Consider the following 56,721-nt stretch of genomic DNA (forward strand, 5'->3'; position numbering starts at 1 on the left):
GGCGAAGGCGGTGGCGACGAGGTAGTCGGTCATCGGAGGTATCCGAGGTGGTGGGCGAGGCTTTCGAGGAGGTCGCGGGCCTGGGCGCGGGTGAGGGGGACGGCGAGGTGGTCGCCGGGGGCGGCGTTGATGTCGAGGTCGACGGGGAAGCGGAGCTGGAGGTCGGCGTCGGGGACGGACTCGACGGTGAGGTAGGGGACGGTGGTGCGCTCGATGTGCGGGCGCGGGATGGGGACGACGACGCCCATCGTGGGGCGGCCCCTTCCCGAGGGGGGCGGGGTCGGTCGCCGGCTCACGCGGCGGCGTCCAGCTCGAACCAGACGCGCTTGCCGTTCTTGGCGGCGTCGGCGCCGAAGCGGTGGGTGAGGGAGCGGACGAGGTGGAGGCCGCGCCCGGAGAGCTCGTAGGGGTCGGCGGAGGTGCGGGGTTCGGGGAGGGTGGGGCTGTCGTCGGCGACGGAGACGCGGACGGTGCGGGTGGGGAGGAGGACGACCACGACGGTCGGGGCCTGGCAGCCCGCGTGGCGCCAGGCGTTGACGTACAGCTCGTGGAGGGCGAGTTCGGCGTCCGCGATGAGGTCGTCGGGCCAGGAGGAGAGGGTGAGCGCGGTGCGCAGCTCCTCGCGGGCGGCGGACCAGTCGGGCGGGTTGAAGGCACGCATGGGGAACCTCCGAGTGAGGTCGTGCGAGTGGGGAGGGTGAGCGTCGGCGGATGCGTCACCGTGAGCCAGGCCCGGCCATGGCTGCTCTGCGGTGCAAGAGGGCAGCAGGCACCTACCGCCCCAACAGACGAGCGTTACTGACGATCCGTCGGATCGCTATGAGACAGACCATAGCTGACATCCATGATAAATTTTCCATGGATTCAAGATGTTCCCTCTAACGTGGCAGAGCCAGCCCGGATGGACCGCCATCCGACCGCGCGGCAGACTGTGAACACCCCTGCCCCGGAAGGACCTCATGGCTCGACCGAACCCCACGCTCCGTCAGCGACGGCTGGGTACAGAGCTTCGAAGAATGCGCGAGCAGGCCGGCTTCGGTGGCAGTGAGCTCGGCCGCGCTGTGGGCATGAACCCAGCCCAGGTCACACAGATGGAGTCCGGGAAGATCGGCATCAGCGTGGAGCGCCTGCACACCATCGCGGCAGCCTGCATGTGCGTCAACCGACCCCTGATCGATGCACTCGCGGACATCATTACCGATCGCAGCAAGCCCGGCTGGTGGGAGGAGTACCGAGATACCTTGGCAACGGACTTCCTGGAGAATGCCGAACTTGAGAGCCATGCGAACAGGCTGGCCACCTACACCATCACGTTCGTTCCCGGGCTCCTCCAGACCGGCGCCTACGCGTCTGCGGTGTTCTCGAACTCAATCCCACCACTGCCTCGCCACGAGGTCGATCTACGAACGGCATTCCGCATGCAACGCCAGCGGGTGGTCCGTTCCGGGGCGACGCCGTACACCGCATTCATCCATGAGGCCGCCCTGCGGATGCAGTTCAGCGGCACAGGAGTTCTGGCTGAGCAGCTCGAAGCTCTCGCTGAGGACTCCGAGCGGACGACTATCTCGGTTCGCGTGGTGCCATTCAGTCTCGCCACGTTGCCCAGCCCGAGCGAGAACTTCACCTACGCGGAAGGGCCGATCCCCGAGTTGGATACCGCTCAGATCGATACCGGCCCAGGTTGCCAGCTCTTCGATGCCCCGGCTCACGTTGCACGGTTCAGAGCCATCCTGACGAGGATGGATTCAAGTGCCCTCCCCGAAGAGGAATCTCGGGACTTCATTCGAGCGATCCGAGAAGAAGCGGAAGGCAACCATGGCTAGCCTCACGTGGCAGAAGTCCACCTACTCAGGCGCGAACAACGACTGCCTTGAGGTTCGGCCTGCCAACGGCCTGGTCGAGCTGCGGGAATCCGACGACGGCGACGTCATCCTCCGCACCACCGCCGCCACCTTCGCCGACCTCCTCCGCACCATCAAAGCCGGCGAACTCGACCACCACGCCTGAGCATCGGCAGCCCCTCGCTCGCACCGAGCGAGGGGCCGCCGATGAGGGGGCCGCCCCTCCGCCCCTACCAAATCACCGCAGCAACCCCGCCCACACAGGAAGTCGGCCGAACCGACTTCCTGCGCGCACCAGTCTGCCGCGTCAAGCGCGGATCCGTCGGCGGGAGCTCGTCGGTCGGTCCCGGGCGGTGTGGCATGTGGACTCCGGAGCTCCTGTTCGAAGTCAGACCAGTTTCCAGTGCCGGAAACACAAGCCTCTTCCCTGCACCCCGGTCACCTCGGGAACATCGTCATGACACCGGGCGAGTGGGAGGCACCAGTGAAGCTGACGCGGCTTGTAGGCTCCTGCGACGAAGGCGATTGCCCCACGCTGTACTTGACGGACCGGGGCACACTCGCCGTCCAGGGTGAGCGAGTGACTGAGCACGACCTCCGGATTCCGGCTCATGAGACGCTGGTCGAAATCCCCGTCGAACTCATCCGAGAGGCGATCCGTGACAACCTCATCTAGGACCCTCGGCGACTGGTTCTCGGAGTTCGGCCACGAGGCCTTCCGGCTGGAGACCTTGGACGACTACAGCCAGTCGGGCGGAGTGGACGCCTACCGGGCGTTCCTCGCCGGCGAGGAGCAGCCGGAGGCGTACAGGACGGCCGGCTGGGTCGGGACGGTGGCCGACGCCACCCAGGCCGGTAAGCGCATGTACCGGGTTCACATCCTCGCGCGCCCGCTCACCGACTACCTCCGGTTCGAGCTCGCATGGGGGTACCACCGGAACATGGCGGCCGGCGAGGAGTTCTACATCCTCGACACCACCGACCAGGAGAACCCAGTTCCGGAGGCGCCGGACTTCTGGCTGTTCGACAACGACGCCGTGGCGGCGATGAGCTACGACGACAACGGGAAGTACCTCGGGCTCGAATTCCTTGACAGCAGCAGGCTCGCCGAATTCAAGGCGTACCGCGATCTCGCGATGGCACGCTCCGTACCGTTCACCGAATGGTGGGCACAGTACAGCGAGTGAACAGATCACGGCTCGGGGCGGCACTGCGGGAACTCCGGAAGGCTTCCGGCAAGGAAGCCAAGGCGGTGGCCCGTGGCGCTGTCATGTCTCCGAGCAAGTTGAGCAAGATCGAGACCGGCAAGGTGTCGCCCGCCATCGTGGACGTGGAGCGCATCCTCACGGCCATAGCCGTCTCGGACGAGGTCAAGGCCGAGTACATGGACGCCGCGCGGGCAGAGGCCACGGAAGCGACGGCGTGGCGTCTGATCCGGCGCCTGGGCCACTACCGCAAGCAGCAGCAGATCAAAGCCCTGGACGACTCCACCCAGTTGCTTCGCGTGTTCCAACCTTCCCTTGTCCCCGGCCTGTTGCAGACCCCGGAATACGCGCGAGCGGTGTTCGGGAGAAGAGATCTCAGCGAGGAGCAGTTGTCGCGGGCCGTCGCAGCACGACTGGCAAGGCAGCAATCTCTCTACGACACCACCAAGACCCTGCGATTCGTCATGACCGAGCCTGTTCTCCGGTGGCGCCTGGTGCCTGCCGCCATGATGGCCGGGCAGCTGGACCGCATCATTTCCGTATCCCGCCTGTCCCATGTGGATATTCGGATTGTGCCACTGGCCGCACCTCAGACCGATGTGCCGGCGCACTCTTTCGTCATCCGAGATGATCGCATGGTCACGGTCGAAACCATCCATGCCGAGGTAGTGGTCACCAACCCGCGAGACACTGAAGCGTACGTCCAGAAATTCGATGGATTCGCAGCCAGAGCTTTGTCCGGCGACGAGATGCGGCGCATGGTCGAAGGAATTCGGGACGAGTTCTTGAGGGAACAGGAAATCGCCTCGTAGCACCTGCTTTCCGCCCTTACATTGGTGGCCAGCCCGACAACAGGAGCCACCGCCTGGCTCCTGACGACGACAGGAGCCAATACGTTGCGGCAATTCGACCTGTACGAGATCGAGATCCCGCCGGACGCGGCCGCATACAGGGCCTGTGGCGGCAACCCGCAGTCGGAGCACGAGACCTGCGCGACCCTGCGCGAGGTGCCGGGTGTTGACGGCGGGCTGTGGGTGATGGGTGACACCAAGCGGCCCGGTGCGGAACTGAGGTTCAGCAGCGCCGAACTGGCCGTTGCCGGTATCGACCCGGCCCGGTTCGACACGGCGGTCTGACACTCTCCGGGCACGAATCGGCCCCGCTCCCAGTGGAATCGGGAGCGGGGCCGGCTCATTCACCAACGGTAGGCGCGAATGGATCACTGGCACAGGCCCGGCCTGCACTGGCACTGCTACACCTGGGTGGGCGGCAGGCGCCCCGAGGACACCGAACGACGGCCGCCCGCATTCCAGAACGGCGCCCGCTCGGTCTGGCACAGCCCCGCCCCGCCGCTGGAGGTCATGCACTGGCTGGCCAAACCGGCATCCCAGATCGGGCACACCACCGACGACCCAGCCGATGCCCTCGTCTGGCTCGGCAAGCAGCTCGCCGAAGCCCCCGCCCTGGACACCGACCTCTCACCCGCACTCCGCCTGAAGCACGCCGATGCCTTCCTCCGCACCTATCCCCACGACGTGGTGTGGAACTACTGGACACCCGGCCGGCAGCTCCGGGCCACCACCGCCGTCTCCTGCCCCCGAATCCACAGTCCGACCTCCGAGCCTCCCCCGCCCTGCCCCGGTCGGCATTGATGATCCCCCGCGCAGGAAGTCGGCCGGGCCGACTTCCTGCGCGCGGAGCGGAGCCGTTGCGTGCTGCGGGGGCCGGGCTTCGAGAGGAGTCTCGAAGCCCGGCCCCCGTTCGGGCCCGCCGGTCAGTCCCCGGCGGGGCCGAGCACCCGGTCGAGGAAGGCGGGCAGCCCGCGCTTCACCCCACCGAACGCCTCGTGGCCGGCCCGGTACCGCTGCCAGCGCACCGGATGCCCCCAGTCCGCCAGCACGTCCCGCACCTTCGCCCCGCTCTGCTCCGGGATCACCCAGTCGAACGCGCCGTGACCGATCCAGACCGGCAGGTCCGCCGCGACCGCCGACCGGCGGGAGGCCAGCAACGGGACGGCCTCCTCCGGGAGGAACGGCGCGTACAGCGCCAGCCCGGCCAGCCGCTGCGGGTACCGCAGGGCCAGCACCAGCGACATCAGCGCCCCCTGCGAGAACCCGGCGACCACCGTCCGCCCGGCTCCCACCCGGGCCGTCTCCTCGTCCAACACCGCGCGCAGCCGCCGCTCCACCGCGAGCACGCTCGGCAGCGACTCCGGACCGGGGTGGTCCAGCGAGAAGACGTCCTGCTGGAACCAGGCCCGCGCCGGATCGCCGGAGACCCGGCCGATCGGCCGCAGCGGCGCCCGCGGGAAGACCCCGCGGATCCCCGCCCGGTCCAGCCCCATCCGGTCGGCCACCTCGATCAGGCTCTCCGGCTCCTGACCGAGACCGTGCAGCCACAGGACGGTCGCACGGTGCCCGCCGACCGGCTCGATCACCTCGACCGGCAGGTCCACCGCGGGCACCGCCCTCCCGCCGCTCACCGGACCGGCGCCGGGCGCGGTCGTTCCGGGCGCCGGAAGACCATCGACGCGTACTGCCCGCCGAAGCCGAAGGAGTTCTTCAGCACCGTGCTCACCGGGCGCTCCACCGGGGTGAGTGAGGTCTTCACCGCGCAGGCCGGGTCGGGCTCGGTGCAGGTCACCACGGGCGGGATGACGCCCCGCCCGAGGGTGAGCGCCGCCGCCACCGTCTCCACCACCCCGGACGCGGCGGAGCCGTGCCCGGTGAGCGACTTCACCGCGCAGACGTCGAGTTCCGCCGTCCGCTCGCCGAACACCCGGTGCAGCGCCCGGGCCTCGGTGATGTCGTTGAGCTTGGTGGACGTCCCGTGCGCGTTGACGGTGTCGATGTCGTCCGGTGTCAGTCCGGACCCGGCGATCGCGGTGCGCATCACCCGCTCGACCATGCCGACCTGCGGCGCGGTGATGTGGGTGGTGTCCACCGCCAGGCCCCAGCCCCCGACCACGGCGTGCGTCTCGGTCACGCCCCGCCGGGCGGCGTGGGCCGCCGTCTCCAGGACCAGCGCGCCGGCCGACTCGTTGATCACCATGCCGGAGCGGCGCCGGTCGAACGGCATCGAGGAGTGGGCCGGGTCGCCCTTCCAGCGGGACAGCGCCATCAGCTGCCCGTACTGGGAGAGCACGTACTGGGTGTTGCGGGACACCGAGACCGCCACCACGGCGACCTCCACCCGGCCCAGCCGCAGCAGCCGGACCGCCTCGGCGATCGAGCGCAGGCCGCCCGAGCAGGTGGCCTCCACCCGGGAGGCGATCAGCGGGACGCCGAGGCGTCCGGCCAGTTCGACCGGGAAGGCCGAGTGGTCCGAGGCCTCCGCCGACAGCCGCCGGTTCCGCAGGTTCTCCAGCACGACGGCCGGGTCGTTCCCGATCCTCCGGTACCGCTCGCCGAGCTCCCGGAAGTGGACGGCGTAGTCCTGCGGGAAGGAGCCGCTCGGCCCGGGCCAGACCCGGGACCAGACCAGTCCGGCGGCCTCGCCGCCGATCGGGCCGGTGATCCCGGCGTCCCCGAGCGCCTGGTCCACCACGCAGTGCAGCAGGGTGTCGCCCCAGGTGCGGTCCGGGCCGCCCCAGCGTTCGGCGACCTCCTTCCGGACGTCGTCGGGGATGAGCCCGGCGGCCCAGCCGCAGGGCAGTCCGCCGAGGTCCATCCGGGTCTCGGCGACCACGCCCGACCGGCCGGCCAGGTTGGCCTCCCAGAAGTCCTCCACGGTCGCGCCGATCGGGGTGACCACGCCCATCCCGGTGATCACGATGTCGTCGTCCGTCATTGCTCCTCCTCCCGCCGTGCGTGGTGGTCGCCCGGGGCTCCCGTGACGCCGCCGAGCACCAGGGCGCCCGCCGAGGCGGTGCCCCGGCCGTGGTCGACCCCGGTGATCAGCGCGGTGCCCAGGCCCGGCACCGGGCGGGCCGTCCCGGTCACCGTGTCCGGGCCTCCCAACCGGGGGTCGGGACGCCGCAGCAGGCCGACCGGCGGCAGCTGGCCGCGCCGCAGCGACTCCACCGCGAGCGCAGTGTCGATCAGCGCCGAACACTCGGTGGCGAGGCCCAGGGTGCCCTTGCTGCTGGTCACCGGCACCGCGCCGACCTGCGGCAGGACGGCCGAGCACTCCTCCCGGTCGGCCGTCTGCGAGCCCGAGCCGTGCGCCCACCAGAGGTCGGGCCGGCCGCCGGACCGGCGGAGCGCCGCCCGCACCGCCAGGCCGGTCGCGCTCGCCCGGTCGGCGGCGACCACCGTCTCGCAGGCGAGCAGCCGGGCTAGGGCCCGGGGCGCCGGGGCGTCCGCCGGAGCGGCCCGCTCCAGCAGGACGGCGGCGGCGCCCTGGCCGAGCAGCGGACCGGCCCGGTCCTCGTCGAACGGGCCGCGGCCGGGGACGGCCTCGGTGCCGATCGGCTCGTCCCGGTCGAAGGAGGCGAGCGCGGTGACCGAGGACGGCGGAGCCACCCCGACCACCAGCACCCGCTCCAGCTCACCGCTCTCCAGCAGCCGCAGCGCGAGCGCCAGGGCGCCGAGGCCACCGGCCGCCACCTCGCCGTAGGCGGCGACGTTGGAGCCCCGGAAGCCGGTCGTCATGCAGACGAACTGGCCCAGCTGGGAGGGGATGCCGCGGATGTAGGAGTAGTCCGGCACCTCCTCGTAGAGCAGGGTGGCGAGGGGGCGCGGGTCGTCCAGGGCCATCCCGGCGAGTCTGGGCATCACGTCGCCCAGCTCGTCCCCGGTGCTGCCGACGGCCATCACGGTGCCGCCGCGCTCCGGGTCCCCCCAGCCGGGGTGGTCCGGGGCGTCCGGGTCGCGGCCGGCCTGCCGCAGGGCGAGCCGGGCCGCCTCGACCGCCCAGTAGGCGGCCAGGTTGGCGTACTTGCGGTTGTCCACCCAGGGCTTGCCGGGCGGCCACCCCACGGTGCCGCGGTCGACGGCGGCCACCGGCCAGGGCAGCGGCCCGTCCGAGTCGAAGAACGACCGGCCGGCGGCCATCGCGGCCCAGAGCGGTTCGGTGCCCAGACCGGCCGGGGAGACCACCCCGGTACCGGTCACGATCACCTCGGACATGGCGACTCCCCCCTTCCCGGTGTCACTCCCCCACCCGCAGCGGACTGTTGAGGTTGCCCCAGAGCGCGTAGCCGCCGTCCACCGTGATGGTCTGCCCGACGATCCAGGCGGCCTCGTCCAGGCAGAGCATGGCGACCACGTCGGCGCTGTTCTCGGGGGTGGTCATCTGTCCCTCCGTCCACGGGGTGACCGAGAGCTCGTGCCGCACCCCGTGGTTGAAGTCGGGCCGGACGTTGAAGACGCCGGTCTGCACCAGGCCCGGGCGGACGCAGTTGGCGACGATGCCGTGCGGCGCCAGCTCGTAGGACAGGAACCGGGTGAGGTTCTCCAAGGCGGCCTTGGCGGCGCCGAGCAGACCGGCGCGCGGCACGATCCGGGTGGTGGTCGAGTTGGTGATGGTGATGAACCGGGCGCCGGGGCGGCCCTTCATCAGCGGCACCGCGTGCTTGGCCAGCAGCCAGGTGGCCCGGGCGTTGGTGTCCTGGACGAACTGCCACTGGCCGAGCGTGGCGTCCTCCAGCAGGGAGAACTTCGTGGCCGCGGCGTTCTGGACCAGGATGTGCAGGTCGCCGTGGGCCTCGGCGACCTCGGCGATCAGCTCCTCGGCGGCCTCCGCCTCGGACAGGTCGGCCCGGTGCAGGGTCACCTTGGCTCCCGCCGCGGTGAGTTCGGCGGCGAGCTCCTTCGCCGGTCCGCCCCGGTCGACGTAGTTGATCGCCACGGTGGCGCCCCAGGCCGCGAGCTTGCGGCTGATGCCGGCGCCGATGCCGCGCGAGCCGCCGGTGACCAGGGCCACCCGGCCCTCCAGCGGGCGGGGCGAGAGCGGCCCGGGCACCGGGGCCGGCGGGTGGTTCGCGGAGTCGTCGGTCATCGGTCTGTCCTCTCGCTGGTCCGGGCGGGGGCGGTCGTCGCCCGCGCCGGCTCGGTGGTGGTTCCCGGGGCGGCCGGGTCCGTTCGGGGGGTGAGCGCGACGGCCGCGGCCCGGCGCAGCACCACCACGCTCATCCGGCCGATCGCGTACACGCGGCCGTCCTCGTCGTGCACCCGCCGGGTGGACTCGACCAGCCCGAGCCGGTCGTCGATCTCGACGGCCCGGCCGGTCCGGGTGGTGAACCAGAACGGGGTGTCGGGGTAGAGCGGGCGGACGAAGTCCCAGGCCAGCGTCCGCAGGCCGACGACGGCGGCCGGCGAGCCGTGCTGGACGACCCAGCCGGAGGTGATCGAGTGGATGAAGCCGCCGGGCACGATCCGCCGGGTGCGGTCGAGGGCCCGGGCGAAGGCGTCGTCGTCGTGGACGGGGTGCTTCTCGCCCATCAGGTCGAGCAGGCGGTCGAGCAGGTCGCCGCCGAAGACCAGCGGACCGAACCGGTGGTCGGGCGCGCCCACCAGGTCCTCCCAGTACTTCACGCGGGCACCCCCGCCCGGCGCGGCCGGGCGCCGGCCGCGGCCCGCATCACCAGCCGGCCGCCGTCCACCGTGAAGGTCTGGCCCTGGATGTAGTCGGCCTCGTCCCCCGCCAGGAAGGCGACCAGGCCGGAGATGTCCTCGGGCAGGCCCCAGCGGGTGCCGGCGCCGTCCGAACCGAGCCGCTCGGCGACGGCGTCGGTCATCTCGGTGCGCACCTTGCCGGGGGCGACGGTGTTGATCCGGATGCCCTTGCGGCCGACCTCGACGGCCAGCGTGCGGGTGAGTGCCTCCAGCCCGCCCTTGGCGGCCGCGTAGGCGCTCTGGCCCGGGCCGGGGATCCGCACCGAGTTGGACGAGATGTTGACGATCCGGCCCCACCCCTGGTCGAGCATGACCGGGAGGACCTCCCGGCAGGCCAGGAAGGGCCCGGTCAGGTTGATCCGGAGCACCCGCTCCCAGTGCGCGGTCGGGGTGGCGGCGACCAGCCGGTCGTCGATCACGGCCGCGTTGTTGACCAGGACGTGCAGCGCGCCCTCCAGGTCGGCGATCCGCTCGACCAGGTCGACGACCTGCTTCTCGTCCGCGACGTCGGCGCGGTGGGCGACCGCCCGGCCGCCGGCCGCCGTGACGGCGGCGACGACGTTCCGGGCGGCCTCCTCGGCCTCGCGGTAGACCAGGTGCACGGTCAGGCCCTCGGCGGCGAGGCGGTGCACGACGGCCGCGCCGATGCCGCGCGAGCCGCCCGTGACCAGGGCGACCCGGCCGGTGCCGGACTCGGTCGAGGGCCGCTCAGACACGCTGGGCCGCCTCGACCACGGCCAGGATCGAGCCGACCGTGCGGCGGTGCTCGGCCGCGGTCTCGTTCCAGCTGTCGAGGTCGAAGTCGACGCCGAGCCTGCGGTTGATTTTCCGGGCCAGCTGAAGAAGGTCCAGGGAATCCAGCCCGAGGTCCTCGACCACCGAGTCGGCCTGGGTGATCGGCTGGTCTTCCAGGCCGGATTTGACGTCCTTGAGCAGCTCGACCAGGACGTTGAAATCGGCGTTTTCCGTGGGCGACATAATGCCTCCTCCGAGAGTTCCTAAATACCGCTGCGGACGCCGCCAATGCCAACAGACCGGTAAAGGCTGCCGCAAGGGCCACTCGGCCCGGCGGCGCCGGACAATCACGCCGGCCGGACGCCCGCCGGGCCCGGCTTCACCCAGGCCAGGGCGGCGGAATCCGTTCCGCCGCATTCCGGACGAATTGAATCAACGGCTCCCCGCAAGACACTGTGGTGGTATCTCCCACAACGCGGGACGATGCAAAGAAGAGGCAAAGGGCATTGACCTTGGTAGAACCCGGTGACTACCGTGGTCGCACCCATACGTGTACCACCCGGAACGTCATTCGAGGCGATTCACGACATCGCACCGCAGTCGGCTGGCCGAACCGGTCGGACCAGGTTCCGGCCGCTACCGGGAACACCGGCCGACCGGGCGGCACGCCGTGGGGAGGGCGGCAATGGCGCGACGCAAGAATGCGATGCCATCGGCGGCACCGCACTACGAACTGGCCCAGTGGCTGCGCGCCCTGCGCGCGGAGTCCGGCCTCACCTACCGGCAGATGGCCGGCCGGATCACCCGGTCCGGGTGCTCCTCGGCCACGCTGTCACGGGCCGACAGCGGCTCCGCACTGCCCCGGCTGGGGGTGGTCGAGGCGTACGCGGCGGCCTGCGGGGCCTCGGTCCGCGAGGCGCGGCAGCGCTGGGAGCGGGCCGCCACCGGAGCGGGCACCGCGACGGCCCGCGCCGACCGGCGGCCGGACCGGGCACCGCCGGGCGGCCGGGCCCGCCGGGTCGAGCTGGTCTACGAACCGGCCCACCTGCTGGAGGCCATGCACCGGCTGCGGCTGGCCGCCGGGCAGCCCTCGCTGCGCGAACTCCAGGAGCGGGCCCGGACGGGCGGCTTCGGGGCGCTGCCGCGCAGCACCCTGGCGGACGTCCTGGCCGGGCTCCGGATGCCCTCGGAGCCGCTCCTGGTCACCTACGTCCGCTGCTGCGGCATCCCCGGGGACCGGATCGCCGCCTGGCGCGCGGCCTGGTTCCGGGCGGTCGGTTGTTGCGGGCCGACGGCGGTGCCGTCCGCGGACGCCCGGGTGCGCTCACTCGGACTGCACCGGCGCCGCTACGGCGGTCAGGAGCCGGCCGCGGCGAGCGCCTCCGCGTAGAGGGCGGCGACGGTGTGGTCGAAGTAGGCGCTGTACGAGGTGTCGGGGGTGTCGCCGCCCTCCTGGTAGCCGCCGATGGTGCCGACGACCCGGCCGGTGGTGGTGGAGATCCACGGGCCGCCGCTGGTGCCGCCGGGGTAGTCGGGGCAGTCGACGACCCGCTGGTAGGCGCTGTGGCGGCCGGTCACGTTGGTGCAGAGGAGCGGCTCCTCGCTGCCGGACGGGTAGCCGTAGAGGCGGACGGTGGTGCCGAAGTCCTCGTCGGTGCCGAGCGGGTTGGCGCCGACCACCTCCTCGACCCGGTGGCCCGAGGCGTCGGCGGCGGTCTCCAGGACGGCGAAGTCCTCGTCCGGGTCGCCGTCCCGGGACCAGCCGGTGGTGGTGTGCACGGCGGTGACCCGCCAGGTGCCGTACGGGGCCCGGCCGTCGCGGTAGCCGGGGGCGAAGGTGACGCCGGCCGGGTCGTCCAGGCAGTGGGCGGCGGTGAGCAGCAGGTTGCCGGTGCTGCTGTGCAGCACGCTGGCGGTGCAGAAGTGGTTGCCCGGCCGGACGCCGCCGGTGAACAGTGCGCCGACGGTGGCCGCTTCGGCCGTGGCGGGCGCGACGGCGGTGGTGCCCGGCGCGGTCGCGGCCGGGGAGGTGCCGACCGGGGAGGGCGCGGCGGTGGCGTCCGTCGGTGCGGGCGGGTCGGGGGCGGCCGGGGAGGGCCCGGCGGCGTCGGCGGTCGCGGGGGCGGGGGCGGGCGAGGCCGCTCCGGTGGCGGCGGGGAGTTCGGGCGCGGCCGGGGCCGCGGTCGCGAACGCCGGGGCGGGCGGCCGGGCGGCAGTCGCCTCGGAGGTCGCTCCGTGGCTGCCCGCGAGGACGGCGGCGGCGGTGAGGACGGAGAGGGCCGTGGTGACCACCGCGGCGCGGGCCAGGAGGCTGCGGCGTGGTCGGTGGCGGCGGTGCTGGCCCATGCCCGGTCGGCTCCTGCCCTGGTCGGTGACGGTGGCGGCGGCGGTTCGAGAACGCTCCGACTATGGCGGTCGGAGCTGGGAGAGCGGTGATGCACGGCTGGGAGCCGGATGAGAATTCAGCCGGTCGCCGTCACCCGGCCGCCCGCGACCGCCGGATCGCCCGCCGCCCCGCCCCCGCCGGGGAGGCAGGAGCGGGGCGGGGTGGGCGGGAACCGGGCCGGGCCGCCGGAGGGTGACTGCGTGACCTCGCGGCGGGCCCGGGCGGGACCGGGACCGGGACCGGGATCAGGAGGCGCGCTGCCGCGGACCCGGCGCCTGCGCGCCCGCCGTGGCGGTGGCCTCGGCGGCGCCGCCCGCCTCGCCGGCGGCCTCACCCGGCGCCGGCCGGTGGTCGATCATCAGGAACGCGATCAGCGCGGCCACCAGCAGGATGCCCATCGCGACCCAGGTGGCCACCACGTAGCCGTGCACCGCGCCCTGGGCCTGGACCCCCGGATCGGCCGAGATCCGGGTGGCGAGGTAGCTCGCGGTGGCGCTGGCCGCGATGGTGTTGAGCAGTGCGGTTCCGAAGGAGCCTCCCACCTGCTGGGCCGAGTTGATGGTGGCCGATGCGGCGCCCGCCTCGCTGGGCGCGACGCCGAGGGTGGCCAGGCTCATCGACGGCATGAAGACCAGGCCCATGCCGAAGCCGAGCAGCAGTTCGGCGGGCAGCACCATGCCGGCCCACGGGCTGTCCACCTTCATCTGGGTCAGCCAGGCCATGCCGGCGGCGGCGAGCAGGAGCCCCGGCCCGATCAGGTTGCGGGACGGCACCCTCGTCATCAGCCGGGCCGCGAACCCGGTGGAGGAGATGACGATGGCCGCCGTCATCGGCAGGAAGGAGACGCCGGACATCACCGGCGAGAACCCCTTGATGACCTGGAGGTAGTAGGTCAGGAACAGGAACAGGCCGAACATCCCGATCATGGCCAGGCCGATCGAGAGCGCGCCGCCGCCGCGGTTGCGCTCGGCGACGATGTGCAGGGGCAGCAGCGCGTGTTCGGTGCGCTTCTCGACCAGGACGAACACCACGAGCAGGACGACGCCGAGGATCAGCGAACCCAGCACCAGCCAGTCGCCCCAGCCCCGGGTCACCGCCTCGGACGTGCCGAACACGATGGCGAGCAGGCCGCCGCAGCCGAGCACCGCACCGGGCAGGTCGAGTTTGATCCGCCGGCCCTTGCCGATGTGGTCGCGGGAGAGCACGGAGAAGGCGGCGAAGGCGGTGACCACCGCGATCGGGGTGTTGACGAACAGGCACCAGCGCCAGTTCAGGTACTCGGTGAGCAGCCCGCCGGCGAGCAGGCCGATCGCGGCGCCGCCGCCGGCGATCGCGCCGAAGATGCCGAAGGCGGTACTCCGTTCCTTCGGGTCGGTGAACGTGGTGGAGAGCAGCCCCAGGGCCGAGGGAGCGAGCAGCGCGCCGAAGGCGCCCTGGAGGGCGCGGGCCCCGAACAGCATCTCCGGACCGGTCGCGGCGCCGCCGATCGCGGAGGCGAGGGCGAAGCCGAGCAGGCCGACGGTGAAGACGCGTTTGCGGCCGAAGAGGTCGCCGAGCCGGCCGCCGAGGAGGAGCAGACCTCCGAACGCCAGCGTGTAGGCGGTGATCACCCACTGCCGGTCGGCGTCGGATATGCCGAGGTCCTTCTGGGCCGACGGGAGGGCGATGTTCACGATGGTGATGTCGAGGACGATCATCAACTGGGCGATCGCGATGACCGCCAGGGCCCACCAACGGCGGGGGTCCGGCGTCTCATGACGGGTGGCAGCAGTGGAAGACACTGGGGGAGCCTTTCCGGAGGGGTGCGGAGAGGTCACGCAGTCGACTTCCAGCCAAACGCGCGTTCGGGCGGATGGCAAGGAAAAAGCTCACCAAATAGGGTGAAACAGGACCAAAGAACCAGAGGTGCGGGACCGGAGGACGAGCGGCTCCCGGGCCGGAGGACGGACGCCCCGGGCCGGACGCCGACCACGTGCTCCGGACGGCCCGAGGACCCGGGAGACCTCAGGACCGGACGGCCCGGGGCCGGAACGTGCGGGGCCCCCGGGGCTGACACCCCGGGGGCCACCGAGCGGTCCCGCGCCTCGGGCGCGGGGTCCGCCGCGCCTACAGCGCCGACAGCTCCGCGACCAGGTCGTCCAGGCCCAGCGAGCCCTGCGACAGCGCCGCCATGTGCCACGCCTTGAGGTCGAACACCTCGCCGCGCGCCTCGTGCGCCGCCCGGGCGGCGGCCCGGCCCCGCAGCCAGGCGCGCTCGCCCAGCTTGTAGCCGATCGCCTGGCCGGGCATGCCCAGGTAGCGGACCAGCTCGCTGTCCAGGAAGTCGGCCGACAGCCCGCAGTACAGGCCGAAGAACTCGCGCGCGGCGTCCGGCGCGACCGGCTCGCCCGCCCGGTACGGCGAGTCGGCGGGGAAGTCGAGGCCGGCGTGCATGCCGATGTCGACGATGACCCGCAGCGCCCGCATCATCTGGGCGTTGAGGTAGCCGAGCCGGTGGCCCGGGTCGGTCAGGTAGCCCAGCTCGTCCATCAGGCGCTCGGCGTACAGCGCCCAGCCCTCCAGGTTGGCGCTCACCCCTCCGACGCTGACCTGGTAGGTGGAGAGCCGGTCGGCGACGTAGCTCCACTGCGCGAGCTGCAGGTGGTGGCCGGGAACGCCCTCGTGGTACCAGGTCGAGACGAGGTCCCACTGGGGGAAGCGCTCGCGGCCGAGGGTGGGCAGCCAGGTGCGGCCGGGGCGGGTGAAGTCCAGCGAGGGGGCGGTGTAGTACGGCGCGGCGGCGCTGCCGGCCGGGGCGATCATCGACTCGACCCGGGTGATCGGCTCGGCCAGGTCGAAGTGGGTGCCCTGGAGGTCGGCGATCGCCCGGTCCATCAGGCCCTGGAGGTAGGTGCGGGCGGCCTCGGCGCCGTGCAGCGCGGGGCCGTCGCTCTCCAGCCACTTCATGGCCTCCATCGGGGCGGCGCCGGGCCGCACCTTCTCGGCCTCGGCCTGCATCTGGGCGTTCAGGTCGTGGAACTCCTCCCAGGCCCACGCGTACGCCTCGTCGAGGTCGAGGTCGGCGCCCGTCCAGTAGCGGACCCAGCGGGCGTAGCGCTCACGGCCGGCGGTGTCGGAGACGTCGGCGGCGGCCGGACCGTAGACGTCGCGCAGCCAGTCGCGCAGCTCGGCGAGCGCCCCGGCGGCGGCCACGGCGTGCTCGGCGAGGCCCGCGCGCAGCGCCTCGGGGGCGTCCTGGACCAGCTCGCCGAACCAGCCGCCGGGCACGTCGCCCGCCAGCCACTCGCCCAGCTGGCCGGCCACGGTGGTGACCTGGCGGGGGCCGGAGAGCAGGCCGCGCCGGATGCCCTCGTCGAGGGTCTCGCGGTAGCCGGTGAGCGCGGCCGGTACCCGGGCGAGACGGCGGCCGAGGACCTGCCACTGCTCCTCGGTGTCGGTGGGCATGAGGGTGAAGACCTCGCGCACGTTGTGCACCGGCGAGCCGAGGTTGCGCACCGCCCGGTAGACCTCCCCCGCGTCGTGCACGGCGAGCTCGGCGGTGAGCCGCTCGCGCAGCAGGCGGGCGCAGCGCCGTTCGGCCTCGTCCCGGGGGGTGCCGGCCGCCTCGGCCGCGTCCAGCGCCGCCTCGGCCGCGTCGAGCCGGGCGAGGGTGCGGCGGCCCAGCGCGGCGATCGTCTCGGCGCCGGCCGGGGAGAGGTCGGGAAGGCGGTCGTCCTCGGGGTTGAGTCCCAGGTACACCGCGGTCAGCGGGTCGAGCTCCGCGAGCTCCCGCACGTGGTCGTCCGCGATACGGCGGGGGGTGGTGCCGTCGGAGGTGATCAGTTCAGCCATCCGGACATCATTTCGCGGCCGGAGCCGATTGCAAGCCCCTGACGAGTGGCATGGACCGGCCAATTCGGACGAACGACCGGTTTTCGCCGGAACGTTCAGCCGGGCAGGTGGCGGATCCGCCACCTGCGCAGGGCCGCACCCGGGTCCCAGACCGGCCGTCCGCGCGCGAAGCGGAAGAAACAGAGGCCGATCAGGACGGCGCTGAAGTGCCCGAGATCCGTGAACGTGTGCGAGACGGCGAGCGGCAGACCGTAGAAGAGCAGCACCCCTCCCCCGTACACCGCGCGCCAGCGGCCGGCGAACCGGTAGGTGAGCACGGCGACCACGCCGGCCAGCGCGTACGAGACACCGACGTCCACGGTCTCGGCCATGCTCCGCTGCAGGCTGCCCCGGACGATCCCCCAGGCGACCACGCCCTCGCTCACCAGCGTGGCCAGCACGTGCGCGGTCGCGGCGACCGTGAACCAGCGCAACGTCCCCAGCCAGCGCTCGGCGTTGGCGTGGAACAGGGTGAAGAGGACGGCGTACGACGGCCAGCTCGCCTGCTCGGTCCAGAGCGCGCTGGCCACGAGGGCGTGCACCGGCCGCTCGCGCAACTGGTCGAGGTTGGTCGAGCGAGCGGCCAGGAACCAGTCCAGGGTGGCCGGGTCCGTCCGCGCCACCACGAAGCTGGTGACCCCGAGGAGCAGCAGCCACAGGTACGTCCCGGGGGCCGAGCGGACCCACCGCACCACCCCGCGCGGCAACCCGCGCAGCCCGCCGGCCCGACTCCCCCGTCCCGGCGACTGCGCCATCCGGCGGGCCCTCCTCGGTAGCGCGGACGATCGGTCCCATCCTCGGTGGTCGCGCGGCCGCCCGCCTCCGGACCGGCCCGCCCGGCACCGGGCCCGCGACGTCCGCAAACGCCCGTTCGGAAGATCGGTGCACGGCCGGATCCCATCCGGCCCGCGGCGACTACGCTGGCCGCCATGGAAGCCAGCTCAGCGCCCGTCCCGCCCGCACCCGAGCCGGCCCGGCCGCGGCGGGCCGGATACCGGCGGCTGCCGGTGCAGCAGCGGCGGGAGCAGCTGATCGAGGTGGCCCTGGAGCTGTTCGCCACGCGGCCGCCCGAGGAGGTCGGCCTGGACGACGTCGCGGAGGCCGCCGGGGCCTCCCGGCCGCTGGTGTACCGCTACTTCGCGGGCGGCAAGCAGCAGCTGTACGAGGCCGCGCTGCGCAGCGCGGCCGAGGAGCTGACCGGACGGTTCGCGGTACCGCTCGCCGGCACCCCGACCGAGCAGCTGTCGGCCGTGCTGGAGCGGTACTTCGCCTTCGTCGAGGAGCACGGCGCCGGCTACTCGGCGCTGCTGCGCGGCGGTTCGGTGGTGGAGACGGCGCGGACCTCGGCGATCGTGGACGACGTCCGGCGGGCCGCGCTGAAGCGGACACTGCGGCACCTCGGGGTCCGCGAGGCCGGACCGCTGCTGACCCTGCTGGTGCGCTCGTGGATCGCGGTGGTCGAGGGCGCCTCGCTGAGCTGGCTGGACGAAGGGCGGGCGCTGCCGGTCTCCGAGCTTCGGGAGTGGCTGGTGGACCAGTTCGTGGCGATGGCCGCGGCGTCGGCGCTGCACGATCCGCAGACCGCCGGGGTGCTGACGGCGCTGCTGGCCCTGGAGGGCGAGGAATCGCCCCGGACGGCGCGGCTGCGGGAGATCCTCTCCCCGCGCTGACCCGCCTCCGGGTGCCCTGCCTGTGCCGCGTCGGACCTCCGCCCCGGACCGGCCGGACCCTCCGTTCCGTGCGTCGCCGTCGCCGTCGCCGAACCCGGACCCCGACCTCCGACCCCCGTGCCAAGGGTCGGGTGCGCGGGCGCTCAGGCCTTGCCGAGCACCTGGCGCTGCCGGCCGAGCCCGTCGATCTCGATCTCGACGATGTCGCCCGGTGCCAGGAAGGGCGTGCCCGGGCGGCCGAGGGTGACGCCGGCCGGGGTGCCGGTGACGAGGACGTCGCCCGGCTCCAGCACCATGAACTGGCTCGCGTAGCGGACCAGCTCCAGCACCGGGAAGATCATCTGCCCGGTGGAGCCGTCCTGCCGCAGCTCGCCGTTGACCCAGAGCCGCAGCGGGAGCCGCTGCGGGTCCGCCACCTCGTCCGCCGTCACCAGCCAGGGCCCGAGCGGGGTGAAGGTCTCCGCCGACTTGCCCTTGTCCCACTGGCCGCCGCGCTCGAACTGGAACGCCCGCTCGGTGACGTCGTTGGCGATGGTGTACCCGGCTATCACCCCGGCCGCCGCCGCGTGGTCCTCCAGGTAGCGGCCGGTGCGGCCGATCACCACCGCCAGCTCCGCCTCGTAGTCCGTCTTCTCGCCGCCGCGCGGCACCAGCACCTCGTCGTACGGGCCGACCACGGTGGAACTCGGCTTGAGGAAGATCACCGGCTCGTCCGGGACCGGCGCGCCGGCCTCGGCCGCGTGGTCGCGGTAGTTGAGCCCGATGCCGACCACCTTGCCCGGCCGGGCGACCGGCGCGCCGACCCGCCGGCCGGCGATGTCGGTGACCGGCAGCCGCCCGGCCGTCACCGCGCCGGCCAGTTCGGCCAGGCCGGCGTCGTCCAGCCCGGCGAGGAACCCGCCGTCGATGTCCGCGGTCACCCCGGAGAGGTCGTACGCGGTGCCGTCCTGACCCAGCACGACCGGGCGCTCGGCGCCCGGCGGGCCGACACGGAGGAGCTTCATCTGAGCCTCACCATCTAGTTCGTCGCAGGTCACCGGGGCGGTCGCGGACCGCGCCGGCCTCTTGTCCAGGAGGTATATCAACGGCCCGCACCCCGGGACCAGACCGTCCCGGTCGGCGAAATCCTCCCAACCCGCCCGGGCCCGGGCCCCGCCTTTCGGCCGCCCGCACGGTTGACACCCCACGGGCACCCCCGGGCACCCCGCGAACCCCCGCCCGGCACCCCCCGCGGGCACCCCGCCGCCACCCCGCCGCCGCCCCGCCGCCGCCCGGATCGCGCCCTCCCCCGCCCTCCCCGCCCGCCGTCACGCCGACGGCGAAAACCCCACGCCCAAGGCGAACACGAGGACTGAACGACCGCCCCGCGGTCCAGGATTCCGGCATGGAGATCACCCGCATACGCCCCGAACTGACCCTCATCACCCTGGACTTCGGCCTCGTCTACCTCTGGCGCGACGAGGACGGCACGCTGACCCTGGTCGACACCGGCATCGCCGGGCAGGCCGACGCGATCGAGGCGGGGATCCGCGCCGTCGGCGCCGACCCGGCCGCGCTGCGCACCGTCGTGCTCACCCACTACCACGAGGACCACATCGGCTCGGCGGCCGAGCTGGCGAAGCGGCTGGGCGCCGAGGTAATCGCGCACCGGCTGGAGGCACCGGTGATCCGCGGCGAGCAGGACGAGGCGCCGTTCGTGCTGAGCCCCTTCGAGCAGCAGATCTGGGACAGCCTTCCGCCGCGTCCACCGGCCCCGCCGTGCGAGGTGCACCGCGAGGTCGAGGACGGCGAGGTGCTCGGCTTCGGCGGCGGCGCGGTCGTCGTGCACGTGCCGGGGCACACCGCCGGCTCGATCGCCCTGCACCTGCCCGGCCCCGGCGTGCTGTTCACCGGGGACGTCGCGGCCAACGTGGACGGCCGGACCATGCCCGGCGTCTTCAACGCCGACCCGGCCCTGGCCGTCGAGTCGTTCCGCCGGCTGGCCGCGCTGGACTCCCGGACGGTGCTGTTCGGACACGGCGACCCGGTCGTCGAGGACGGCTCAGCCGTGCTGCGGCGTGCCGTCGAGCAGCTGGGCCAGCACTAGCGGCCGGGCCGGGCCGGGGCCCGCGAGCAGGGTCTCGCGCTCCCAGCGGTCCAGGTCGCGTTCGACGTCGGCACGGGCCCGCTCGTGGCCGTCCAGGGCGGGCACCAGGTCGCGCAGCAGCGCGACGGCCGCCCCCGGGCTGCCCGAGCGGGCCAGCCAGAGCGCCAGGTCGTGGCAGGTCCGCAGGGTCCGCGGGTCGGCCGGTCCGAAGGCCCGGGCGAACTCGGGGATCAGCGCGGTCAGCTGCTCGACGGCCCGGTCCGGCGAGCCGGCCGCACCGCGCCGCCAGGCGTCGTCGGCCCTGGTCCGCAGCTGCTCCGGGTCGGGGCCGAGCCTGACGTCGCGCAGCCGCCGGCGGACCTCCGCCGCGTCGGCGGGCCGGTCGGCCGGGTCCTTGGCGAGCAGCTGCAGGACCAGCCGGTCGAGCGCCGGGTCCGCGGTGCGCAGCGGCGGCGGGGCCTCGTTGAGGTGCTGGAACATCATGGTGACCGCCGAGCCGGCGTTGAACGGACGGCGGCCGGTGGAGAGTTGGTAGAGCAGCACGCCGAGCGCGTACAGGTCCGTCCGGCCGTCGATGTGCCCGCCGGCCCAGCACTCGGGCGCCAGGTACGGCGGGGTACCGATGACCACGCCGGTGGAGGTGAGCCCGCTGCCGGACTGGGTGAGCAGGCGGGCGATGCCGAAGTCCAGCACCTTGGCCTCGCCGGTGTCGGCGATCATGATGTTCTCGGGCTTGATGTCCCGGTGCACCACGCCCGAGCGGTGCGCGGCGTCCAGCGCCTTGCAGACCTGCCGCACCCACTTGAGGGAGAGCGTCAGGTCGGGGGTGCCGTCGCGGAGCAGCGCGGAGAGCGGACGGCCCCGGACCAGCTCCATCACCAGGTAGTGCGTCCAGCGGGAGCCGTCCTGCACCCGGCCGTAGTCGTGCAGGGTGACGATGTGCGGGTTGGAGAGGCCGCCGACGGTCTTGGCCTCGCGGACGAACCTGCTGACCGCCTCGTCGTCGGTGGCCTTCTCCTCGGAGAGCACCTTGAGCGCGACCGACCGGCCGATGGTCTCGTCGTAGGCGGCCCACACCACGCCGAAGCCGCCCTGACCGAGCTCCCGGTCCAGCCGGTAGCGGCCGCCCACGACATCGTCCGCCTTCATGCCTTCCCCCAAGTCCGCCGGAATCGAACGCCGTTCATCCTGACCGGGTCACGATAGCGGTGGGGGAAGGCCTGGAGGTGAACGGGTCAGGCCTTGGGCTTGGGCAGGCCGACCGGATTGACCTCGGAGGTCGGGACGGCCTCGGCGTCCAGCCCCCAGCGCTTCAGCACCTGGCCGTAGGTGCCGTTCTTGATGACCTCGTTGATCGCGCCGTTGAGCGCCTGGACCAGGCCGTTGTCCTTCTTCGTGGTGGCCCCGATCTTGCCGAGCACGTCGGCGCCGCCGCCCGAGTAGGTGCCGATCACCTCGGTCTCGCCGGTCTGCACGCCGTGGAAGGCGGCCACCGGGTTGGGGCCGACGTAGGCGTCGATCCGGCCGGAGGAGAGCGCCAGGTAGTAGTCGGACGAGCTCTGGAAGTACTTGATGTCGGCGGCCTTCAGACCGTTCTTGACGTTCTCCTCGTTCCAGGAGATCAGCAGCTTCTCCTGGTTGGTGCCGGACGAGACGGCGACGGTCTTGCCGGCGATGTCCTTGGGCCCGGTGACCTTCCAGCCGCTGCCCTTCTTGGCCTCGAAGCCGAGGATGTCGAGGCGGTAGGTGGCGAAGTCGTACTTCTCCTTGCGGGCCTCGGTGACGGTGATGTTGGAGATGCCGACGTCGTACTTGCCGCTGTCCAGGCCGACGAAGATGTTCTCCCAGGAGACCGGGTTGAACTCGACCTTGAGGCCCAGCACGTTGCCGACCAGCGAGGCGATGTCCGGCTCGACGCCGATGATGGTCTTGTCGTCGTTGGCGTAGAAGTCCAGCGGCGGGGTGGTGCCGAGCGAGTCGACCACGGTCAGTGTGCCCCGCTTTCTGATCTCCTCCGGCACCAGCGCCGCGATGGCGTCCACCTTGGGCGTGGTCACCCGGTTCTGGTCCGGGGTGAGGTTCACCGTGGTGCCGTTCGGCGCGGTGCTGCCCTTCGCGGGGGCGAGTTCCGCCGTCGCGTCCGAGGAGCTGCCGCAGGCGGCCAGGGTGAGGGCGGCGGCGAGCGCGGCGGCGGCGGTCACGAGGGCGCGACGGGGTAGGGACATGGCGGAACTCCTGCGGATGGAAGGGGGTCGTTCGGGAGGGTGGTGGTTCGGAGGACCTCGGCTCGGAGAACCTCGGCTCAGAGGACCTTGGCCAGGAAGGCCCTGGTCCGCTCGTGCTGCGGGTCGTCGAGGACGGCCGCCGGGGAGCCCTGCTCGACCACCAGGCCGTCGTCCATGAAGACCACGGTGTCGGCGACCTCGCGGGCGAAGCCGATCTCGTGCGTGACCACGATCATCGTGGTGCCGCCCCGGGCGAGGTCCTTGATGACGTCGAGCACCTCGCCGACCAGCTCCGGGTCGAGCGCCGAGGTGGGCTCGTCGAAGAGCAGCACCTTCGGGTCCAGCGCGAGCGCGCGGGCGATCGCCACCCGCTGCTGCTGGCCGCCGGAGAGCTGGCGCGGGTAGGCGTCCTCCCGGTCGGCCAGGCCCACCCGGTCGAGCAGTTCCCGGGCCCGGGCCCGGGCCTCGGCCTTGGGCCGGCGCAGCGCGCTGACCGGCGCCTCGACGATGTTCTCCAGCACGGTCAGGTGCGGGAAGAGGTTGAAGTTCTGGAAGACGAACCCGATGTTGGTCCGCTGCCGCAGGACCTCGCGCTCCTTCAGCTCGTGCAGCCGGTCCCCCGACCGGCGGTAGCCGATCAGCTCGCCGTCGATCGCCACGAAGCCCCTGTCGAGCTTCTCCAGGTGGTTGATCGACCGCAGCAGGGTGGACTTGCCGGAGCCGGACGGACCGAGCACCACGGTCACCGAGCCGACCGCGACGTCGAGGTCGACGCCGCGCAGCACGGCCTGCGGGCCGAAGCTCTTGTACAGGCCGCGGACCTGCACCATGGGCTCCGCGGCGGGGGCGGGCTTCTCGACGGCGGTGGTCACGAGCGTCCTCCGGGGGCGGTCTCGACGGTGCTGGTGCGGGCCCGCAGGCCCTGGACGAAGGTCCGGGCCCGCTGGAGCGGGGTGGGCGGCGGGGTCCGGTCGGCGCCCCGGGCGAAGTAGCGCTCGACGTAGTACTGGCCGATCGACAGCACGGTGGTGAGCAGCACGTACCAGACGGTGGCGACCATCAGCATCGGCACCACCCGGCCGGTGCGTCCGTAGACCACCTGGACCTGGTAGAAGAGCTCGCCGATGGCCATCACGTAGACCACCGAGGTGCCCTTGAAGAGCGAGATCACCTCGTTGGCGGCGGACGGCAGGATGCCGCGCATCGCCTGCGGCAGCACGATCCGCCATGCCTGGCGCCAGCGCGGCACGCCCAGCGCGGCGGCGGCCTCCCGCTGGCCCGCGTCGACGGCGATGATGCCGCCGCGGATGATCTCGGCGGCGAACGCGGCCTGGTGCAGCCCGAGGCCGAGCACGGCCGCGCCGAGCGCGCCCAGCACGCCGATCGTCTCGAAGTCGCCGAAGGTCGGGCCGAACGGGATGCCGATGCCGAACGTCTTGTAGAGGTACGACAGGTTGAACCAGAAGACCAGCTGGACGATCAGCGGGATCGAGCGGAACGCCCAGACGTACGCCCAGGCGATGGACTGCAGGATCGCGCTGCGGGAGAGCCGCATCGCGGCCACCACGGCGCCCAGCAGGAAGCCCAGCAGGGTTCCGTAGGCGGTGAGTTCGACGGTCCGGCCGACCGCCCGCAGGATGGTGTCGGCGGAGAAGTAGACCCGGAACGTCGCCCAGTCCCAGCCGGGGTTGGTGGCCAGCCCGTGGGCGAACTGGGCGAGCACGACGAGCGCGGCGACGCCGGCCGCCCAGCGCCAGGGGTGCCGGGCGCGGACGGTGCGCAGCTCGGCGAGTTCGCCGAGGTCGAGCGGGGCGGTGTCCGGTCTGCCCGCGGACTTCCCGGGGGCGGCCGGAACGGCCGGGGTCGTGGTGGTGACGGTCATGGTGGGATTCCTCCAAGGGCCCCGGGGCCCGGACAGGGGGTCACGCGTGCTCGGGCGGGCTGATCTGGGACTCCTTGATGGCCGAGTCGGCCACCCCCCACTTCTTCAGGATCCGCTCGTAGCTGCCGTCCTTGATCAGCTGGTTGACCGCCGCCTGGAACGCCGGGGTGAGCGTGGAGCCCTTCTTGAACGCGAAGCCGACGTCCAGCCGGTGGAACTCCCCGAGGAACTTGGTGCCGGACGCCTCCTGGGAGGCCTGGTAGCGCAGACCGTTGATGGTGGACATCGAGATGTCCACCCGGCCCTGCTGGAGGCTGGTCAGCGCGGCGCCGGCGTCGCTGAACGCCTTCACCTCGTAGGGCTTCTTGCCGGCGTCGGTGCAGACGTTCTTCTTGGCGTTGAGGGTGGTCTCGAAGGTGGTGCCGGCGCCGGTGCCGATGGTCAGGCCGCACAGCTGGACCAGGTCGGTGACCGGCTGGATGCTCGTGTTGTCCTTCTTGACCGCGAAGCCCTGGCCGTCGTCGATGTAGGTGACGAAGTCGATGGTCTTCAGCCGGGTCGCGGTGACGCCGAAGTTGCCGGTGCCGACGTCGTACTTGCCGCTGCCCAGCGCGGGGAGGATGGTCTCGAAGGCGGCCTCCTCGCGCTGCACGGTCAGGCCGAGCAGCTTGGCCACCGCGTCGGAGAAGTCGATGTCGAGCCCGGCGGCCTTCTTGGTGGCCTGGTCGGCGTAGAACGCGCTGGGCGGGGCGCCGAACGAGGAGCCGAACTTGACCGTCCCGGCGGCGCGGACCTCCGCGGGAAGCAGGGCGGCGGCGGCGTCCGACTTCTTGAGACCGGAGATCAGGTCCTCGGCGGCGGCGGAGACGGCCTGCCCGCCGGGGCCCGGCGTGCCCCCGCTCTTCGGGTCCGAGCCGCACGCGGCCAGCACCAGGATCGGCAGCAGGGCGGTCGACGCGAGCAGGCGGCGGGCGGTGGTGGTTCTCACGGGGGCTGGTGCCTTTCGGTGCTTCGGTGCTTCGGTGCGGGACTCGGCTTCGGTGCCGGGCGCGGCTTCGGTGCGGGACGGTGTCTCGGTGCGGGACTCGGCTTCGGCGCGGCGGGGTGCTCCGGTGCGGCTGGGTGCTCGGGCGGTGCAGCGGTGAACCGGTGCGGTCGGGCTCACCGCAGGTCCTTCTCGAACGGCAGCGGGCCGATGGTCAGCGGGTCGGCCCCGACGTCGAACTGCGGGGTGTAGCCGGTGGCCAGGTACAGCTCCTTGGCCTCCGGCTGGAGCGGCCCGGTGGTGAGGAAGATCCGGCTGTAGCCGACCGCCGCGGCGGCCCGCTCCAGCTCGACCAGGACCCGGCGGGCCAGGCCCCGGCGGCGGTGCGCCGAGTGCGTCCACATCCGCTTCACCTCGGCGGTCCGCTCGTCGTACCGCTTGTACGCGCCGCCCGCCACCGGCTCGCCGTCCTCCAGGAGGATCAGCAGCACGCCGTCCGGCTCGGTCCAGCTGTCGGCCGGGTAGCGGGTCATCTCGCTGTGCGCGGACGGTCCGTACCGGCGGACGTACTCCTCGGTGAGTTCGCGCAGCAGCGGCTCGACGAGCGGGTCGTCGATGGTGACCCGGCGGACCTCGACGTCGAGGCCGGTGCCGGGGCCGGCGCCGCTCACGCCTGCACCGCGATCAGCTGCTGCCGGTCCCGCTCGTCCCGCTCGGCCCTGGCCGCCTTCTCGGCGTCCCGCTTGGCGACCTCCTCGCGGACGATCGGGATCACGTGCCGGCCGAAGTCGATGGTGTCGCCGATCAGGTCGTAGCCGCGCGCCGAGAGGATGTCCACGCCGAGGTCGTAGTAGTCGAGCAGCGCCTGGGCGACCGTCTCCGGGGTGCCGACCAGCGCGTTGGAGTTGCCGGCCCCGCCGGTGGCGGCGGCGGTCGGGGTCCACAGCGCCCGGTCGTACCGCTCACCGGCCTCGGCGATCTCCAGCAGTCGCCGGGAGCCGGTGTTCTCGGGGGCGGTGCCCTGCGGCTGCCCGCGGCGGACCAGCTCGCCGCCCTCCCGGCGGGCCTTGATCGCGTCGACCGTCCGGTGCGCCTTCTCCCAGGCCAGTTCCTCGGTCGGCGCGATGATCGGCCGGAACGCCACCTGGATCCGCGGCACGTCGCTCCGCCCGGCGGCCCGCGCCGCCTCCTTCACGCGCTCGATCTGCTCGGCGGTCCGGGCCAGCGGCTCGCCCCAGAGGCAGAAGATGTCCGCCTCGGCGCCGCCGGCCGCGTAGGCCGCCTCCGAGGAGCCGCCGAAGGAGACGCCCGGGCGCGGCTGCTGCACCGGGAAGACGTCGGAGACGAAGTCGTTGAACCGGTAGTACTCGCCCTCGTGGTCGAAGGGCTCCCGGCTGGTCCACGCCTTCTTGACGATGCCGATGTACTCCCGGGTGCGGGCGTACCGCTCGTCCTTGGTGAGGAAGTCGCCCTCGCGCTGCTGCTCGTGGTCGTTGCCGCCGGTGATGAAGTGGACGGTGAGCCGGCCGTCGCTGATCCGGTCGAGGGTGGCGAAGGTCTTGGCGGCGAAGGTCGGGTAGGACACGTTCGGCCGGTGGGCGAGCAGGATCTGCAGCTTGTCGAGGCGCGAGGCGAGGAAGGCCGCGGCGGGTGCCGGGTCGGGGGCACCGGCGCCGTAGGCGAAGAGCACACGGTCCCAGCCGTGGTCCTCGTGGGCGCGGGCCAGCCGCAGGGTGTAGTCGCGGTCGAAGGCGGCCGTGGTGCGGGCGGTGGTCTCCGAACCGTCGCCGGTGGCGGCTATGCCGAGGAATTCGACGGGCATGGTGGTGGAACCTTTCGGGTCGTGCGCGGTCCGGTGGGCTGCGGGTGGGCAGGCCGGAGAGGGCCCTGGCGGGGCCGGGCCGTGGTGCTGGACGGGCGCGTACGGGGTGGTGGCGGTGCGGTGGCCGGGTGGGCGGGTCCCCGGTGAACGGGTCGCGGGTGAGCGGGACCGCCCGGGTGTGCGGGGTGGCGTGCATGACCGGTCGGCCGGGGCGGGAGGGGAGACTGCCGGAGCGCAGAGCTGGGGAGGAGAGGGGCGGCGGCAGCGTGCGCCAAACGAACCGTCAGGTGACGACGGCTCTCCCGGCCCGCGACGGGGCACCGAGGGAAGGTCCTCCGCAGGAGGACGGGGCCGGCTGGACGGCCCGCTGCCGGGTCAGCCGCGACACGCCGCGGACCACACTCGACCGAAGTCGATGTGGTCGCGGGTGACCAGGGGCTGCTCGGCGTACATGGACCCAAGTTGAGCAGTGAACCATGCATGGCGTCAACCACCCTCCATTACCGCTCTGTTGCGATCTCCTGTCGCCCCGCGACGCGGCCCGGGGCCCCGGCGCACCACCCTTGACAGCCGCCGATCGCTCATGCGTACGATCACGGAGGAGTGCAGTGCAGGGCCGGCCGTGTTGAGGGACGCGGGCCGGCCGCAACGGCCGTACGTGACCACGCCGTGCCCCCCGCCTGCCCGCATCTCCGCCCTCCCGCCTGGAGCCTCCGCATGGCCACCCCGCAGGACGTCCTCCCCGCTCCCGCCCTCACCGCCACCACCGCCGCACCACCACCGGCCGCCGCCACCGACGCCACGGCGGCCGACGCCCGGATCGTCGCCCGCCGCCGGACCGGCCAGTGGGTCTCCGCCGCCGTCGCCCTGCTGGTCTTCGCGATGGTCGTCAACTCCCTGGTCCGCAACCAGGCGTTCCAGTGGGACGTGGTGGCCGACTGGTTCACCGCCACCTCGGTCCTGAACGGCCTCACCCTGACCCTCTGGCTGACCGCCGTCACCCTCGCCCTCGGCTTCGTGCTCGGCACCGTCCTCGCCACCATGCGGCTCTCCACCAACCCGGTGCTGCGCACGCTCAGCTGGGTCTACATCTGGATCTTCCGCTCCACTCCGGCGCTGGTGCAGCTGCTGCTCTTCTTCAACATCGGCGCGCTCTACCCGACCCTGGGCATCGGCATCCCGTTCGGCCCGGAGTTCCTCACCGTCAAGACCGTCAACCTCTTCGGCCCCACCCTGACGGCCGTCGTGGGCCTGACCCTGCTGGAGGCCGCGTACGCCGCCGAGGTGGTGCGCGGCGGGATCCTCTCCGTCGACCGCGGCCAGCTGGAGGCCGCCTCGGCCCTCGGGATCGGCCGGCTGCGGGTGCTGCGGCGGATCATCGTCCCGCAGGCGATGCGCTCCATCGTGCCCACCGCCGGGAACATGCTGATCAGCGCGCTCAAGGGCACCAGCATCATCAGCGTGCTGGCCGTCTCCGACCTGCTCTACTCGGTCCAGCTGGTCTACCTGCAGTCCTACCAGGTCATCCCGATGCTGATGGTCGCCACCATCTGGTACATCGTGATCACCACCGTCCTCTCCGTCGGCCAGTACTACGTCGAACGGCACTACGCGAAGGGCGCCACCCGGGAGGGCCTGCCGCCCACTCCGCTGCAGAAGGCCCGGACCGCGTACCGGCGACTGCGCGCCGCGGCGGACGCCGACACCGGCGGCGGCGGCGACACCGGCACCGACGACACCGCCCCGGGCACCGGCCCGGACTCCGACACCGGCACCGGCCCGGGCTCCGGTCACGCCTCCGCGAAGGGGGCGGCCCGATGACCGCCGAGAGCACCCTGGTCGTCGTCGGCGCCGGCCCGCGCGGCACCGGACTCCTGGAGCGGATCGCCGCCAACGCCGCCGAGCTGCTGCCCGCCGACCGCCCGCTGCACATCCACCTGGTCGACCCGTACCCGCCCGGCGCCGGCCGGATCTGGCGCCACGAGCAGTCCCCCCTGCTCCGGATGAACTCGATGGCCGAGGACGTCACGATGTTCACCGACGAACGCTCCACCATCGACGGACCGGTCCGCCCCGGCCCCTCCCTCGCCGAATGGGCCTCCCACATCGAGGAGTTCGAGCCCTACCGGGAACTGACCGACCCGACCGTGCTGGCCGAGCTGCGCACCCTGGCGCCCACCGACTTCCCCACCCGGCGGGCCCAGAGCGCCTACCTGGACTGGGTGTTCCGCCGCGCCGTCGCCGACCTGCCGCCGCACGTCACCGTCACCGTCCACCGGGACACCGCGCACCGCATCGAAGGGCCGGTCGACGGCCCGCAGCTCGTCCACCTCACCGACCGGGTCCTCACCGCCGACCACGTCGTCCTCACCCTCGGCCACCTCGACTCCGCCCCGGACCCCCGGTACTCCGCCGACGCCGAGTTCGCCGCCCGGCACGGCCGCTACCACCTGCCGCCCGCCTTCTCCGCCGACGCCGACCTCGACGGCATCGCCCCCGGCGAGCACACCGTGCTGCGCGGCTTCGGGCTCGCCTTCGTCGACCTGGTCTCGCTGCTCACCGAGGGCCGCGGCGGACGCTTCGACCGGACCGACGACGGCCTGGTCTACCGCCCCTCCGGCCGGGAGCCGGTGATCCACGTCGGCTCGCGACGCGGCGTGCCCTACCACTCCAAGACCGACTACCGGCTCCAGGGCCCGCGCGCGCCGCTCCCCCGCTACTTCGACGCGACCGCCGTCGACGCCCTGCTCGACCGGCCCGGACCGATCGAACTACGGCGCCAGGTCTGGCCGTTGATGGCCAAGGACATCGGCTTCGGCCACTACCACGAGCTGTTCCACGCCCACCCGGAACGCACCGCACTGCCCTGGGCGGACTTCCTCGCCGGCTACGACGCCCACGACTGGTACTCCCCCGAACTGAGCGCCCTGGTCGAACGCGCCGTCCCCGACCCGGCCGACCGGCTCGACCTCGAACGCCTCGACTTCCCCCTCGCCGGCCTCGAACTCGGCAGCGACGAAGAACTCCAGGCCCACCTGCGCCGCTACATCACCGAGGACGTCGACCGCCGCGCCGACCCCGCGTACAGCGCCGACCTCGGCGCCTTCCTCGCCCTGCTCTCGCTCTTCGGCCAGCTGCCCCGGGTACTCGCCTCCGGCCGGCTCACCGCCCGCTCGGTCGCCGAGGACGTCGACGAGTGGTTCTTCGGCTACTTCAGCTACCTCGCCTCCGGGCCGCCCGGCTTCCGGCTGCGCCAGCTGCTCGCGCTCTCCGAGGCCGGCGTGGTCCGCTTCCTCGGCGCGGGCGTCAGGGTCGAACGGGACGAGGCCGGTGGCACCTGGCGGGCCTCCGGCGCCACCGTGCCCGGCCACACCGTCACCGCCACCGCGCTCGTCGAGGCGTACCTGCCCAAGCACGCCCTGACCCGCACCCGCGACCCCCTGCTGCGCGACCTGCACCGCACCGGGCGCATCGTCGAGGAGGTCGTCACCGACGAGGAGTACACCCACCGCTCCGGACTGCTCACCATCCGGCCGGGTGACAGCCGCGTCCTCGACCCGGCCCTCGACGACGGACCGCACCCGCGCCGCACCGCCCTCGGCCCGCACACCAGCCTCCGGGCCGCCGCCGCCTTCGCCCGCCCGCGCACCGACTCGCCCGGCTTCCGCCAGAACGACGCCGCCGCACGGGCCCTGCTCTGCACGCTGGCCCGGACCGGCTCGGCCGTCGCGGTCTGAGCGCCCCGGTGGGAAGGGGGGCGGACCCCGGTCCCGCCCCCTCCCCACCGGGCTCCGCGCGCCGGCCCACGCGCGCACGCCGGCGGGCCGCCCGCGACGCGTCCCACCTGCGGCCTTCTTCCTCCGACCGCCCGGCGCGCCCTACCATGACGGCCGTCGCGCCGGCCCCCGTCACCCGAACGGATGGAAGGATGGGCTCAGGCCCCCGCGAAGGAGCTGCGGGCCGAACGATCCGAGGAGCGCAGTCATGGCCAAGCAGGCCCCGCAGAGCGATCCGGCGCAAGACGCCCCCCGGGTGTCGGCGCCCCAGCACGCCGCGGCCGGGCTGCCCGCCGTCGGCCACAGCCTGCGGATGGCCGCCGAGCAGATGGGCGCCCGCCGCACCCTCTCCACCCTGCTCAAGGTCAACCAGCCCGACGGCTTCGACTGCCCCGGCTGCGCCTGGCCCGAACCGGGCAAGACGCACACCGCCGAGTTCTGCGAGAACGGCGCCAAGGCCGTCGCCGAGGAGGCCACCGAACGCCGGATCCGCGCCGAGTTCTTCGCCGCCCACCCGGTCGCCGAACTGGCCGGGCGCTCCGGCTACTGGCTCGGCCAGCAGGGCCGCCTCACCGGTCCGATGCTGCTCGACGAGGGCGCCACCCACTACACCCCGGTCTCCTGGGACGACGCCTTCGCGCTGATCGCCGAGGAGCTCCGCGCCCTGGACACCCCGGACGGCGCCGCGTTCTACACCTCGGGCCGGACCAGCAACGAGGCCGCGTTCGCCTACCAGCTCCTCGCCCGCCGGCTCGGCACCAACAACCTGCCGGACTGCTCCAACATGTGCCACGAGTCCTCCGGCTCGGCGCTCACCGAGACGCTCGGCGTCGGCAAGGGCAGCGTCAGCCTCCAGGACCTCTACCAGGCCGACCTGATCATCGTGGCCGGCCAGAACCCCGGCACCAACCACCCCCGGATGCTCTCCGCCCTGGAGCGGGCCAAGCGCGCCGGCGCGGCGATCGTCAGCGTCAACCCGCTGCCGGAGGCCGGCCTGGAGCGGTTCAAGAACCCGCAGCAGGCGCGCGGCCTGGTCGGCCACGGCACCAAGCTCACCGACCTCTTCCTGCAGATCCGGCTCGGCGGCGACCTCGCCCTGTTCCGGGCGCTCAACCAGCTGATCCTCGACGCGGACGGCGTCGACCGGGCGTTCGTCGACGAGCACTGCCACGGCTTCGACGAGTTCGCCGCCGAGGCCCGCCGGACCACCCGCGAGGAGGTGCTGGCCGCCACCGGCCTGCCCTGGGCGCAGATCGAGGAGCTCGGCCGGCTGGTCCTCGCCTCGAAGAAGGTCATCGTCTGCTGGGCGATGGGCCTCACCCAGCACAAGCACTCCGTGCCGACCATCCGCGAGGTGGTCAACTTCCTGCTGCTGCGCGGCAACGTCGGCCGCCCCGGCGCCGGCGTCTGCCCGGTGCGCGGCCACAGCAACGTCCAGGGCGACCGGACGATGGGCATCTTCGAACGCCCCTCGACGGCCTTCCTGGACGCCCTCGGCAAGGAGTTCGGCTTCGAGCCGCCGCGCGAGCACGGCCTCGACGCGGTCGACACCATCCGGGCGATGCGCGACGGCAAGGTCGGGGTGTTCTTCGCGATGGGCGGCAACTTCGTCGCCGCCACCCCGGACACCGACGTCACCGAGGCGGCGATGCGCCGCTGCCGGCTGACCGTGCACGTCTCCACCAAGCTCAACCGCTCGCACGTGGTCACCGGCGCCCGCGCCCTGATCCTGCCCACCCTCGGCCGCACCGACCGGGACGTCACCGCGCGCGGCGCCCAGTTCGTCAGCGTCGAGGACTCGATGGGCCAGGTGCACTCCTCGCGCGGCGGCCTGCGCCCGCCGGCGCCCGGGCTGCTCTCCGAGGTGGCGATCGTCTGCCGGCTGGCCCGCGCGGTGCTCGGCCCCCGGGACACCGTGCCGTGGGAGGACTTCGCCGCCGACTACGACACCGTGCGGGACCGGATCGCCCGGGTGGTCCCGGGGTTCGAGGACTACAACGACCGGGTCCGCCGCCCCGGCGGCTTCACCCTGCCGCACGGCCCTCGCGACTCCCGGACCTTCCCGACGGCGACCGGGAAGGCCAACTTCACGGTCAACCCGCTCACCGCCCCGGAGGTCCCGCCGGGCCGCCTGCTGCTGCAGACGATCCGCTCGCACGACCAGTACAACACCACCGTCTACGGCCTCGACGACCGCTACCGGGGCATCCGCGGCGGGCGCCGGGTCGTCCTGGTCAACCCCGAGGACGCCGCCGGGTTCGGCCTCGCCGACGGCGCGTACGTCGACCTGGTCAGCGAGTGGAAGGACGGCGTCGAACGCCGCGCCCCGCACTTCCGCGTGGTCCACTACCCCGTCGCCCGCGGGGGCGCCGCCGCGTACTACCCGGAGACCAACGTCCTGGTCCCGCTCGACTCGACGGCCGACATCAGCAACACGCCCACCTCCAAGGCCGTCGTGATCCGCTTCGAACCCGACTCCGGCGCGGAGGTCTGACCACCGCGCACCTCCCGCGGTGCACGGCGGAGAGGCAGCAGGGTGCCCCGCCGGATCCCGGCGGGGCACCGTGCTGTTCGGGGTGTCGTCAGTTCTGGCCGGGCGGCAGGGTGCCGGTCGCCGTGCCGGTCGCCCTACCGGAGGCCGAGGCGGTGCCGGTCGCGGTGGCCGAGCCGGACGCGGCCGGGGTGCCGGTGGGCGTGCCCGTCGGCGTGCTGCTCGGCGGGTCGGTCGGCGTCCCCGTGGGAGTGCCCGTCGGCGTACCGGTCGGCGTCCCCGTGGGCGTGCCCGTGGGAGTGCCCGTCGGCGTCCCCGTGGGGGTGCCGGTCGGCGTGCCGGTCGGCGTGCCGGTGGGCGTCCCGGTCGGGGTGCCGGTGGGAGTCCCCGTCGGCGTCCCCGTGACCGGGTCGGTCGGGGTTCCCGTCGGAGTGCCGGTCGGCGTGCCGGTGCCGTCCGGGGCAGGCGTGCCGGGAGCCGGCGTGCCCGGGGCCGGAGCGGTGCCGGGCACCGGGGCGTCGGTCGGCGCTCCCGGCACCGGAGCGACGGGCACCTGGTTGAGCGGGCTCGGCGCGATCGCGGTGACGGAGTCCCAGCCGGCCGGCAGGTCCGGCACCTTCCAGGCGCCGCCGGCCTCGTCGGCCGCGCCGTCCGGGTCGGGACGGACGGCGCCGAGGATCGGGTTGCCCCCGATCGGCGCCACCTTGACGACCGAACCCGGCCGGGGCGCGTGGACGACCAGGCCGCCGCCGATGTACATCCCGACGTGGGTGGCGCCCGCGAAGTAGATGATCAGGTCGCCGGCGCGCAGCTGGTTGAGCGGGACGTGCTGGAGCCGGGCCCACTGCTCCTGGCTGGTGCGCGGGATCGGCTTGCCGGCGTGCAGCCAGGCCTGCGAGGTGAGGCCGGAGCAGTCGAAGACGTCCGGTCCGGCGCCGCCCCAGACGTACGGCTTGCCCAGCTGGGCGAGCGCGTAGGCGACGGCGCCCCGGCCGGCCTGCGAGGGGGTGCGCTCGCCCTGGCCGAGCACGCCGGAGGCGAGGAAGGCGATCTGGGCCTCGTCGGCCTTGGCCTTCTCCAGCTTCTCCAGGTCGGCCCGCTGGGCGCCGGTGAGCGAGGCGACCAGCTGCTCGACGGAGGCGAGGTCGGCGGCCATCTTGGCCTTCGCCGTGTCCTGCTGGGTGACCAGGGTCTGCGAGTTCGCCAGCGCCTCCTCGTTCTGCTTCTGCAGTCCGGTGAGCGCGTCGCGGTCGACGGTCAGCTTGTTGAGGAACTCGGACTGGGAGCGGCTGGCCGCGGTCAGCAGCTCGGCGATGGTGACGGCCTCGTACGGGTCCTTGGAGAGCAGCAGCTCGGCGTAGGCGGAGACGGCGCCGTTGCGGTACTGGGCGGCGGCGAGCTGGGCGGCGACGTCGGTGCCGGCGTCGACCTGCTTCTGCTGGCGCTCCAGCTTGCCCTTGAGCTCGGTGAGCGCGGCCTGCTGTTCGGCGACCTTGGCCACCGAGGCGTTGTACTGCTCGGTGGCGGCCTCGGCGCCCTGGTAGAGCGCGTGCAGCTGGTCGAGGAGCGGGCCCAGGGTGGCCCTCGCCTCGGCGAGCGGGTCGGCGCCGGGGTCGGCCCCCGGGACGGTCGGGCCGGTGGTGCCGGGAACCGGCGGCGCGGGGTCGGCGTAGGCCGGTCCGGCCAGCGGCAGGGCGAGCGCGGCGGCCGCGAGGACGGCTCCGCAGCGCAGTGCGGCCCGCACCCAGGGTCGTGTGCCGGTCGACGGGCGTGTGCCTGTCCGCTCCGTGTGCTGCCCAGCCCCGCCCATGGGTCTCGCCCTCCCCGCCCACCTGCCCGTACTCCGGGGTCCCCGGATCCCCGCTGATCCTGCCATGTGTTACTCGCGGGAAACAGACCGCACCCGTACGGCTCGGTGAATTCTACGAGCAGGCTGTGAGACAGCTCTCAACAAAACGGGTGAAGTGGGCGTTTCTCCGCGAATGTCCAGCTCAGGGCAGCGACCGACACGCCCCGGCAAGGCTGCGGCAACCCCTCCGACACCATCGGAACCATGCGTCCGACGCCAGTTCACCTTCCGTTCATCAAGCGTCCCTAGCGTCGCGCACGACACCAACGTCAGTGCGACAACTACGACGATTGTTTGGGTATGGAACACATCTCGTTCCTGGTGGCCGTTGTGATCATCACGGCGCTCGCCTTCGATTTCACCAACGGGTTCCACGACACCGCCAATGCGATGGCCACCTCCATCGCGACGGGAGCCCTTCGGCCCAAGGTCGCGGTCACCATCGCGGCCGTCCTCAACTTCGCGGGTGCGTTCCTCTCCGTGAAGGTCGCCACCACCATCTCGGGCGGCATCGTCAACGAGAAGGCCGGCATCCATCCGGAGATCATCTTCGCCGCCCTGGTCGGTGCCATCCTCTGGAACCTGCTGACGTGGCTGCGCGGCCTCCCGTCGAGCTCGTCGCACGCCCTCTACGGCGGCCTGATCGGCGCCACCGTCGTCGGCGTCGGTGTCAACGGCGTCAACTTCGACACCGTCGTGTCCAAGATCCTCATCCCCGCCGTCGCCTCCCCGCTGGTCGCCGGCCTGGCCTCCTGGGGCGCCACCAAGCTGGCGTTCGCGATCACCCGCAAGAGCAACGGCGGGACGGTCAACAAGGGCTTCAAGACCGGCCAGATCTTCTCCTCCTCGCTGATCTCGCTGGCGCACGGCACCAACGACGCCCAGAAGACGATGGGCATCATCACCCTGACCCTGGTCTCGGTCGGCGCCCTGCCGAAGGGCGCGCTGCCCCCCACCTGGGTCATCATCTCGGCCGGTGCGGCCATCGCGATCGGCACGTACATGGGCGGCTGGCGGATCATCCGCTCGATGGGCAAGGGCCTGGCGGACATCACCCCGCCGCAGGGCTTCGCCTCCGAGTCGGCCGCCGCGACCGTCATCCTCACCTCGTCGCACATGGGCTTCGGCCTCTCCACCACCCAGGTCTGCTCCGGCGGCATCATGGGCGCCGGTCTGGGCGGGCCGAAGGGCCAGCTGCGCTGGAGCCTGGTCCGCCGCATGGTCTACACCTGGGGCCTGACCCTGCCCGCCGCCGCCACGGTGGCCGGCCTCGCGGCCTTCCTCGCCGAGCAGGGCACCTGGGGCGTCGTCCTGGTCGGCGCCGTGCTGGTCGCCGGCTCGGGCGCGATGTGGATCGTCTCCCGCCGCCAGCCGGTCGGCGCGGACAACGTCAACGAGGTCCACGACGTCACCCCGGTCGAGGTGGACCCGGCCACCGCGCCCCCCACCCCGACCCCCGCCTCGACCACGGTCGCGGCCTGACCGCCGCAGGCTGAGGAGCACAGCACCATGCACATCAAGTGGAACGCCCTGGCCCAGACCGCCGGCTTCAGCTTCGGCATCACGGTCGCCGTGGTCACCGTCTTCGCGCTCGGCATCCTGGCGCTGTCGCGTCACGAGGCCGCGCTCACCGCGCGCCGCGAGGCGGCCGGCCCGGGCACCTCGGTGTCCGGCAGCCGGCTGGCCCTGGCCGGCGCGTACGCCTGCTTCGCCGTCTGCGGCGCGGCCGTCCTCTACGGGCTGACGCTGATCGCCGGCCGGTAGCCGCCACGCCCACGGGCGCCGAGTACCCCCGACACCGGCACCGGCACACGGGCACGCACGCACACGGCGGGAGGGCCGGGAGTGGATCACCACTCCCGGCCCTCCCGCCTTTCCCCGCCCCCGGTGACCGCTCCCGGTGACCGGACCCGCGGGCTCGACCCCGGAGCCGCCCCGGCCGGAGCGACCGGAGCGGCCCACGCGGGTCCGCACTCACTCCCGGCCGGTCCGCAGCACGGTCTCGCGGATGAACAGCACCGTGACGAAGGCCAGCAGCGCGAACGGCGCCGCCACCAGGAAGACCACGCCCACACCGTGCCCGAAGGCGTCGGTCACCAGCGGGACGAGCGGGGCGGGCAGCTTGTGCAGGTCCGGAATGCCGCCGCCGAGCGCACCGCCGCCCGCCGGGACGTGCGCGGCGGCCAGGTTCTCCGTCAGGTAGTGGCCGACCCGGTTGTTCATCAGCGCGCCGAGTGCGGAGACGCCCATCGCGCCGCCCATGGTGCGGAAGAAGGTGACCACCGAGCTGGCCGCGCCGAGCTCGCTGCGCGGCACGGTGTTCTGCACCGCGAGGACGAGGTTCTGCATGGTGAGCCCGAGGCCGATCCCGGTGATCGCCATGTAGAGGGAGAGCAGGCCGTAGTCGGTGTCGGCCCGGGCGGTGCCGAGCAGGCCGAAGCCGACGGCCAGCAGCAGGGTGCCGGCGACCAGGTAGGCCTTCCACTTGCCGTACTTGGTGATGAGCTTGCCCGCGACGGTGGAGGAGACGGCCAGGCCGAGGATCATCGGCAGGGTCATCAGCCCGGCGATGGTCGGGGACTTCTCCCGGGCCAGCTGGAAGTACTGGCTGAGGAAGGTCGTCGCGCCGTACATCCCGATGCCGACCAGGATGCTGGCCAGCGCGGACAGGACGACGGTCCGGTACCGGAACAGGCTCGGCGGGATGATCGGCTCGGCGGCCCGGCGCTCGACCACGACGGCGAGCGCGCCCAGCAGCAGTCCGCCACCGACCATGACCACGGTCTGCCACGACAGCCAGGCGTAGTTCTTGCCGGCCAGCGTGATCCAGATCATCAGCAGGCTGACGGCGGCGGTGATGACCAGCGCGCCGAGGTAGTCGATCTTCACCTTGCGCCTGACCACCGGCAGCTTGAGAGTGCGCTGCAGCACCAGGATCGCGGCCAGCGCGAACGGGATGCCGACGTAGAAGCACCAGCGCCAGCCCAGCCAGGAGGTGTCGACGATGATGCCGCCGATCAGCGGGCCGCCGATGGTGGCCAGCGCGAAGACGGCGCCGAAGTAGCCGCTGTACCGGCCGCGCTCGCGCGGCGGGACCATCGCCGCCAGGCAGATCTGGGCCAGCGCCGTGACGCCGCCGGCGCCGATGCCCTGGAGGGCGCGGCAGGCGATCAGCTGACCGGTGTTCTGGGAGAACCCGGCCAGTGCGGAGGAGGCGATGTAGATCACCAGGGCGATCTGCAGCAGCAGCTTCTTGCTGGCGAGGTCGGACAGCTTGCCCCAGATCGGGGTGGACGCGGTGAGGGTGAGCAGGGTCGCGGTGATCACCCAGGTGTAGGCGGACTGACCGCCGTGCAGGTCGGTCAGGATCCGCGGCAGGGCGTTGGAGACGACGGTCGACGAGAGCACGGCCACGAAGAGACCGAGCAGCAGGCCGGAGAGCGCCTCCATCACCTGCCGGTGCGTCATCGGTTGGTCGGTGGTGGCGGCGACTCCGGTCGAGGCGGGGGCGGTGACGGTCATCGAGGTCCTTAAATTCGTTGCCTGACACAACCATAAGGGGGTTGGTTGACTTGGGCAACATTTGTCAAGGGCAAGTAAAGCCCGGGCCGACCACTCGGCCCGGGCCTCGATCCCGGTGACGCCTCCTCGCGGCGCCTCCCCGCTACGCCTCCTCGCCGCGCCCGCCCGCCACGCCCGACGGGACGGCCGACGCCACGCCCGACGGGGCGAGCGACGGGACGGCCGCCTCGCCGACCACGTCGTTGAAGCGGTGCAGCAACTCGGCGAACCGGGCCACCTCCTCCGACGACCAGCCGGCCATCAGCTCCCTGACCCGCCCCATCCGGGCGTCCCGGGCTTCCAGATACCGCCGCCGGCCGTCCTCGGTGAGCGAGACCAGCGCCGAGCGGCGGTCCAGCGGGTCCGCCACCCTGGCGACCAGACCCAGCTCCTCCAGGGCGCGGATCTGCCGGCTGACCGTGGCCTTGCCCACGGCGAAGTGCACGCCGACGTCCGTCACCCGCACCCGGCCGGCCTGTTCGATGTAGCCGAGCATGCTGTACGCCATGCCCTCCAGCTGCGGATGGACCCGCCGGGAGAGCTCCGCCACCCGCGCCCGGCCCCGCCGGAAGAGCACCCCGACCTCGCGCTCCACCGCCAGCAGTGGTTCCTCGTCCTCGTTCGCCGCAGTCACCGCGCCAGTATCGCGCAGCACGAGAACGCCGGACCCGGCGCGGGAGAAACGTCAACGAAACTAGTTCATGCTATTAAGTATCCGGTTTCCCCCGATACGCAAGGAGATGTCGATGACCGCCCCAGGGCAGGGACCAGGGCAGGCCACGGCACCGGAGCAGGCATCACCGCCGGCACCGGGGCAGGGCTTCGCCGCCGAACTGAAGGGCGCGGTCACCCCGCGTGCGGCACTGCTGGTGATCGCCGTGCTCCTCCTCCAGCTCGGCTTCATCACGTCGTACGTCGGGGCGCTCCACCACCCGACCCCGCACGAGCTGTCGATCGCGGTGGTGGCCCCGCCGCAGGTGGCCCCCCAGCTGGTGGAAGGACTGGAGTCCGTCCCCGACGAGGCCGTGAAGGCCGTCACGGCGCCGGACGCGGCCACCGCCACCGAGCAGCTCAAGGACCAGAAGATCTACGCCGCGCTGGTGGTGAACCCGGCCTCCACCGAGGACGTGCTGCTGGTCGCCAACGCACGCGGGCCGTCCGCGGCCCGGGCCGCCGAGAGCATCGTCACCGGCCTGGAGAAGTCCCAGGGCCGGACGGTCAAGGTCGAGGACGTCGTCCCGCTGGCCAAGGGGGACGCCAACGGCCTCTCCTCCTTCTACCTGGTGATCGGCTGGTGCGTCGGCGGCTACCTGGTCGCCTCGATCCTCGGCGTCAGCGCCGGGGCGAAGCCCGCCAACGCCAACCGGGCGGTGATCCGGCTCGGCACCCTGGCCCTGTACTCGGTCGCGGCGGGCATCGGCGGTGCGATCATCGTCCAGTCGGTGCTGGACGCGCTTCCGGGCTCGTTCTGGGGCCTGTCGGCGGTCGGCGCGCTGGTGGTCTTCTCGGTCGGCGCGGTCACCATGGCGCTCCAGTGCCTGTTCGACATCATCGGCATCGGGATCGCGGTCCTGCTCTTCGTGGTGCTCGGCAACCCGAGCGCCGGCGGGGTCTTCCCCCCGCCGATGATGCCGACGTTCTGGCGGGCGATCGGCGCCTGGTTCCCGAACGGCGCCGGGACGGACGCGGCCCGCTCGATCGCCTACTTCGGCGGCTCCGGCCTCGCCGTACCGCTGGTGGTCCTGCTGGTGTGGGCGGCGGTCGGCGTCGCCGTCACCTTCGCCGCCGTACTCCGCCGGCCGGGGCACCTCACCCGCACGCTGACCACGGGCTGACGCGGTCGGCGACCGGCGCCGGTCACCGGGCGGCGCCGGTCGCCGGGCGGCCTCAGTCCTCCGGCCGCCCGGGGTCGGCGATCACCGACCGGACCACGCCGACCGCGGCCCCCAGCAGGGGGCCGCGGCGGCCCAGCCGGGAGACCGTCAGCCGCTCGTCCGTCCAGGGGCGGACGGTCACCCGGGCGGCCAGCTCGGCCCTCATCGCCGGCACCAGCCAGGGCGCCAGCTGCGCGTAGCCGCCGCCCAGCACCACCTCCGCCGGGTCGAGCAGGTTGACCGCACCCGCCGAGGCGATGCCCAGCGCGGCGCCCGCCCCGGCCAGCGCCGCCACCACCTCCTCGTCCCCCGCGGCGGCGCGCTCGGCGAGCAGCGCCACCCAGTCGCCGCGGATCCCCTCCAGACCGGCCTGGCGCATCACCGCCGCCTCCCCCGCGTACTGCTCCAGGCAGCCGGTCGCCCCGCAGGCGCAGCGCGGCCCGTCCGGGTGGACGGGGACGTGGCCCAGCTCGCCCGCGTAGCCGCGCACCCCGCGCAGCAGCCGGCCGCCGACCACGATCGCCGAGCCGACACCGGCCTCGGCCGAGACGTGCAGGAAGTGTTCCGGCCCGCCGCCCAGCCAGAGTTCGGCGAGCCCGCCGAGGTTGGCCTCGTTGTCGGCCAGGATCGGCAGCTCGGCCAGTTCGTCGGCATTGGCGGCGCGCAGTGCGAGCCGCAGCTCGGCGGTGACCGGGACGTCCCGCCAGCCGAGGTTGGCGGCCCGCTGGAGCATCGCCCCGTCGCCGCCGACCAGTCCGGGCACGGCCAGGGTCAGCCCGGCCGGGCGCAGTCCGGCGTCGGCGGCGGCGCGGCGGAGCAGCTCGGCCAGGTCGGCCATGACGGCGGCGGGATGCCGGCCCCGGTTGCGGATCTCCTGCCGTCGCCAGGCCCGGACCTCGCCGCGCAGGTCGACCACGCAGGCGCCCAGGTGCTCCACGCCGATCTCGGCGCCGAGGCCCCCGGGGCCGTCCGGGTGGAGGCCGAGCGCCGTGCCGGGTCGGCCGACCTTGCCGCTGGGGGCCGACGGGCCCTCCTCGACCACCAGGCCGGCCGCGATCAGCTCCTCGGCGAGCGAGGAGACGGCCGCCCTGGTCAGCCCGGTGTCGGCGGCGACCTCGGCCCGGGAGCGCGGGGCGCGCGCGATGACCCCGAGCACCAGCGCCAGGTTGGCCCGGCGCATGCCCTGCTGGCTGGCGGGCCCTGACCGGAGACCGTCCGTCTCGCGCATCGCCATCACCCCGATCGGCTTCCGCAGACTCGTTTGCAGCGTAGCCCGGTTTCGCCGACCGCTCCCGGCCGGTCGGGGGCCGGTCGGGGGCCGGTCGGGGGCCGGTCGACGGGCCGGCCGGAGGAGCGCGGGCCGGACGCGGGGGCCTGCCGTCAGGGTTGCTCCACCCGGGTGGAGGCGGGCTCGGCGAGCCGGAACACCCACCGCTGCATGGCCCAGAACCGGAAGAGCATCGCCACGAAGGTGCCCAGGACCATCCCGCTGAGGAAGTCGGCCAGTTCCTGGGCGAAGGGGCTGACCCAGGGCTCCCGCAGGTTCAGCATGTACCGCGAGACGATCAGCGGGACGTCGTTGACGGCGATCGCCGCCACGCTGACCAGGAAGTAGAGCAGTGCCTCGCGCTGCCGGCCGTTCGCCCGGAAGGCCCACCGGCGGTTGAACACGTAGGAGACGACGGTGGCCACCACGGTCGCCACAGTGAGGGCCACCACCGGCTTGTGCGCCAGCAGGGTGAGCCGCAGCGAGTAGTTGATCACCACGGTCAGGGCGAAGCACCCGCTGCCGACCAGCAGGAACTTCACCAGCCTCCGGTGCCGGAGCAGGACCGGGCGCAGCCCGGCCGGCACCCGGGCCAGGACGCGCTGCGTGGGGGACGCCATCTCCGCAGTCTGGCACGGGGCCCGCCGCCGTTCCCGCCGGAACCCGTCCGCCGTCCGGGCACGCCGGTGGCCCGGCGGAGGAGTACTCCGCCGGGCCTGTCCCGGGGCCGTTCGGGCCCTGCCCGGGGCCGTCGGCGCCCCGCCGGTGGCCGCCCGGCGCCGCCTCAGGCGGCCGCGACCAGCACCTCGGCCGGTTCCAGGGCCAGCCTCAGCACCTCCCGGACGTCCGAGACCGGGTGGACGGTGAGCCGCTCCAGCACCTCGGCCGGGACGTCGTCCAGGTCGGCCTCGTTCCGCCGGGGGATGATCACCGTGGTGACGCCGGCCCGGTCGGCGGCGAGCAGCTTCTGCTTCACCCCGCCGATCGGCAGCACCCGCCCGGTCAGCGACACCTCACCGGTCATCGCCACGTCGGTGCGCACCTTGCGGCCGGAGAGCAGCGAGGCCAGCGCCGTGGTCATGGTGATGCCGGCACTCGGACCGTCCTTGGGCACGGCCCCGGCCGGGACGTGCAGGTGCACGCCGCGGTCGCGCAGCGAGGTGACCGGCAGCTCCAGTTCGGCTCCGCGCGAGCGCAGGTAGGAGAGCGCGATGTGGGCGGACTCCTTCATGACGTCGCCCAGCTGGCCGGTCAGGGTCAGCCCGGTGCCGCCGGTCTCGGCGTCCGCGAGCGAGGCCTCGATGTAGAGGACGTCGCCGCCGGCGCCGGTGACCGCCAGGCCGGTCGCCACCCCGGGGACGGCGGTGCGCCGCTCGGCCGGCTCCTGGGCGGCCTCCGGGACGTGGTGCGGGCGGCCGATCAGGGCGCGCAGGTCGTCGGCGCCGATCCTGACGGGCAGCTCGCGCTCGCCCAGCTCGCTCTGTGCGGCGATCTTGCGCAGCACCCGGGCGATCGAGCGTTCGAGGGTCCGGACGCCGGCCTCGCGGGTGTACTCGCCGGCCAGCCGGCGCAGTGCGGTCTCGTCGACGGTGACCTCCTCGTCCCGGAGGCCGGCCCGCTCCAGCTGACGCGGGAGCAGGTGGTCACGGGCGATGACGACCTTCTCGTCCTCGGTGTAGCCGTCGAGCCGGACGAGTTCCATCCGGTCGAGCAGCGGCTCGGGGATGGCCTCCAGCACGTTGGCGGTGGCGAGGAAGACGACGTCGGAGAGGTCCAGCTCGACCTCCAGGTAGTGGTCCCGGAAGGTGTGGTTCTGGGCCGGGTCGAGCACCTCCAGCAGGGCGGCGGCCGGGTCGCCCCGGTAGTCGGAGCCGACCTTGTCGATCTCGTCGAGCAGGACGACCGGGTTCATCGAGCCGGCCTCCTTGATGGCGCGGACCAGCCGCCCGGGCAGCGCGCCGACGTAGGTGCGCCGGTGGCCGCGGATCTCCGCCTCGTCCCGGATGCCGCCGAGCGAGACCCGCACGAAGCTGCGGCCCATCGCCCGGGCCACCGACTCGCCGAGCGAGGTCTTGCCGACGCCGGGCGGGCCGACCAGCGCGAGCACCGCCCCGCCGGCCCGTCGCCCTCCGCCCTTCCGGGGCAGCGCGCCGTCCCGCCGCTCCTTGCCGTCGCTGCCGGCACCGGCACCGACGTCGGCACCGACCGGCCCGAGCCCCTGCTCGGCCCGGCGCTTGCGGACCGCGAGGTACTCGACGATGCGGTCCTTCACGTCGGCCAGGCCGGCGTGGTCGGCGTCCAGCACCGCGCGGGCGCCGACGATGTCGTAGGCGTCCTCGGTCCGCTCGTTCCAGGGCAGCTCCAGGACGGTGTCCAGCCAGGTGCGGATCCAGGAGCCCTCCGGCGACTGGTCGCTCGCCCGCTCCAGCTTGTCGACCTCCTTGAGCGCGGCCTCGCGCACCTTCTCCGGGAGGCCCGCGGCCTCGACCCGGGCGCGGTAGTCGTCCTCCTCGTCGGCCGGGTCACCGTTCAGCTCCGCCAGCTCCTTGCGGACGGCCTCCAGCTGGCGGCGGAGCAGGAACTCCTTCTGCTGCTTGGCCACGCCCTCCTCGACGTCCTTGCGGATGGTGTCGTTGACCTCCTCCTCGGCGAGGTGGTCGCGGAGCAGGCCGAGCGCGTACTCCAGTCGGGCGACCTGGTCGGCCTCCAGCAGCACCTTGAGCTTCTGCTCGGCGGTGACGAAGGGCGCGTAGCCGATGTTGTCGGCGAGCTCGCCGACGTCCTCGATGGCGGCGACCCGGTCGACGATCTGCCAGGCGCCGCGCTTGCGCAGCCACTGGGTGGAGAGGTTCTTGTAGTCCCTGACCAGCTCGGCGGCCCGCCCGGCCACGGGGGTGCCGGCCGAGGACTCGCGGAACGGCGTGGTCTCGACCCAGAGCGCGGCGCCGGGCCCGGTGGTGCCGACGCCGATCCGCACCCGCCGCACCGCGCGGACCAGCGCGGCCGGGTCGCCGTCCGCCAGCCGGCCGACCTGCTCGACGGTGGCGAGGGTGCCGGCGGCCGCGTACGAGCCGTCCACCCTCGGGACGAGTAGGACCTGGGGCTTGCCCGTCCCGGCCGCGGCGCGGGCGGCCTCGACGGCGGCGCGGACCTCGGTGTCCTTCAGGTCCAGCGGGACGACCATGCCCGGGAGCACGACCTCGTCGTCGAGCGGCAGCACGGGCAGGGTGAGCGGTGTGGACGTCGATGCCATGATCTCTCCCCAGTCAGCGAACTTGAGTCGACCTGACTAAGGATCTGCGGGCGCCGGATGTTCCCCGCCAGTTGTTCGCCGTGAGCGAACGCGGAGTCGGCGCAGGGAGCGCGCGCGGGGGCTGTCAAAAAGACGCGTCCCGGGGTGGCCGCGGCGGCGTCCGGGCGCCGTCGGCCGGGGGCGCCGGCCCGAAGGACGGCCGGAAGGACGGAGACGGACGGAGACGGACGGCCGCGGGCTGCCCCCGGAGGAGCTCGATCGGAAAGCGGCACCGGAACGACACCGGAGCGGCACCGGAGCCACACCACCGGAAGGCGACCGCCGCCGCCGAAGCCGCCGGGCGACGGCCGGCCGGGCACCTACAGCCGGTCCAGCACCGCGGTCCGGCCGCGCGCGGCCACCGGCGCCGGCACCCCGGCGGCCGGCGCGACCGCCCGGCCGCGCCCCGGCCCGTGGCCGTCCCAGCGGCGCAGCCAGCGCCAGAGCGCCACCCCGGCCAGCAGCGCCACCGGGTGCCCGACGCCGGTGACCAGGTCGCGGTCGGTCGCGATCTGCTCGGCGATCAGCGCGCCGGCCAGACCCAGGCCGAACACCCGGCCGGGCAGGGGGAGCAGCCCGGCCAGTGCGCCGAGGCTGGCCAGCACGCCGTAGCTGACCCCGATGTCCAGGTGGTCGAGCGCCGCGGTCTCCAGTCGCCCGGTCTCCACCGCGGCGATCACCACGGCCTGGGAGAGCAGGGTGGCCGTGACGTGCCCGGCCGCGAAGACCACCGCGGCGCGGACCGCCCCGACCCGGCGTTCCAGTGGCGCGACGGTCAGGGCGAAGGCCCACAGGTAGGGCATCCAGACCGTGCCGGCCACCCAGAAGCCACTGAGCAGGAGCGCGCGCAGCGGATGGTGCAACAGGTTGTGCCCGTCCGAGCTGGACGCCTCCTGGAGGCGGGCCACCAGTTCCGGATCGGCGAGCATCGCGAACGTGGTGGTGGTGGCGACCACGGCGAGGTAGCCGAGCGCGAAGGGGTTGCGCCGGGGGGTCGGCACCCGGGCCAGCACCCAGGCGAGCGGGCCGGCCCGCAGCCCGTGGCGGAGCATCCCGTACGGCGGCCCGCCCTGCCCGGCGCCGATCCGTCGCCCCGTCATGCCGCCTCCGCTCAGACGCCGCAGCCACCGGCCCCGCCCGGTGCCCAACGTACCGGCGGGCTCCGGCGATCCCACCTCCACGACTTGTCGTGGCCACGGTACGTCCGGCTCCTGGGAGCCGGCTGGGAAAATGCCGTGAGTATTCCGATACCGGTAGAGACCCGACATTGGTCCAGACCATCCCCCTCCCCGCAGGGGGGCGGCGCCCCTGACCGGCGGGTTGGTGTCAACTCATGTGCATACGTACCGTTACTGAGTGAAAAATCGCCGGGTAAGGTATCGGCCCGTGCCCACTTCCGAGTGGGTCCGGAAACCGGTCCGACAGGCCGGTCCACGGGCCGGAAACGTCCGGTCCGCCTGCCGGGAAGCATCCTCTGTCCGTACGCTGCGGAGTGTGCGGAAGAGAAGGGCGGTCCACACCCGCCCTCCGACGCCGCACGCGCGACGGGACGGCGGACCCGGCACAGTCCACGACGGAACAAGACTACGAGCGGAGCCTCGCCATCCCCACAGGTGGCCGGCCCGCAGCCCTGGGGGCGGTGGCGTGACCGTGACAGAAATTCAGCAGGACCACCAGAACAACGGCGGCACGGTGAGCAGCCAGCGCAGAGTGCTGGTGGTGGAGGACGAGCCCACGATCGCCGAGTCCATCGCGGCCCGGCTGGGCGCGGAGGGCTTCAAGGTCGCCGTGGCCCACGACGGACCCGGCGCCGTCGACGGCTTCCACACCTGGCAGCCCGACCTCGTCGTCCTCGACATCATGCTGCCCGGCTTCGACGGGCTGGAGGTGTGCCGCCGGATCCAGGCCCAGCGCCCGGTCCCGGTCCTGATGCTCACCGCGCGCGACGACGAGACGGACCTGCTGGTCGGCCTCGGCGTCGGTGCCGACGACTACATGACCAAGCCCTTCTCCATGCGCGAACTGGCCGCCCGGGTCAACGTGCTGCTGCGCCGCGTCGAGCGCGCCCAGCAGGCCGCCCGGACGCCCGCACTGGGCTCGCTGCGCTTCGGCGAGCTGGAGATCGACCACGTCCAGCGCCGGGTCCGGCTGGCCGCGGGCGACGTCCACCTGACGCCGACCGAGTTCGACCTGCTCGCCTGCCTGGCCGCACAGCCGCGCGCGGTGCTCACCCGCGAGCAGCTGCTGGCCGAGGTGTGGGACTGGACCGACGCGTCCGGAACCCGGACCGTCGACAGCCACGTCAAGGCGCTCCGCCGCAAGATCGGCGCCAGCTGGATCCGCACCGTCCACGGTGTCGGGTACGCGCTGGAGGCCCCGCTCTCCTAGCGGCGCCTCGGGCGGCGGGCCTCCGGGGGGCCCGTGTCCCGAACCGCCGTGCGCGCCACCCGAGGGATCACAGCACGCGGGGGATTCACAGGGGACCAATGACCTTTCCACAGCAACGCAACGGGGACACCACCGGCAGCAGGCCGCCCACGCTGGCCACGCGTGCCGCCCGCCGGGTCTGGGCCGACATCCGGCCGCTCGACCCGGTCCGCTCCATCAAGGGCAAACTCGCCCTCCTGGTGATCGTCTCGGTCTTCCTGGCCACCGGCATGGTGGTCGTGGCGATCCGGTCCGAGACCCAGATCCGGATCATCATGATCTTCTCGATGATCGCCTCGCTGCTCTTCATGCAGTTCCTCGCGCACGGGCTGACCGCCCCGCTGCGCGACATGACCGCCGCCGCCCGCGCGATGGCCTCCGGCGACTACACCCGCCGGGTCGAGGTGAACTCGCGCGACGAGATCGGCGAGCTGGCGGCGACCTTCAACCAGATGGCGGCCGATCTCGGAGCCGCCGACCGCCACCGCCGCGAGCTCGTCGCCAACGTCTCGCACGAACTTCGCACGCCGATCGCCGCGCTGCACGCCGTGCTGGAGAACGTGGTCGACGGCGTGGTCCAGCCGAACCCGGCGACCCTGGGTGCCGCGCTGGAACAGACCGAACGGCTCGGCCGGCTGGTCGCCCACCTGCTCGACCTGTCCAAGATCGACGACGGCGTGGTCGACCTGGACGCCCGCCCCTTCGAGGTGCGCGAGTTCCTGGACGGCGTGCTGCGCGGGGTCACCGTGGACGGCGCGACGGCCGGCGGGGCGTTCTCCCGCCGGGGCGACGTCCGGCTCGCCCTGGAGGTCAGCCCGGCCGGCCTGACCGGCGTCGCCGACCCGGAACGGCTCCACCAGGTGGTCGCCAACCTGGTCGACAACGCCTGCAAGCACTCCCCGCCGGGCGGCACCGTGACGGTCCGCGCCCGGCCCGGCGACATGCCGGGCGGGCTCCTGCTGGAGGTGGAGGACGAGGGTCCGGGCATCCCGGCGGCCGACCGGACCAGGGTCTTCGAGCGGTTCAGCCGCAGCGGCACCGCCACGGGGGCCGGGCCGGGTGCCGACGGCGGCACCGGGCTGGGCCTGGCCATCGCCCGCTGGGCGGTGGACCTGCACGGCGGGCGGATCGAGGTCGCCGAGGCCGAACGCGGCTGCCGGATCGCGGTCCGGCTGCCCGGCCCGCGCTGACCGCGCGGGCGGCCCCGCGCCGGCCCCGCCGGCGGCCCCGACGGCGCTCGCGTCCGCGTTCACCCCGGTGAGCGCGCCGGTGATCCCGCCGGTGTCCCGCAGGCGGTTCCGTCGGAGGTCGCCGCGATGTTCGCGTCGAGCGGACTTCGCCCGCATGTCACAGAAGCGACACAGACATGCGCGGCGGAGTCCGCCGGTCAATCGAATACTTTTGTCCGCTTTTGCCCATATATGGGACGCGATCAGGCGCGATCGGTTCCCCTCCGATGCGGCCTTCTAACGCACATTTTCAGCCAACCTGCAGGTCAGCACTGTGATCTGGGCGACGCCTGGGCCCCGGGGACTGCGCGATCACTGGTCAGAGGCGTAGCCTTAATCCCCGCTGTCCAAACATCCCAAAAGGAAGCGGAAGAGGGCGGTTGCCGCCGTGTCGCCACAGTCCCATGAAACCTCCAACAGCTCGGCAAGCTCCACGGGCTTCGGCCCCAATGAGTGGCTCGTCGACGAGATCTACCAGCAGTACCTCCAGGACCCGAACTCGGTCGACCGAGCCTGGTGGGACTTTTTCGCCGACTACAAGCCCGGTACCGAGGTGACCCCAGTGACCCAGGCCGCGACCCAGGTCGGCCCCACGCCGACCCCCGCCGCCGCCCCCGCGCCCGCCGCCGCTGCTGCTCCGGCGGCTCCGGCCCCGGCAGCGCCGGCTCCGGCAGCGCCCGCCGCCCCGGCAGCTCCGGCCGCCGCGGCCCCGGTCTCGGCCCCGGCCCCGGCCGCGCCGCTCGCCGCAGCCCCCGCCGCGCCTCCGGCCCCCAAGGCCGCCGCCCCGGCCGCTGCGCCCGCCACCGACGCGACCGGCCCCGAGCTGGTCCCGCTCCGCGGCCCGGCGAAGGCCGTCGCGACCAACATGGACGCCTCGCTGGAGGTGCCGACCGCGACCTCGGTCCGCGCCGTCCCGGCCAAGCTGTTGATCGACAACCGCATCGTCATCAACAACCACCTGCAGCGCGCCCGTGGTGGCAAGGTCTCCTTCACCCACCTGATCGGGTACGCCCTGGTGCAGGCCGTCAAGGCCTCCCCCGGGATGAACAACAGCTACAAGGTGGAGAACGGCAAGTCCTACCTGGTCAAGCCGGAGCACGTGAACCTCGGCCTGGCCATCGACCTGGTCAAGCCGAACGGCGACCGCCAGCTCGTCGTCGCGGCCATCAAGAAGGCCGAGACCCTCGACTTCTTCGGCTTCTGGCAGGCCTACGAGGACATCGTCCGCCGGGCCCGCGCCAACAAGCTGACCATGGACGACTTCACCGGCGTCACGGTCTCGCTGACCAACCCCGGCGGCATCGGCACCGTGCACTCCGTGCCGCGCCTGATGCAGAACCAGGGCACCATCGTCGGCGTCGGCGCCATGGAGTACCCGGCCGAGTTCCAGGGCTCCGCCCCGGAGACCCTGTCCCGGCTCGGCGTCTCCAAGATCATGACGCTGACCTCGACCTACGACCACCGCGTCATCCAGGGTGCGGCGTCCGGCGAGTTCCTGCGCGAGATCCACCGCCTGCTGCTCGGCGAGAACGGCTTCTACGACGAGATCTTCGAGTCGCTGCGGATCCCGTACGAGCCGGTCCGCTGGGCCACCGACGTCGCCACCACCCACGACGACGAGGTCAACAAGACCGCGCGCGTCATCGAGCTGATCCACTCCTACCGGGTCCGCGGCCACCTCATGGCCGACACCGACCCGCTGGAGTACAAGCAGCGCAAGCACCCCGACCTGGACGTCACCACCCACGGCCTCACCCTGTGGGACCTGGAGCGCGAGTTCGCGGTCGGCGGCTTCGGCGGCCAGCGGATGATGAAGCTCCGCGACATCCTCGGCCTGCTGCGGAACACCTACTGCCGCACCGTCGGCATCGAGTACATGCACATCCAGGACCCGAAGCAGCGCAAGTGGCTGCAGGAGCGCGTGGAGAAGCCGTACACGAAGCCGGAGCGCGAGGAGCAGCTGCGCATCCTGCGCCGCCTGAACTCCGCCGAGGCCTTCGAGACCTTCCTGCAGACCAAGTACGTCGGGCAGAAGCGCTTCTCGCTGGAGGGCGGCGAGTCGCTCATCCCGCTGCTGGACGCCACCATCGACTCGGCGGCCGAGCACCGCCTGGACGAGGCCGTCATCGGCATGGCCCACCGCGGCCGTCTGAACGTGCTGGCCAACATCGTCGGCAAGCCGTACGGCAAGATCTTCGGCGAGTTCGAGGGCAACCTCGACCCGAAGTCCATGCACGGCTCCGGCGACGTGAAGTACCACCTCGGCTCCGAGGGCACCTTCACCGGCCTGGACGGCGAGACCATCAAGGTCTCGCTCGCCGCGAACCCCTCCCACCTGGAGGCCGTGGACCCGGTCGTCGAGGGCATCGCCCGCGCCAAGCAGGACATCCTGGACCAGGGCGGCACGACCTTCCCGGTGCTGCCGATCCAGATCCACGGCGACGCGGCCTTCGCCGGCCAGGGCGTCGTCGCGGAGACCCTGAACATGTCGCAGCTGCGCGGCTACCGCACCGGCGGCACCGTGCACGTCGTGGTGAACAACCAGGTCGGCTTCACCGCCGCCCCGGCGTCCTCGCGCTCCTCGATGTACTGCACCGACGTGGCCCGGATGATCGAGGCCCCGATCTTCCACGTGAACGGTGACGACCCGGAGGCCGTGGTCCGCGTCGCGCGGCTCGCCTTCGAGTTCCGCCAGACGTTCCACAAGGACGTCGTGATCGACCTCATCTGCTACCGCCGCCGCGGTCACAACGAGGCCGACAACCCGTCGTTCACCCAGCCGCTGATGTACGACCTGATCGACAAGAAGCGCTCGGTGCGCAAGCTCTACACCGAGGGTCTGATCGGTCGCGGCGACATCACCATGGAAGAGGCGGAGCAGGCGCTCCAGGACTTCCAGGGCCAGCTGGAGAAGGTCTTCGCGGAGGTCCGCGACGCCGCCCAGGCCCCGGCCCCCGCCACCAACGGCAAGCCGGTCGCCGACTTCCCGGTCAACATCCAGACCGGCATCTCCCAGGAGATGGTCAAGCGGATCGCCGCCTCCCAGGTCAACCTGCCGGACTGGCTGACCGTCCACCCGCGCCTGCTGCCGCAGCTCCAGCGCCGGGCCGCCTCGGTCGAGGACAACACCATCGACTGGGCGACGGGCGAGACCCTCGCCATCGGTTCGCTGCTCATGGAGGGCCACCCGGTCCGCCTGGCCGGCCAGGACAGCCGCCGCGGCACCTTCGGCCAGCGGCACGCCGTCCTGATCGACCGCCAGACCGGCGACGACTACACCCCGCTGCAGTACCTCACCGAGGACCAGGCCCGCTACACCGTCTACGACAGCCTGCTGTCCGAGTACGCGGCCATGGGCTTCGAGTACGGCTACTCGCTGACCCGCCCGAACGCGCTGGTCATGTGGGAGGCGCAGTTCGGCGACTTCGTCAACGGCGCCCAGACCGTGGTGGACGAGTACATCGCCTCCGCCGAGCAGAAGTGGGGCCAGCACTCGGGCGTCACCCTGCTGCTGCCGCACGGCTACGAGGGCCAGGGCCCGGACCACTCGTCCGCGCGCCCGGAGCGCTTCCTCCAGCTGTGCGCGCAGAACAACATGACGGTCGCCATGCCGACCCTGCCGTCGAACTACTTCCACCTGCTCCGCTGGCAGGCGCACAACCCGCACCACAAGCCGCTGGTCGTCTTCACCCCGAAGTCGATGCTGCGTCTGAAGGCCGCGGCGAGCGCCACCGAGGAGTTCACGTCCGGCTCGTTCCGCCCGGTCATCGGTGACAACACCGTCGACCCGGCGAACGTCCGGAAGGTGGTCATCACCGCCGGCAAGTTCTACTACGACGTCGAGGCGGCCCGCACCGAGCGCGGCGTCACCGACACGGCGATCGTCCGGGTCGAGCGGCTCTACCCGCTGCCGGTGGCCGAGCTCCAGGAGGAGCTGGCCCGCTACGGCGAGGACGTCCAGTTCGTCTGGGCCCAGGAGGAGCCGGCCAACCAGGGTGCCTGGCCGTTCATCGCGATGAACCTGGTCGACCACCTCCAGGTCGTCATCGGCCGCAGTGCCAACGGCGCCCGCCTGCGCCGCGTCGCCCGCCCGGCCTCCTCGGCCCCCGCGGTCGGCTCGGCCAAGCGTCACGCCGCCGAGCAGCAGTCGCTGCTGGAGGAGATCTTCACCATCTGACCCTCCCGGTCGGACTCCGGCACCGTCGCACCTCCGGCCCCCCGCGCATCCCTGGTCCCCAGGGCCGCGCGGGGGGCCGGAGGCGTATCACCACGGCGTGTGCGAAGGTCCCAGCTCTGCAACCAAAGCGGTACCGACCTGCGGGGAAGACTGACGGGTCGATAGGTTAAGCCTCGCCAGACCGTCGTCGGGGCCGCCGTCAACGAGCCCGGGACGCGGTCGGACGACCTCACCGCTCTCCCAGGGGGATCTACCGCATGACCGCCGACACGCCGAGGGACGCCTCAGCCACCCCGCTCCCACCGGTCTTCCAGCCGCTGCACCCGGACGACCCGAGGGAGGTGGGCGGCTACCGGCTGTTCGCCCGGCTCGGGGCCGGCGGCATGGGCCGGGTCTACCTCTCCTACACGCCCGGCGGCCGGCCGGTGGCGCTCAAGGTGGTCCGCCCGGAGTTCGCCGAGGACAGCGAGTTCCGCCGCCGCTTCGCGCAGGAGGTCTCCAACGCCCAGCGGATCCACGGGCTCTACACCGCGCAGGTGATCGACTCCGGCGGCCTGGACGGCGACGCCCCCTGGCTGGTCACCGCGTACGTCCCCGGCCCCTCGCTCCAGCAGGTGGTGCGCGAGAACGGCGCGCTGCCGGTCCGTACCGTGCTGCTGCTGATGGGCGGCGTCGCCGAGGCCCTCCAGGCGATCCACAGCGTCGAGGTGGTCCACCGCGACCTCAAGCCGGCCAACGTCCTGGTGGCCGGCGACGGCCCGCGCGTGATCGACTTCGGCATCGCCCGGGCCGCCGACGCCACCGCGCTCACCGGCACCGGCTACCGGATCGGCTCGCCCGCCTTCATGTCCCCCGAGCAGGCCCAGGGCCGCCCGGTCACGCCGGCCACCGACGTCTTCGCACTCGGCGCGCTGGCCGCCTACGTGGCCGCCGGCTCCGCACCGTTCGGCGACGGCCCGGACACCGCGGTGCTCTACCGCGTGGTGCACGAGCAGCCCGACCTGGACGCCGTCCCGGCCGACCTGCGCGAGCTGATCCTGCGCTGCCTGGCCAAGTCCCCCGAGGACCGGCCCCGGCCCGCCGAGATCATCGAGATCGCCCGCAACCACCCGGCCGTCGGCGGCCAGCTGCGGTTCTCGGACGACTGGCTGCCCCGGCAGGTCAACACCGAGATCACCCGCCGCTCCGACCTGCCGAAGACGCCGCCCACCCCGCTGCCGGCCGCGCCCACCGCTCCCCCCGCCCCGGCCGGGCCGCCGACCGCCCCGCCGCAGCCGGCGACCGTCCCCACCCACCCGGGCACCGCGCCCTCCTTCGGCCCTCCCACCGGCTACGGACCCACCCAGCCGGCCACCCCGCCCACCGGCTACGGCCAGGCCCACCAGGCCACCCCGCCGCCGGGCTTCGTCCCGCCCGCGCTCGGCGCGTACGGCGCCGCGCAGTCGCCCACCGAGGCGCCCACCGGCCCGCTGCTCCCCGCGCCGCCGACCGTCCAGCTGCGCCAGGAGCCGCCGTCCTACGACACCCCGCCGCCGGGACCGGTGGTGACGGACACACCGGCGGCGCCGGAGCCGAAGCGCAAGGGCGTCTCCTGGAAGGTGCTGCTGACCGTCGCCCTGGTGATGGCGCTCGGCGGCACCGCGGGCGGTGTGGTGCTGATGGACCGGATGGACAAGTCGAAGAAGGACGAGGCCAGGACGAGCTCCGCCCCGAGCGCGCCGGTCACCCAGCAGCCCGCCGCCCTGCCGACCACTCCGGTGGAGACGACCCCGACCGCCACGACGGGCGGCTCGTCACCGAAGGCGAGCCCGTCCGCGACCTCCGCACCGGTCAGCGCCGTGCCCCTGCCCGGCTCGCCCAGCGCCTCCGGGGTCACCGCCCCGGCCCGGCCGACCGGCTACCAGCTGGTGATCGACAAGAAGCCGCTCTCGATCCCGGGCGCCGAGTACTCCAGCGAGGCGTACCGGATCGACCTGACCACCGGCAACGTGGTGCCGCGCGGCTCCGACCTGAAGTGGGGGCTCGGCCTGACCCGGGAGTCCACCTCCAGCGGCAGCCGGGCCGACTCCTTCGCCAGCTCCGGCGACAGCAAGTCGGACTTCGCGGTCATCACCGAGGCGGCCGTCACCCCCGAGCAGTGCGCGGCGGCGATCGACTCCCGTCCGGACACCGACCTGACCTTCAACCGGGTCACCCCGGGCCGGCTGCTCTGCATCCGCGACCGCGTCACCCGCAACATCGCCATCGCCGCGGTCGAGGTCGCGGACGCCACCACCGGTGCGGCCAAGGTGAACCTGTCCACCTGGCGCGCCAGCTGACCGGACTATCCTGACCAGGTCGAATCCCCACCGGACCGGAGCGAACCGTGTACTTCACCGACCGCGGCATCGAGGAGCTGCAGAGCCGGCGCGGCGACGAGGAGGTCACCTTCGAGTGGCTGGCCGAGCGCCTGCGCGAGTTCGTCGACCTCAACCCGGACTTCGAGGTCCCGGTCGAGCGGCTGGCCACCTGGCTGGCCCGGCTCGACGACGAGGACGACGACTGACCCGGTAGGCCGTCCTCGCAGGCCGGCTGGGCGAAGGGCCCGGAGAGCACCCGCTCTCCGGGCCCTTCGCCGTCCCCCGTAGGGGACGGCTCGGGGTGGGCTCCGGGTCCGCTCCGGGTCGGGGTCCGGCCGGATTCCCTTGACTTCACCGTCACGCGATATATCGTCTTTAAAGAGAGAACGCGATACATCGCGAGTCATCAACGGGAGGCGGCAGAGATGAGCCAGTGGACGGTCGAAGGACCTGACAGGATCACCATCGAGGAGGCCGTCCGGACCCTCCAGGTGCGGATCATCGACGGCACGGTGAACGTGGTGGCCGCCGAGGGGCCCGCCCGCCTGGAGGTCACCGAGCTCAAGGGCGAGCCGCTGCACGTCACCCTGGTCGACGGTGTCCTCACCGTCACCTACAAGGACCTCAGCAGCTGGAACGAGTTCGGCGACGTCCTCAAGTCGGTCGAATCGGTGAAGGGCTTCTTCACCTCGTTCAAGCGCAAGCGGACCGCCGAGGTCACCCTGACCGTGCCCGCCGGCACCGAGGTCAAGGTCGGCACCGTCTCGGCCGCGACGACGGTCTCCGGCTTCACGGAGCGCGTCTCGGCGCAGACCGCCAGCGCCGACGTCACCCTCGTCGGCCTGGCCGGCCGCACCGACGTCAACACCGTCACCGGCGACGTGGACGCCCAGTCGGTGGCCGGCCGGCTCAAGCTGAACACCGTCTCGGGCCGGCTCACCGTGGTCGCCGGCACCGCGGAGAAGGTGTCGGCCAACGCCGTCACCGGCGCGGTCACCCTGGACCTCGCCGCCGCCACCCCGACCGAGATCAAGGTCACCACGGTCAGCGGCGCGGTCGGCGTCCGGCTGCCGTCGCTGGCCGACACCAAGGTCGAGGCCGGCACCACCAGCGGCGACCTCTCCTCCACCTTCGAGCAGCTGAAGGTCGGCGGCTCCTGGGGCACCAAGCGGCTC

At 73.0% G+C, this 56,721-nt stretch carries 50 protein-coding genes (1 of these 50 only partly in view); 22 read left to right on the forward strand and 28 right to left on the reverse strand.

The window, feature by feature from the left end; genetic code table 11:
- Positions 1-29: 29 nt before the first annotated feature.
- On the reverse strand, positions 30-248 hold the full coding sequence (locus tag PUR56_RS37315; protein WP_329883036.1) for a hypothetical protein: 219 nt from the start codon (positions 246-248) through the stop codon (positions 30-32).
- A gap of 44 nt (positions 249-292) precedes the next feature.
- Entirely contained in the window at positions 293-661 is a 369-nt protein-coding gene (locus PUR56_RS37320; RefSeq protein ID WP_329883037.1) for an ATP-binding protein, read from the reverse strand.
- Positions 662-959: 298 nt separating this feature from the next.
- Here PUR56_RS37320 and PUR56_RS37325 point away from each other — a divergent pair, with 298 nt between their 5' ends.
- From PUR56_RS37325 to PUR56_RS37355, 7 genes are all read left to right on the forward strand, one after another.
- Positions 960-1,823, forward strand: a complete 864-nt coding sequence (locus PUR56_RS37325) for a helix-turn-helix domain-containing protein (RefSeq protein WP_329883038.1) — start codon at positions 960-962, stop codon at positions 1,821-1,823.
- A complete protein-coding gene (locus PUR56_RS37330) occupies positions 1,816-2,007 on the forward strand; it encodes a DUF397 domain-containing protein (protein ID WP_329952225.1) in 192 nt (63 codons plus the stop codon). Before PUR56_RS37325 ends, PUR56_RS37330 begins: the two co-directional genes overlap by 8 nt.
- 318 nt (positions 2,008-2,325) lie before the next feature.
- Positions 2,326-2,517, forward strand: coding sequence for a hypothetical protein (locus PUR56_RS37335; RefSeq protein ID WP_329952293.1), 192 nt, complete (start codon positions 2,326-2,328; stop codon positions 2,515-2,517).
- Positions 2,501-3,028 (forward strand): DUF6879 family protein, encoded by a 528-nt coding sequence (locus PUR56_RS37340; RefSeq protein WP_329883041.1) that lies wholly within the window; start codon positions 2,501-2,503, stop codon positions 3,026-3,028. Before PUR56_RS37335 ends, PUR56_RS37340 begins: the two co-directional genes overlap by 17 nt.
- Positions 3,025-3,858, forward strand: coding sequence for a helix-turn-helix domain-containing protein (locus PUR56_RS37345; RefSeq protein ID WP_329952226.1), 834 nt, complete (start codon positions 3,025-3,027; stop codon positions 3,856-3,858). Before PUR56_RS37340 ends, PUR56_RS37345 begins: the two co-directional genes overlap by 4 nt.
- A gap of 84 nt (positions 3,859-3,942) precedes the next feature.
- Positions 3,943-4,182 carry a DUF397 domain-containing protein gene (locus PUR56_RS37350; protein WP_329952227.1) on the forward strand — a complete coding sequence of 80 codons (240 nt, stop codon included), beginning with the start codon at positions 3,943-3,945 and terminating at the stop codon, positions 4,180-4,182.
- 78 nt (positions 4,183-4,260) lie between these two features.
- Positions 4,261-4,698: a hypothetical protein gene (locus tag PUR56_RS37355; protein ID WP_329952228.1), complete on the forward strand. Its 438-nt coding sequence runs from the start codon at positions 4,261-4,263 to the stop codon at positions 4,696-4,698.
- A gap of 122 nt (positions 4,699-4,820) precedes the next feature.
- Here the strand turns inward: PUR56_RS37355 and PUR56_RS37360 are convergent, their stop codons facing one another.
- Genes PUR56_RS37360 through PUR56_RS37390 form a run of 7 tightly spaced genes read right to left on the reverse strand, consistent with a single transcriptional unit; the run spans position 4,821 to position 10,581 of the window.
- Positions 4,821-5,510: an alpha/beta hydrolase gene (locus tag PUR56_RS37360; protein WP_329952229.1), complete on the reverse strand. Its 690-nt coding sequence runs from the start codon at positions 5,508-5,510 to the stop codon at positions 4,821-4,823.
- 14 nt (positions 5,511-5,524) lie between these two features.
- On the reverse strand, positions 5,525-6,835 hold the full coding sequence (locus tag PUR56_RS37365) for a beta-ketoacyl-[acyl-carrier-protein] synthase family protein (RefSeq protein ID WP_329952230.1): 1,311 nt from the start codon (positions 6,833-6,835) through the stop codon (positions 5,525-5,527).
- Positions 6,832-8,115: a beta-ketoacyl synthase N-terminal-like domain-containing protein gene (locus PUR56_RS37370; RefSeq protein WP_329952231.1), complete on the reverse strand. Its 1,284-nt coding sequence runs from the start codon at positions 8,113-8,115 to the stop codon at positions 6,832-6,834. Before PUR56_RS37370 ends, PUR56_RS37365 begins: the two co-directional genes overlap by 4 nt.
- 22 nt (positions 8,116-8,137) lie before the next feature.
- Positions 8,138-8,986 carry an SDR family NAD(P)-dependent oxidoreductase gene (locus tag PUR56_RS37375; RefSeq protein ID WP_329883048.1) on the reverse strand — a complete coding sequence of 283 codons (849 nt, stop codon included), beginning with the start codon at positions 8,984-8,986 and terminating at the stop codon, positions 8,138-8,140.
- Entirely contained in the window at positions 8,983-9,522 is a 540-nt protein-coding gene (locus PUR56_RS37380) for a MaoC family dehydratase (protein ID WP_329952232.1), read from the reverse strand. Before PUR56_RS37380 ends, PUR56_RS37375 begins: the two co-directional genes overlap by 4 nt.
- Positions 9,519-10,319: an SDR family NAD(P)-dependent oxidoreductase gene (locus PUR56_RS37385; protein WP_329883050.1), complete on the reverse strand. Its 801-nt coding sequence runs from the start codon at positions 10,317-10,319 to the stop codon at positions 9,519-9,521. Before PUR56_RS37385 ends, PUR56_RS37380 begins: the two co-directional genes overlap by 4 nt.
- Positions 10,312-10,581, reverse strand: a complete 270-nt coding sequence (locus PUR56_RS37390) for a phosphopantetheine-binding protein (RefSeq protein WP_329883051.1) — start codon at positions 10,579-10,581, stop codon at positions 10,312-10,314. The genes PUR56_RS37385 and PUR56_RS37390 overlap by 8 nt, the downstream gene beginning before the upstream one ends.
- A 442-nt stretch (positions 10,582-11,023) precedes the next feature.
- On the opposite strand from PUR56_RS37390, the gene PUR56_RS37395 reads away from it, so the two are divergent.
- Entirely contained in the window at positions 11,024-11,728 is a 705-nt protein-coding gene (locus PUR56_RS37395; protein WP_329952233.1) for a helix-turn-helix domain-containing protein, read from the forward strand.
- On the opposite strand, the gene PUR56_RS37400 is transcribed toward PUR56_RS37395, so the two are convergent.
- The 4 genes from PUR56_RS37400 to PUR56_RS37415 all read right to left on the reverse strand — a co-directional run bounded on the left by PUR56_RS37400 (position 11,695) and on the right by PUR56_RS37415 (position 17,349).
- Positions 11,695-12,684 carry a trypsin-like serine peptidase gene (locus PUR56_RS37400; protein WP_329952234.1) on the reverse strand — a complete coding sequence of 330 codons (990 nt, stop codon included), beginning with the start codon at positions 12,682-12,684 and terminating at the stop codon, positions 11,695-11,697. The two genes, PUR56_RS37395 and PUR56_RS37400, sit on opposite strands and share 34 nt — an antisense overlap.
- Before the next feature lie 285 nt (positions 12,685-12,969).
- The gene (locus PUR56_RS37405; RefSeq protein ID WP_329952235.1) at positions 12,970-14,505 is read right to left on the reverse strand and encodes an MFS transporter; all 1,536 of its coding nucleotides are present in this window, start codon (positions 14,503-14,505) and stop codon (positions 12,970-12,972) included.
- 325 nt (positions 14,506-14,830) lie between these two features.
- Complete coding sequence (locus PUR56_RS37410) at positions 14,831-16,555, reverse strand: DUF885 domain-containing protein (protein ID WP_329883055.1); 1,725 nt, start codon at positions 16,553-16,555, stop codon at positions 14,831-14,833.
- A 95-nt stretch (positions 16,556-16,650) separates the two neighbouring features.
- On the reverse strand, positions 16,651-17,349 hold the full coding sequence (locus PUR56_RS37415; protein ID WP_329952236.1) for a rhomboid-like protein: 699 nt from the start codon (positions 17,347-17,349) through the stop codon (positions 16,651-16,653).
- A gap of 174 nt (positions 17,350-17,523) precedes the next feature.
- Here PUR56_RS37415 and PUR56_RS37420 point away from each other — a divergent pair, with 174 nt between their 5' ends.
- A complete protein-coding gene (locus PUR56_RS37420; protein ID WP_329952237.1) occupies positions 17,524-18,264 on the forward strand; it encodes a TetR/AcrR family transcriptional regulator in 741 nt (246 codons plus the stop codon).
- A gap of 143 nt (positions 18,265-18,407) precedes the next feature.
- Here the strand turns inward: PUR56_RS37420 and PUR56_RS37425 are convergent, their stop codons facing one another.
- The gene (locus tag PUR56_RS37425; protein WP_329952238.1) at positions 18,408-19,268 is read right to left on the reverse strand and encodes a fumarylacetoacetate hydrolase family protein; all 861 of its coding nucleotides are present in this window, start codon (positions 19,266-19,268) and stop codon (positions 18,408-18,410) included.
- A gap of 380 nt (positions 19,269-19,648) precedes the next feature.
- Between PUR56_RS37425 and PUR56_RS37430 the strand changes: the two genes are divergently transcribed.
- A complete protein-coding gene (locus tag PUR56_RS37430) occupies positions 19,649-20,350 on the forward strand; it encodes an MBL fold metallo-hydrolase (protein ID WP_329952239.1) in 702 nt (233 codons plus the stop codon).
- On the opposite strand, the gene PUR56_RS37435 is transcribed toward PUR56_RS37430, so the two are convergent.
- From PUR56_RS37435 to PUR56_RS37465, 7 genes are all read right to left on the reverse strand, one after another.
- Positions 20,306-21,499: a serine/threonine-protein kinase gene (locus tag PUR56_RS37435; RefSeq protein WP_329952240.1), complete on the reverse strand. Its 1,194-nt coding sequence runs from the start codon at positions 21,497-21,499 to the stop codon at positions 20,306-20,308. The genes PUR56_RS37430 and PUR56_RS37435 overlap by 45 nt on opposite strands.
- A gap of 86 nt (positions 21,500-21,585) precedes the next feature.
- The gene (locus PUR56_RS37440; protein WP_329952241.1) at positions 21,586-22,575 is read right to left on the reverse strand and encodes an ABC transporter substrate-binding protein; all 990 of its coding nucleotides are present in this window, start codon (positions 22,573-22,575) and stop codon (positions 21,586-21,588) included.
- A gap of 77 nt (positions 22,576-22,652) precedes the next feature.
- Entirely contained in the window at positions 22,653-23,405 is a 753-nt protein-coding gene (locus PUR56_RS37445; protein ID WP_329952294.1) for an amino acid ABC transporter ATP-binding protein, read from the reverse strand.
- Between the two features lie 38 nt (positions 23,406-23,443).
- The gene (locus PUR56_RS37450; protein WP_329952242.1) at positions 23,444-24,457 is read right to left on the reverse strand and encodes an amino acid ABC transporter permease; all 1,014 of its coding nucleotides are present in this window, start codon (positions 24,455-24,457) and stop codon (positions 23,444-23,446) included.
- Between the two features lie 40 nt (positions 24,458-24,497).
- The gene (locus PUR56_RS37455; RefSeq protein ID WP_329952243.1) at positions 24,498-25,445 is read right to left on the reverse strand and encodes an ABC transporter substrate-binding protein; all 948 of its coding nucleotides are present in this window, start codon (positions 25,443-25,445) and stop codon (positions 24,498-24,500) included.
- Between the two features lie 173 nt (positions 25,446-25,618).
- Entirely contained in the window at positions 25,619-26,113 is a 495-nt protein-coding gene (locus PUR56_RS37460) for a GNAT family N-acetyltransferase (protein ID WP_329883064.1), read from the reverse strand.
- A complete protein-coding gene (locus PUR56_RS37465; protein WP_329883065.1) occupies positions 26,110-27,264 on the reverse strand; it encodes an LLM class flavin-dependent oxidoreductase in 1,155 nt (384 codons plus the stop codon). The genes PUR56_RS37460 and PUR56_RS37465 overlap by 4 nt, the downstream gene beginning before the upstream one ends.
- A gap of 717 nt (positions 27,265-27,981) precedes the next feature.
- Between PUR56_RS37465 and PUR56_RS37470 the strand changes: the two genes are divergently transcribed.
- The 3 genes from PUR56_RS37470 (at position 27,982) to PUR56_RS37480 (ending at position 33,534) form a co-directional block, all read left to right on the forward strand.
- Entirely contained in the window at positions 27,982-29,085 is a 1,104-nt protein-coding gene (locus PUR56_RS37470) for an amino acid ABC transporter permease (protein WP_329952244.1), read from the forward strand.
- Positions 29,082-31,001 carry an FAD/NAD(P)-binding protein gene (locus PUR56_RS37475; RefSeq protein ID WP_329952245.1) on the forward strand — a complete coding sequence of 640 codons (1,920 nt, stop codon included), beginning with the start codon at positions 29,082-29,084 and terminating at the stop codon, positions 30,999-31,001. Before PUR56_RS37470 ends, PUR56_RS37475 begins: the two co-directional genes overlap by 4 nt.
- A gap of 247 nt (positions 31,002-31,248) precedes the next feature.
- Positions 31,249-33,534 carry an FdhF/YdeP family oxidoreductase gene (locus PUR56_RS37480; RefSeq protein ID WP_329952246.1) on the forward strand — a complete coding sequence of 762 codons (2,286 nt, stop codon included), beginning with the start codon at positions 31,249-31,251 and terminating at the stop codon, positions 33,532-33,534.
- A gap of 88 nt (positions 33,535-33,622) precedes the next feature.
- On the opposite strand, the gene PUR56_RS37485 is transcribed toward PUR56_RS37480, so the two are convergent.
- Positions 33,623-35,275 carry an NlpC/P60 family protein gene (locus PUR56_RS37485; RefSeq protein WP_329952247.1) on the reverse strand — a complete coding sequence of 551 codons (1,653 nt, stop codon included), beginning with the start codon at positions 35,273-35,275 and terminating at the stop codon, positions 33,623-33,625.
- 405 nt (positions 35,276-35,680) lie between these two features.
- Between PUR56_RS37485 and PUR56_RS37490 the strand changes: the two genes are divergently transcribed.
- Both PUR56_RS37490 and PUR56_RS37495 read left to right on the forward strand, forming a co-directional pair.
- Positions 35,681-36,862: an inorganic phosphate transporter gene (locus PUR56_RS37490; RefSeq protein ID WP_329883070.1), complete on the forward strand. Its 1,182-nt coding sequence runs from the start codon at positions 35,681-35,683 to the stop codon at positions 36,860-36,862.
- Between the two features lie 27 nt (positions 36,863-36,889).
- Positions 36,890-37,144 (forward strand): hypothetical protein, encoded by a 255-nt coding sequence (locus PUR56_RS37495; RefSeq protein WP_329883071.1) that lies wholly within the window; start codon positions 36,890-36,892, stop codon positions 37,142-37,144.
- 210 nt (positions 37,145-37,354) lie between these two features.
- Here the strand turns inward: PUR56_RS37495 and PUR56_RS37500 are convergent, their stop codons facing one another.
- Both PUR56_RS37500 and PUR56_RS37505 read right to left on the reverse strand, forming a co-directional pair.
- Positions 37,355-38,902 (reverse strand): MDR family MFS transporter, encoded by a 1,548-nt coding sequence (locus PUR56_RS37500; RefSeq protein WP_329952248.1) that lies wholly within the window; start codon positions 38,900-38,902, stop codon positions 37,355-37,357.
- A 142-nt stretch (positions 38,903-39,044) separates the two neighbouring features.
- Positions 39,045-39,575, reverse strand: a complete 531-nt coding sequence (locus tag PUR56_RS37505) for a MarR family winged helix-turn-helix transcriptional regulator (RefSeq protein ID WP_329952249.1) — start codon at positions 39,573-39,575, stop codon at positions 39,045-39,047.
- 112 nt (positions 39,576-39,687) lie between these two features.
- Here PUR56_RS37505 and PUR56_RS37510 point away from each other — a divergent pair, with 112 nt between their 5' ends.
- Positions 39,688-40,776, forward strand: a complete 1,089-nt coding sequence (locus tag PUR56_RS37510; RefSeq protein ID WP_329883074.1) for an ABC transporter permease — start codon at positions 39,688-39,690, stop codon at positions 40,774-40,776.
- 52 nt (positions 40,777-40,828) lie between these two features.
- On the opposite strand, the gene PUR56_RS37515 is transcribed toward PUR56_RS37510, so the two are convergent.
- From PUR56_RS37515 to PUR56_RS37530, 4 genes are all read right to left on the reverse strand, one after another.
- Positions 40,829-42,043, reverse strand: a complete 1,215-nt coding sequence (locus tag PUR56_RS37515; RefSeq protein ID WP_329883075.1) for an ROK family transcriptional regulator — start codon at positions 42,041-42,043, stop codon at positions 40,829-40,831.
- Between the two features lie 152 nt (positions 42,044-42,195).
- A complete protein-coding gene (locus PUR56_RS37520) occupies positions 42,196-42,702 on the reverse strand; it encodes a GtrA family protein (protein WP_329883076.1) in 507 nt (168 codons plus the stop codon).
- Positions 42,703-42,866: 164 nt separating this feature from the next.
- Positions 42,867-45,335: an endopeptidase La gene (gene lon, locus PUR56_RS37525; protein WP_329952250.1), complete on the reverse strand. Its 2,469-nt coding sequence runs from the start codon at positions 45,333-45,335 to the stop codon at positions 42,867-42,869.
- 359 nt (positions 45,336-45,694) lie between these two features.
- Positions 45,695-46,474 (reverse strand): rhomboid-like protein, encoded by a 780-nt coding sequence (locus tag PUR56_RS37530; RefSeq protein ID WP_329952251.1) that lies wholly within the window; start codon positions 46,472-46,474, stop codon positions 45,695-45,697.
- 550 nt (positions 46,475-47,024) lie between these two features.
- Here PUR56_RS37530 and PUR56_RS37535 point away from each other — a divergent pair.
- From PUR56_RS37535 to PUR56_RS37560, 6 genes are all read left to right on the forward strand, one after another.
- Complete coding sequence (locus PUR56_RS37535) at positions 47,025-47,762, forward strand: response regulator transcription factor (protein WP_329883079.1); 738 nt, start codon at positions 47,025-47,027, stop codon at positions 47,760-47,762.
- 98 nt (positions 47,763-47,860) lie between these two features.
- Positions 47,861-48,991 carry a sensor histidine kinase gene (locus tag PUR56_RS37540; RefSeq protein ID WP_329952252.1) on the forward strand — a complete coding sequence of 377 codons (1,131 nt, stop codon included), beginning with the start codon at positions 47,861-47,863 and terminating at the stop codon, positions 48,989-48,991.
- A 427-nt stretch (positions 48,992-49,418) separates the two neighbouring features.
- On the forward strand, positions 49,419-53,207 hold the full coding sequence (locus PUR56_RS37545; protein WP_329952253.1) for a multifunctional oxoglutarate decarboxylase/oxoglutarate dehydrogenase thiamine pyrophosphate-binding subunit/dihydrolipoyllysine-residue succinyltransferase subunit: 3,789 nt from the start codon (positions 49,419-49,421) through the stop codon (positions 53,205-53,207).
- A gap of 257 nt (positions 53,208-53,464) precedes the next feature.
- Positions 53,465-55,525, forward strand: a complete 2,061-nt coding sequence (locus tag PUR56_RS37550) for a serine/threonine-protein kinase (protein WP_329952254.1) — start codon at positions 53,465-53,467, stop codon at positions 55,523-55,525.
- A gap of 47 nt (positions 55,526-55,572) precedes the next feature.
- On the forward strand, positions 55,573-55,752 hold the full coding sequence (locus PUR56_RS37555) for a DUF6104 family protein (protein ID WP_329883083.1): 180 nt from the start codon (positions 55,573-55,575) through the stop codon (positions 55,750-55,752).
- A gap of 219 nt (positions 55,753-55,971) precedes the next feature.
- Positions 55,972-56,721, forward strand: the 5' portion of a protein-coding gene (locus tag PUR56_RS37560; RefSeq protein WP_329952255.1) for a DUF4097 family beta strand repeat-containing protein. Its footprint extends 168 nt past the window's final position; only the first 750 of its 918 coding nucleotides appear in the window; the start codon lies at positions 55,972-55,974; the stop codon falls past the right edge of the window.

It is taken from the genome of Streptomyces sp. BE303 (assembly GCF_036290945.1).
GTDB lineage: Bacteria > Actinomycetota > Actinomycetes > Streptomycetales > Streptomycetaceae > Kitasatospora.

What these genes read in the sequence shown, in the direction of transcription:
- PUR56_RS37370 (WP_329952231.1), bottom strand. Translation starts at nt 8,115, where the DNA reads ATGTCCGAGGTGATCGTGACCGGTACCGGGGTGGTCTCCCCGGCCGGT.
- PUR56_RS37425 (WP_329952238.1), bottom strand. Translation starts at nt 19,268, where the DNA reads ATGAAGCTCCTCCGTGTCGGCCCGCCGGGCGCCGAGCGCCCGGTCGTG.
- PUR56_RS37395 (WP_329952233.1), top strand. Translation starts at nt 11,024, where the DNA reads ATGGCGCGACGCAAGAATGCGATGCCATCGGCGGCACCGCACTACGAA.
- PUR56_RS37390 (WP_329883051.1), bottom strand. Translation starts at nt 10,581, where the DNA reads ATGTCGCCCACGGAAAACGCCGATTTCAACGTCCTGGTCGAGCTGCTC.
- PUR56_RS37445 (WP_329952294.1), bottom strand. Translation starts at nt 23,405, where the DNA reads ATGGTGCAGGTCCGCGGCCTGTACAAGAGCTTCGGCCCGCAGGCCGTG.
- PUR56_RS37490 (WP_329883070.1), top strand. Translation starts at nt 35,681, where the DNA reads ATGGAACACATCTCGTTCCTGGTGGCCGTTGTGATCATCACGGCGCTC.
- PUR56_RS37475 (WP_329952245.1), top strand. Translation starts at nt 29,082, where the DNA reads ATGACCGCCGAGAGCACCCTGGTCGTCGTCGGCGCCGGCCCGCGCGGC.
- PUR56_RS37435 (WP_329952240.1), bottom strand. Translation starts at nt 21,499, where the DNA reads ATGAAGGCGGACGATGTCGTGGGCGGCCGCTACCGGCTGGACCGGGAG.
- PUR56_RS37540 (WP_329952252.1), top strand. Translation starts at nt 47,861, where the DNA reads ATGACCTTTCCACAGCAACGCAACGGGGACACCACCGGCAGCAGGCCG.
- PUR56_RS37550 (WP_329952254.1), top strand. Translation starts at nt 53,465, where the DNA reads ATGACCGCCGACACGCCGAGGGACGCCTCAGCCACCCCGCTCCCACCG.
- PUR56_RS37325 (WP_329883038.1), top strand. Translation starts at nt 960, where the DNA reads ATGGCTCGACCGAACCCCACGCTCCGTCAGCGACGGCTGGGTACAGAG.
- PUR56_RS37495 (WP_329883071.1), top strand. Translation starts at nt 36,890, where the DNA reads ATGCACATCAAGTGGAACGCCCTGGCCCAGACCGCCGGCTTCAGCTTC.
- PUR56_RS37365 (WP_329952230.1), bottom strand. Translation starts at nt 6,835, where the DNA reads ATGACGGACGACGACATCGTGATCACCGGGATGGGCGTGGTCACCCCG.
- PUR56_RS37480 (WP_329952246.1), top strand. Translation starts at nt 31,249, where the DNA reads ATGGCCAAGCAGGCCCCGCAGAGCGATCCGGCGCAAGACGCCCCCCGG.
- PUR56_RS37450 (WP_329952242.1), bottom strand. Translation starts at nt 24,457, where the DNA reads ATGACCGTCACCACCACGACCCCGGCCGTTCCGGCCGCCCCCGGGAAG.
- PUR56_RS37465 (WP_329883065.1), bottom strand. Translation starts at nt 27,264, where the DNA reads ATGCCCGTCGAATTCCTCGGCATAGCCGCCACCGGCGACGGTTCGGAG.
- PUR56_RS37470 (WP_329952244.1), top strand. Translation starts at nt 27,982, where the DNA reads ATGGCCACCCCGCAGGACGTCCTCCCCGCTCCCGCCCTCACCGCCACC.
- PUR56_RS37320 (WP_329883037.1), bottom strand. Translation starts at nt 661, where the DNA reads ATGCGTGCCTTCAACCCGCCCGACTGGTCCGCCGCCCGCGAGGAGCTG.
- PUR56_RS37440 (WP_329952241.1), bottom strand. Translation starts at nt 22,575, where the DNA reads ATGTCCCTACCCCGTCGCGCCCTCGTGACCGCCGCCGCCGCGCTCGCC.
- PUR56_RS37530 (WP_329952251.1), bottom strand. Translation starts at nt 46,474, where the DNA reads ATGACGGGGCGACGGATCGGCGCCGGGCAGGGCGGGCCGCCGTACGGG.
- PUR56_RS37375 (WP_329883048.1), bottom strand. Translation starts at nt 8,986, where the DNA reads ATGACCGACGACTCCGCGAACCACCCGCCGGCCCCGGTGCCCGGGCCG.
- PUR56_RS37500 (WP_329952248.1), bottom strand. Translation starts at nt 38,902, where the DNA reads ATGACCGTCACCGCCCCCGCCTCGACCGGAGTCGCCGCCACCACCGAC.
- PUR56_RS37520 (WP_329883076.1), bottom strand. Translation starts at nt 42,702, where the DNA reads ATGGCGTCCCCCACGCAGCGCGTCCTGGCCCGGGTGCCGGCCGGGCTG.
- PUR56_RS37315 (WP_329883036.1), bottom strand. Translation starts at nt 248, where the DNA reads ATGGGCGTCGTCGTCCCCATCCCGCGCCCGCACATCGAGCGCACCACC.
- PUR56_RS37420 (WP_329952237.1), top strand. Translation starts at nt 17,524, where the DNA reads ATGGAAGCCAGCTCAGCGCCCGTCCCGCCCGCACCCGAGCCGGCCCGG.
- PUR56_RS37415 (WP_329952236.1), bottom strand. Translation starts at nt 17,349, where the DNA reads ATGGCGCAGTCGCCGGGACGGGGGAGTCGGGCCGGCGGGCTGCGCGGG.
- PUR56_RS37330 (WP_329952225.1), top strand. Translation starts at nt 1,816, where the DNA reads ATGGCTAGCCTCACGTGGCAGAAGTCCACCTACTCAGGCGCGAACAAC.
- PUR56_RS37410 (WP_329883055.1), bottom strand. Translation starts at nt 16,555, where the DNA reads ATGGCTGAACTGATCACCTCCGACGGCACCACCCCCCGCCGTATCGCG.
- PUR56_RS37510 (WP_329883074.1), top strand. Translation starts at nt 39,688, where the DNA reads ATGACCGCCCCAGGGCAGGGACCAGGGCAGGCCACGGCACCGGAGCAG.
- PUR56_RS37400 (WP_329952234.1), bottom strand. Translation starts at nt 12,684, where the DNA reads ATGGGCCAGCACCGCCGCCACCGACCACGCCGCAGCCTCCTGGCCCGC.
- PUR56_RS37515 (WP_329883075.1), bottom strand. Translation starts at nt 42,043, where the DNA reads ATGCGCGAGACGGACGGTCTCCGGTCAGGGCCCGCCAGCCAGCAGGGC.
- lon (WP_329952250.1), bottom strand. Translation starts at nt 45,335, where the DNA reads ATGGCATCGACGTCCACACCGCTCACCCTGCCCGTGCTGCCGCTCGAC.
- PUR56_RS37430 (WP_329952239.1), top strand. Translation starts at nt 19,649, where the DNA reads ATGGAGATCACCCGCATACGCCCCGAACTGACCCTCATCACCCTGGAC.
- PUR56_RS37355 (WP_329952228.1), top strand. Translation starts at nt 4,261, where the DNA reads ATGGATCACTGGCACAGGCCCGGCCTGCACTGGCACTGCTACACCTGG.